This is a genomic window from Vulcanococcus sp. Clear-D1 (genome assembly GCF_014654725.1).
In the GTDB taxonomy this organism is placed as follows: Bacteria; Cyanobacteriota; Cyanobacteriia; order PCC-6307; family Cyanobiaceae; genus Vulcanococcus.
On sequence record NZ_JACVZV010000039.1, the window covers coordinates 1 to 56373 of the forward strand.

51 protein-coding genes and 1 pseudogene (1 of these 52 only partly in view) are annotated in these 56373 nt (G+C 61.2%); 33 read left to right on the forward strand and 19 right to left on the reverse strand.

Going from position 1 to position 56373, the window contains the following annotated elements; translation table 11 throughout:
• The first annotated feature begins 589 nt into the window (after positions 1 to 589).
• Positions 590 to 1693 (forward strand): nucleoside hydrolase, encoded by a 1104-nt coding sequence (locus H9532_RS15370; RefSeq protein WP_296370179.1) that lies wholly within the window; start codon positions 590 to 592, stop codon positions 1691 to 1693.
• A gap of 568 nt (positions 1694 to 2261) precedes the next feature.
• On the opposite strand, the gene H9532_RS15375 is transcribed toward H9532_RS15370, so the two are convergent.
• From H9532_RS15375 to H9532_RS15385, 3 genes are all read right to left on the reverse strand, one after another.
• Positions 2262 to 7349 (reverse strand): DUF4347 domain-containing protein, encoded by a 5088-nt coding sequence (locus H9532_RS15375; protein WP_296370181.1) that lies wholly within the window; start codon positions 7347 to 7349, stop codon positions 2262 to 2264.
• A gap of 293 nt (positions 7350 to 7642) precedes the next feature.
• The gene (locus tag H9532_RS15380) at positions 7643 to 12010 is read right to left on the reverse strand and encodes a DUF4347 domain-containing protein (protein WP_296370183.1); all 4368 of its coding nucleotides are present in this window, start codon (positions 12008 to 12010) and stop codon (positions 7643 to 7645) included.
• Positions 12011 to 12714: 704 nt separating this feature from the next.
• On the reverse strand, positions 12715 to 13311 hold the full coding sequence (locus H9532_RS15385) for a hypothetical protein (protein ID WP_296370185.1): 597 nt from the start codon (positions 13309 to 13311) through the stop codon (positions 12715 to 12717).
• Between the two features lie 686 nt (positions 13312 to 13997).
• Here H9532_RS15385 and rplJ point away from each other — a divergent pair.
• Together rplJ and rplL are read left to right on the forward strand one after the other, a co-directional pair.
• On the forward strand, positions 13998 to 14531 hold the full coding sequence (gene rplJ, locus H9532_RS15390) for a 50S ribosomal protein L10 (protein ID WP_296370187.1): 534 nt from the start codon (positions 13998 to 14000) through the stop codon (positions 14529 to 14531).
• 62 nt (positions 14532 to 14593) lie between these two features.
• Positions 14594 to 14977 carry a 50S ribosomal protein L7/L12 gene (gene rplL / locus H9532_RS15395; RefSeq protein WP_296370188.1) on the forward strand — a complete coding sequence of 128 codons (384 nt, stop codon included), beginning with the start codon at positions 14594 to 14596 and terminating at the stop codon, positions 14975 to 14977.
• Between the two features lie 278 nt (positions 14978 to 15255).
• Here the strand turns inward: rplL and H9532_RS15400 are convergent, their stop codons facing one another.
• The gene (locus tag H9532_RS15400; protein ID WP_296370190.1) at positions 15256 to 15927 is read right to left on the reverse strand and encodes a DUF3747 domain-containing protein; all 672 of its coding nucleotides are present in this window, start codon (positions 15925 to 15927) and stop codon (positions 15256 to 15258) included.
• A gap of 63 nt (positions 15928 to 15990) precedes the next feature.
• Here H9532_RS15400 and H9532_RS15405 point away from each other — a divergent pair, with 63 nt between their 5' ends.
• The 6 genes from H9532_RS15405 to H9532_RS15430 all read left to right on the forward strand — a co-directional run bounded on the left by H9532_RS15405 (position 15991) and on the right by H9532_RS15430 (position 22397).
• Positions 15991 to 16755 (forward strand): ribonuclease H, encoded by a 765-nt coding sequence (locus tag H9532_RS15405; RefSeq protein ID WP_296370192.1) that lies wholly within the window; start codon positions 15991 to 15993, stop codon positions 16753 to 16755.
• Positions 16748 to 17908 (forward strand): quinone-dependent dihydroorotate dehydrogenase, encoded by a 1161-nt coding sequence (locus H9532_RS15410; protein WP_296370194.1) that lies wholly within the window; start codon positions 16748 to 16750, stop codon positions 17906 to 17908. Before H9532_RS15405 ends, H9532_RS15410 begins: the two co-directional genes overlap by 8 nt.
• Before the next feature lie 31 nt (positions 17909 to 17939).
• On the forward strand, positions 17940 to 18794 hold the full coding sequence (locus H9532_RS15415; RefSeq protein WP_296370196.1) for a hypothetical protein: 855 nt from the start codon (positions 17940 to 17942) through the stop codon (positions 18792 to 18794).
• Positions 18794 to 19489: a PilN domain-containing protein gene (locus H9532_RS15420; protein WP_296370198.1), complete on the forward strand. Its 696-nt coding sequence runs from the start codon at positions 18794 to 18796 to the stop codon at positions 19487 to 19489. The genes H9532_RS15415 and H9532_RS15420 overlap by 1 nt, the downstream gene beginning before the upstream one ends.
• Positions 19486 to 20175, forward strand: a complete 690-nt coding sequence (locus H9532_RS15425; RefSeq protein ID WP_296370200.1) for a hypothetical protein — start codon at positions 19486 to 19488, stop codon at positions 20173 to 20175. Before H9532_RS15420 ends, H9532_RS15425 begins: the two co-directional genes overlap by 4 nt.
• A gap of 119 nt (positions 20176 to 20294) precedes the next feature.
• The gene (locus H9532_RS15430; protein WP_296370202.1) at positions 20295 to 22397 is read left to right on the forward strand and encodes a general secretion pathway protein GspD; all 2103 of its coding nucleotides are present in this window, start codon (positions 20295 to 20297) and stop codon (positions 22395 to 22397) included.
• Here H9532_RS15430 and H9532_RS15435 read toward each other — a convergent pair.
• The gene (locus tag H9532_RS15435) at positions 22394 to 23107 is read right to left on the reverse strand and encodes a pentapeptide repeat-containing protein (RefSeq protein ID WP_296370204.1); all 714 of its coding nucleotides are present in this window, start codon (positions 23105 to 23107) and stop codon (positions 22394 to 22396) included. The two genes, H9532_RS15430 and H9532_RS15435, sit on opposite strands and share 4 nt — an antisense overlap.
• Positions 23108 to 23277: 170 nt before the next feature.
• On the opposite strand from H9532_RS15435, the gene H9532_RS15440 reads away from it, so the two are divergent.
• Genes H9532_RS15440 through H9532_RS15450 form a run of 3 tightly spaced genes read left to right on the forward strand, consistent with a single transcriptional unit; the run spans position 23278 to position 25174 of the window.
• Positions 23278 to 24372: an aminotransferase class I/II-fold pyridoxal phosphate-dependent enzyme gene (locus tag H9532_RS15440; RefSeq protein WP_296370206.1), complete on the forward strand. Its 1095-nt coding sequence runs from the start codon at positions 23278 to 23280 to the stop codon at positions 24370 to 24372.
• A gap of 9 nt (positions 24373 to 24381) precedes the next feature.
• The gene (locus H9532_RS15445; protein WP_296370207.1) at positions 24382 to 24801 is read left to right on the forward strand and encodes a nucleotidyltransferase domain-containing protein; all 420 of its coding nucleotides are present in this window, start codon (positions 24382 to 24384) and stop codon (positions 24799 to 24801) included.
• Complete coding sequence (locus tag H9532_RS15450; protein ID WP_296370209.1) at positions 24788 to 25174, forward strand: HEPN domain-containing protein; 387 nt, start codon at positions 24788 to 24790, stop codon at positions 25172 to 25174. The genes H9532_RS15445 and H9532_RS15450 overlap by 14 nt, the downstream gene beginning before the upstream one ends.
• Here the strand turns inward: H9532_RS15450 and H9532_RS15455 are convergent.
• Genes H9532_RS15455 through H9532_RS15465 form a run of 3 tightly spaced genes read right to left on the reverse strand, consistent with a single transcriptional unit; the run spans position 25168 to position 26837 of the window.
• Positions 25168 to 25434 (reverse strand): Txe/YoeB family addiction module toxin, encoded by a 267-nt coding sequence (locus H9532_RS15455; protein WP_296370212.1) that lies wholly within the window; start codon positions 25432 to 25434, stop codon positions 25168 to 25170. The genes H9532_RS15450 and H9532_RS15455 overlap by 7 nt on opposite strands.
• Complete coding sequence (locus tag H9532_RS15460) at positions 25431 to 25709, reverse strand: type II toxin-antitoxin system Phd/YefM family antitoxin (protein WP_296370213.1); 279 nt, start codon at positions 25707 to 25709, stop codon at positions 25431 to 25433. The genes H9532_RS15455 and H9532_RS15460 overlap by 4 nt, the downstream gene beginning before the upstream one ends.
• Positions 25710 to 25760: 51 nt before the next feature.
• Positions 25761 to 26837, reverse strand: coding sequence for a UDP-N-acetylglucosamine--N-acetylmuramyl-(pentapeptide) pyrophosphoryl-undecaprenol N-acetylglucosamine transferase (locus H9532_RS15465; RefSeq protein ID WP_296370215.1), 1077 nt, complete (start codon positions 26835 to 26837; stop codon positions 25761 to 25763).
• Positions 26838 to 26891: 54 nt separating this feature from the next.
• Between H9532_RS15465 and H9532_RS15470 the strand changes: the two genes are divergently transcribed.
• A complete protein-coding gene (locus tag H9532_RS15470; protein ID WP_296370217.1) occupies positions 26892 to 27632 on the forward strand; it encodes a hypothetical protein in 741 nt (246 codons plus the stop codon).
• Here the strand turns inward: H9532_RS15470 and H9532_RS15475 are convergent.
• Together H9532_RS15475 and H9532_RS15480 are read right to left on the reverse strand one after the other, a co-directional pair.
• Positions 27622 to 28503, reverse strand: a complete 882-nt coding sequence (locus H9532_RS15475) for an NAD(P)-dependent oxidoreductase (RefSeq protein WP_296370219.1) — start codon at positions 28501 to 28503, stop codon at positions 27622 to 27624. The genes H9532_RS15470 and H9532_RS15475 overlap by 11 nt on opposite strands.
• Positions 28500 to 28973, reverse strand: coding sequence for a hypothetical protein (locus H9532_RS15480; RefSeq protein ID WP_296370221.1), 474 nt, complete (start codon positions 28971 to 28973; stop codon positions 28500 to 28502). Before H9532_RS15480 ends, H9532_RS15475 begins: the two co-directional genes overlap by 4 nt.
• Before the next feature lie 128 nt (positions 28974 to 29101).
• Here H9532_RS15480 and H9532_RS15485 point away from each other — a divergent pair, with 128 nt between their 5' ends.
• The 3 genes from H9532_RS15485 to H9532_RS15495 all read left to right on the forward strand — a co-directional run bounded on the left by H9532_RS15485 (position 29102) and on the right by H9532_RS15495 (position 31646).
• Entirely contained in the window at positions 29102 to 29842 is a 741-nt protein-coding gene (locus H9532_RS15485; protein ID WP_296370223.1) for a response regulator, read from the forward strand.
• Entirely contained in the window at positions 29820 to 31079 is a 1260-nt protein-coding gene (locus H9532_RS15490) for an ATP-binding protein (RefSeq protein WP_296370225.1), read from the forward strand. The genes H9532_RS15485 and H9532_RS15490 overlap by 23 nt, the downstream gene beginning before the upstream one ends.
• A gap of 63 nt (positions 31080 to 31142) precedes the next feature.
• Positions 31143 to 31646, forward strand: coding sequence for a hypothetical protein (locus tag H9532_RS15495; protein ID WP_296370227.1), 504 nt, complete (start codon positions 31143 to 31145; stop codon positions 31644 to 31646).
• 134 nt (positions 31647 to 31780) lie between these two features.
• On the opposite strand, the gene H9532_RS15500 is transcribed toward H9532_RS15495, so the two are convergent.
• The gene (locus H9532_RS15500) at positions 31781 to 32986 is read right to left on the reverse strand and encodes a phosphoglycerate kinase (RefSeq protein WP_296370229.1); all 1206 of its coding nucleotides are present in this window, start codon (positions 32984 to 32986) and stop codon (positions 31781 to 31783) included.
• A gap of 124 nt (positions 32987 to 33110) precedes the next feature.
• Between H9532_RS15500 and H9532_RS15505 the strand changes: the two genes are divergently transcribed.
• The 4 genes and pseudogenes from H9532_RS15505 (at position 33111) to H9532_RS15520 (ending at position 35661) form a co-directional block, all read left to right on the forward strand.
• Positions 33111 to 33488: a universal stress protein gene (locus H9532_RS15505; protein WP_296370230.1), complete on the forward strand. Its 378-nt coding sequence runs from the start codon at positions 33111 to 33113 to the stop codon at positions 33486 to 33488.
• Positions 33485 to 34450 carry a ribosome biogenesis GTPase YlqF gene (ylqF, locus tag H9532_RS15510; protein ID WP_296370232.1) on the forward strand — a complete coding sequence of 322 codons (966 nt, stop codon included), beginning with the start codon at positions 33485 to 33487 and terminating at the stop codon, positions 34448 to 34450. The genes H9532_RS15505 and ylqF overlap by 4 nt, the downstream gene beginning before the upstream one ends.
• Positions 34447 to 35388: pseudogene (locus H9532_RS15515) on the forward strand (RluA family pseudouridine synthase); the annotation flags it as partial. The gene ylqF and the pseudogene H9532_RS15515, both read left to right, overlap by 4 nt.
• Positions 35389 to 35427: 39 nt before the next feature.
• Positions 35428 to 35661, forward strand: coding sequence for a Nif11-like leader peptide family natural product precursor (locus H9532_RS15520; RefSeq protein ID WP_296370392.1), 234 nt, complete (start codon positions 35428 to 35430; stop codon positions 35659 to 35661).
• On the opposite strand, the gene H9532_RS15525 is transcribed toward H9532_RS15520, so the two are convergent.
• The gene (locus H9532_RS15525; RefSeq protein ID WP_296370396.1) at positions 35637 to 37268 is read right to left on the reverse strand and encodes an ABC transporter ATP-binding protein; all 1632 of its coding nucleotides are present in this window, start codon (positions 37266 to 37268) and stop codon (positions 35637 to 35639) included. The genes H9532_RS15520 and H9532_RS15525 overlap by 25 nt on opposite strands.
• 115 nt (positions 37269 to 37383) lie before the next feature.
• Between H9532_RS15525 and H9532_RS15530 the strand changes: the two genes are divergently transcribed.
• The 11 genes from H9532_RS15530 (at position 37384) to H9532_RS15580 (ending at position 50657) form a co-directional block, all read left to right on the forward strand.
• Positions 37384 to 39723, forward strand: a complete 2340-nt coding sequence (locus tag H9532_RS15530; protein WP_296370234.1) for a bifunctional (p)ppGpp synthetase/guanosine-3',5'-bis(diphosphate) 3'-pyrophosphohydrolase — start codon at positions 37384 to 37386, stop codon at positions 39721 to 39723.
• Positions 39720 to 40988 carry a chloride channel protein gene (locus H9532_RS15535; RefSeq protein ID WP_296370237.1) on the forward strand — a complete coding sequence of 423 codons (1269 nt, stop codon included), beginning with the start codon at positions 39720 to 39722 and terminating at the stop codon, positions 40986 to 40988. Before H9532_RS15530 ends, H9532_RS15535 begins: the two co-directional genes overlap by 4 nt.
• An 88-nt stretch (positions 40989 to 41076) precedes the next feature.
• Complete coding sequence (locus H9532_RS15540) at positions 41077 to 41265, forward strand: hypothetical protein (protein WP_296370239.1); 189 nt, start codon at positions 41077 to 41079, stop codon at positions 41263 to 41265.
• 46 nt (positions 41266 to 41311) lie between these two features.
• Positions 41312 to 42670 carry a tRNA uridine-5-carboxymethylaminomethyl(34) synthesis GTPase MnmE gene (mnmE, locus tag H9532_RS15545; protein WP_296370242.1) on the forward strand — a complete coding sequence of 453 codons (1359 nt, stop codon included), beginning with the start codon at positions 41312 to 41314 and terminating at the stop codon, positions 42668 to 42670.
• Between the two features lie 108 nt (positions 42671 to 42778).
• The gene (gene nadC, locus H9532_RS15550; RefSeq protein ID WP_296370245.1) at positions 42779 to 43651 is read left to right on the forward strand and encodes a carboxylating nicotinate-nucleotide diphosphorylase; all 873 of its coding nucleotides are present in this window, start codon (positions 42779 to 42781) and stop codon (positions 43649 to 43651) included.
• A gap of 87 nt (positions 43652 to 43738) precedes the next feature.
• Positions 43739 to 44494: a DUF3365 domain-containing protein gene (locus H9532_RS15555; protein ID WP_296370247.1), complete on the forward strand. Its 756-nt coding sequence runs from the start codon at positions 43739 to 43741 to the stop codon at positions 44492 to 44494.
• 15 nt (positions 44495 to 44509) lie between these two features.
• Positions 44510 to 44683 (forward strand): HAMP domain-containing protein, encoded by a 174-nt coding sequence (locus H9532_RS15560; protein WP_296370249.1) that lies wholly within the window; start codon positions 44510 to 44512, stop codon positions 44681 to 44683.
• On the forward strand, positions 44680 to 45621 hold the full coding sequence (locus H9532_RS15565; protein WP_296370251.1) for a PhnD/SsuA/transferrin family substrate-binding protein: 942 nt from the start codon (positions 44680 to 44682) through the stop codon (positions 45619 to 45621). Before H9532_RS15560 ends, H9532_RS15565 begins: the two co-directional genes overlap by 4 nt.
• A complete protein-coding gene (locus tag H9532_RS15570) occupies positions 45618 to 47681 on the forward strand; it encodes a protein kinase (RefSeq protein WP_296370254.1) in 2064 nt (687 codons plus the stop codon). The genes H9532_RS15565 and H9532_RS15570 overlap by 4 nt, the downstream gene beginning before the upstream one ends.
• Positions 47682 to 47725: 44 nt before the next feature.
• A complete protein-coding gene (gene argS / locus H9532_RS15575) occupies positions 47726 to 49531 on the forward strand; it encodes an arginine--tRNA ligase (protein ID WP_296370255.1) in 1806 nt (601 codons plus the stop codon).
• Positions 49532 to 49535: 4 nt separating this feature from the next.
• Complete coding sequence (locus tag H9532_RS15580) at positions 49536 to 50657, forward strand: histidinol-phosphate transaminase (protein WP_296370257.1); 1122 nt, start codon at positions 49536 to 49538, stop codon at positions 50655 to 50657.
• A gap of 3 nt (positions 50658 to 50660) precedes the next feature.
• Here the strand turns inward: H9532_RS15580 and H9532_RS15585 are convergent, their stop codons facing one another.
• The 6 genes from H9532_RS15585 to prfB form a co-directional block, all read right to left on the reverse strand.
• Entirely contained in the window at positions 50661 to 51389 is a 729-nt protein-coding gene (locus tag H9532_RS15585) for an MBL fold metallo-hydrolase (RefSeq protein WP_296370259.1), read from the reverse strand.
• A gap of 36 nt (positions 51390 to 51425) precedes the next feature.
• Complete coding sequence (locus tag H9532_RS15590) at positions 51426 to 52022, reverse strand: aminodeoxychorismate/anthranilate synthase component II (RefSeq protein ID WP_296370260.1); 597 nt, start codon at positions 52020 to 52022, stop codon at positions 51426 to 51428.
• 23 nt (positions 52023 to 52045) lie between these two features.
• Positions 52046 to 52513 carry a diacylglycerol kinase family protein gene (locus H9532_RS15595; protein WP_296370398.1) on the reverse strand — a complete coding sequence of 156 codons (468 nt, stop codon included), beginning with the start codon at positions 52511 to 52513 and terminating at the stop codon, positions 52046 to 52048.
• A gap of 75 nt (positions 52514 to 52588) precedes the next feature.
• On the reverse strand, positions 52589 to 53155 hold the full coding sequence (gene ybeY / locus H9532_RS15600) for an rRNA maturation RNase YbeY (protein WP_296370261.1): 567 nt from the start codon (positions 53153 to 53155) through the stop codon (positions 52589 to 52591).
• 3 nt (positions 53156 to 53158) lie between these two features.
• Complete coding sequence (locus H9532_RS15605) at positions 53159 to 53365, reverse strand: DUF3285 domain-containing protein (RefSeq protein ID WP_296370264.1); 207 nt, start codon at positions 53363 to 53365, stop codon at positions 53159 to 53161.
• Positions 53358 to 54486 (reverse strand): peptide chain release factor 2 gene (gene prfB, locus H9532_RS15610; protein WP_296370399.1). Its coding sequence is split into 2 segments (ribosomal slippage): positions 53358 to 54410 and positions 54412 to 54486, totalling 1128 coding nucleotides; the frame shifts between segments, so codons are not numbered across the junction. The genes H9532_RS15605 and prfB overlap by 8 nt, the downstream gene beginning before the upstream one ends.
• 93 nt (positions 54487 to 54579) lie before the next feature.
• Here prfB and grxC point away from each other — a divergent pair.
• Both grxC and gshB read left to right on the forward strand, forming a co-directional pair.
• Positions 54580 to 54843, forward strand: a complete 264-nt coding sequence (gene grxC, locus H9532_RS15615) for a glutaredoxin 3 (protein WP_296370265.1) — start codon at positions 54580 to 54582, stop codon at positions 54841 to 54843.
• Positions 54840 to 55835 (forward strand): glutathione synthase, encoded by a 996-nt coding sequence (gene gshB, locus H9532_RS15620; RefSeq protein WP_296370267.1) that lies wholly within the window; start codon positions 54840 to 54842, stop codon positions 55833 to 55835. Before grxC ends, gshB begins: the two co-directional genes overlap by 4 nt.
• Positions 55836 to 55841: 6 nt before the next feature.
• Here gshB and H9532_RS15625 read toward each other — a convergent pair whose 3' ends face one another.
• Positions 55842 to 56373, reverse strand: the 3' portion of a protein-coding gene (locus H9532_RS15625; protein WP_296370269.1) for an ion transporter. Its footprint extends 320 nt past the window's final position; the window shows 532 of its 852 coding nt (coding positions 321-852); its start codon lies off the right edge, out of view — the gene reads right to left on this strand; the stop codon is at positions 55842 to 55844.

The window sequence follows — 56373 nt, forward strand, 5'->3', positions numbered from 1 at the left end:
GCTACGCCGGGGTTGAGGTCCCCAGGGATTTACACCTACTGGCGGGACGCGGGCCTGCAGTGGATCTCGCCTTATTCAGCAAACCCTAGTTGAGCGTCACTACGTGGATGTCCAGCTCCGCCGAGATCTGGGCAAGGCTCTGCCTCTGTGGCGGACTCACCCGCCGTCTCACATCAGCTTTAACCGCCTCGCTGTAGCGACGCATTGCTCTTTTCCATCAAGCCCCCTGGTTGAAGAAGTGATCGGGATGGAGAGGCGTTATCTTTCCTGGCAAAGGGGGGAGAAGGCGTAGCAAGGCCGGAAAAAAGGACAAAAAGAAGCATCAGTAGCTTCTCGAGGTTCATCAGTGTCGCTGCTTGAAACATTGACACCCCTCAACAGACAACTTACGATAGGGGTGGCCTTGTGAATTCTTCAATTACTGTTCTCTTTCTCTCCCTCTAGGGAACCTAACGTTTGTCTTCATGAGCCCTGTGCTCATAGGCCATCAAGTTGGCAAGCTCCACGCTCCTTCTGCTTCAAGTTCTGAGGAACAGGGCTTCCTTGATCGAAAGCAAAAACCAAATCACAATCAACGCGAATTTATTCAATGGACTGGATTATCGATACAGACATGGGGCTAGATGATCGAATCGCACTGCTCTATCTGGCTCAAATCTCGAAGCATCCCGAAAGCAAATTCAATATCAAAGCCATTTTAACTCAAGGAACTGGTCTCACTCACTCACTTCCCGCGAAAAACAACGCGGTCCGGCTTCTGAGGTATGCAGGAATCCCTACGGATCAACTTCCAATCATAGGACAAGGTGGCAAGAATACCCTTGAGGGCTTCCATCAATATCCCTCTGAATGGCGATACACAGAAGACAATCTTAGAGGATTTAAGATTCCTGGGTACCCGAAAGCTGCCAAGCAACAAAACGGAAAGTCTGTGGACATCCTTCGAGAAGTTCTCGTGAAAAGCCAGAGCAAGATTTCTATTCTAGAGTTGGGAACGTTCACGACACTCGCTAAAGTCTTGGCTAAATCTCCCAAGCTTGCAGGTAAGATCGATCATATAGTTTCTATGGGTGGCTCAGTTGATGTCAAAGGCAACATTCACAACACTCCTAACGAGCGGGCTGAGTTCAATTTCTGGATCGATCCTGTCGCAGCGAAGACTGTCTTTGATCTAGGCATACCCATAACCATCGTTCCTCTTGACGCAACCAATCAGGCCCCACTGACCGAAGACTTTCTTGCAAACTTTCAAAAGAATGCAGTTGGGAGAGTCGCTAACCTAGCAGCCACCTGGTGGGAGGATGTTACTGTGAACCCTCTGGGCGAAGAATATTACCACTGGGATCCTCTGGCTGCGGCAATTGCGGTAACTCCCGATCTGATCACAAATTCACAAGAAGTAAAAATCAAGGTTAATGCGAAGGTTCGCGACGATATATCACCAGAGGAGGGCTCACCGTTCGGTGACCCTAGTGATTTTAGCCTGCTGAATTGGAAGGGACGTCCCCGGTCTCCTCTTGATCCATTCAAGTCAGGATGGACGAAGCGTGACTCTGCCGGTCAAGATGTGAAAGTCGTTTTCCAGGCTGACGTCTCCCGTTTCGAATCCTTTTTAACATCCGTCCTCGACGAAGATTTTGACAAGACAGATGGTTTGCATACCCTATTCAGTCAGCCGGTCTCTGAAATCTGAGAAGCCTTCTTGCGAGCTGGTTGGGCATAAGTGCGCTGCAAATACTTCAACGTACTTTATCGCGACAGTGCTCCTCAGAAGTACAAGCTACTTGATATGTACTGTGAGCGAAACAACAATATGCTGATGTACACCACAACTTCAAGCTGGGTGCGCCTCGCCATTTCTTTCCACATCCTCACTTGGTTGAGTCCGTCGTTTAGCAGTGCTACAATGGGCGCTTTTAATGAGCGTTTGCCTTGGGGTTGCGAGAAGCTATTCCATGACGATGAAATCTTAATATGCGTCAGGAACAGTCAGCTATCGGTCTATGAGCGGATCTGAGGTTGCTTGTTGTTCATTCAAACTCGCTAGCTCCAGGCATGTCATCAGTTAGAAGGTTTCCAACACCCTTGGTACGAGAGTTCTTCTGCCTGGAAGCACTGGAGCACCTTCAGGTCTTGTCGTAAATCAGAGATCTTCAAGTCCGACGAGAACGCCGCGACTTCGTCGTCATTTAAGGTCGCATTATCTTAAGCGCCAACTAAGCTGGCGCTTAAGATAATACATTATTAGAATTCTAGCGTGCTTAGCCTCCTATAGCAGGGGGAAGGTTGCCGCCTGGCCTCTGTTTTCCTAGGAATGCTGATAGATGTCTGCTAAATGAATTGACGTGCTTGTACCCCAGAGCTTTTACGGTTGCCTCCACTGTTGTGTCGAGCTTGTTCTTCTTCGCCTTTGATGTTGTGCTTACTGGGCCATAGCTATGCTTTGCGTAGAAAAGTGAGCCAAAGAAGGGATTGCCTTCATTCAGATTTGTGATGGTCATCTGGCCAATGTTGCTCTTTGTGGCAACAAATAGAGAACCACTTACCGGAGCGTAGCCAAGGTCGATGGGCAGGAGTTGACTGAGACTCTGCGCCTCGCTAGTTGTTGTGCTTCTAAGAGAAGTTCTTAGGGCAGCAGATTTAGATTGCTTAGAACTAATCTCAGGTTGTTTTACCGGGGCTACGTAACGCATCAGGTTCTTAGCGCTATATTCTTGCAGGGTTTGAGGCGAGACAACTTCTAGTACAGGATTAAGACCCGTTGAACGTAATGCCTCACTTATGAGTGCTACCAAAGGAAGAACGGGCTGATCTGACTTGTTGTCTTTGATGGCCAACACCTCGACAGTCGATTCTTCTTGCGGTTGTTCTAAAGCGAGTCTTTGCGGAGTAATCGGCTGAACAAGCGGACCATTCCGTGCCTGAATATTTACAGACTTGATACTGTCACCAACGAGAGCTGAAAGTACCACTCCGCTTGACCAGCGCCCATTGGCTCTCACATCAACTTTGTTGATCGAACCATTCGGCTTGACATCAGCATAGTTTGCTAGAAGCAAGCCACCAACACTGTTGGCGACGTCTCGATTTGCCAAGAATGCAGAGCCAAATATGCCCGTGCCGATTGAGTCAATTTCAATCTTTTCTATACCACCATAGGCCGCGAAGTAGCTCAGGTCGATACCTGCAGCAGCTCCAGTGAATTGGTCATTAGGAGGAGCTATGCCTGGGAGAATATATTCAGGTGGGATGAGATTTGGAGTCACGCGCCCAGTCTTAACTGTAATTCCACCAATCTTTCCATCCATCACCGCTTGATCTGGATCAAGACCTGAGGCGCGGAAAGAACTCAAATAGATGCCTTTTCCACTTGCACCTCGATTAAATGGATCAGTTTGGTCGAGCTTCTTCCATGTGGTGTCAACGTAAATTGACTTGATTTCTCCAGCGGCACCTGAAACAAAATCAGAGCCTTCAATACCATTGCCTGTCCTAGAGGCATTAAGCACCTTTATACTACCAATGGTCGACTTGTTGTCGAAGGCCCCATTGGCTTCGTTGTAAATCGCGCTTCTGGCAATGAACTGGGAGCCCAATATCCCTGCACCTCCCCTGAAATCACTAACCTTCACATCGACACCACCGATGTTTGCCGCTTCAAACCTGGATCCGTCTATTCCATTGGAACTTCCCGGATAGACTCCTTTATTCTCCACTGTTATCCGGCCAATGCTGCCTATATTTCTAAAGCCGCCAGTCCCAGTATCGCTGTCAGCGATAAAGTTAGATCCGGAAATCGCTGGGCCTCCATTTGATGCAACACTGATGTTGCCGATGCTGCCAAAAGCTGTAAATTCACTTCCTTCTATTCCCGTATCAACCGACGAATCACCTTTTGCCTCTACATAAATGCCAGCTTTCTCATCTGTTGGTGTCACACCGATAGAGCCGTTCTTGGAACGGAACAACGCACCTAGGACCGCCGAGCCAGAGCCTTCTGTGATAGAAGTGATGGCCCTTATGTTCTCTTTTGCGATAAACTCTGAGTCGCTAATTCCTGTTGCATTATAGGTCTCTGAACTGATCCCGCCAATTTCTCCCGAGATATCAAATATACTTTTGACGATACCACCTCCATTAATAGATCCATTCTTGGCAGATATCTCGTCAATTCCTCCGTTATAGCTCGTTAGGCTCGCATCAACAATGGCATGTGAGACTGCGTTGTCGGGTTCACCGCCTTCTCCCCCCCTGACGGATGCTTTGATGCTTCCAAAACTGCCAGCATGTGCTGTGAGCAACTCAATCGCGTGCCCACCATTTGCATTGCTGATACCTATAAAACCTTCTGTATGCCCCCGGCTTTGTGAATAAGACTCGAAGATTCCGCGTCCTCCTGCAACGCCGCCTCGGCCTGTCACCTGGCCAATCTTCCCATCGTTCGCATGCAAGCGTGAGAGGTAAATGCCGTCTCCTTGCATTTGAGATAATCCTGTGATGTTGCCCATGTTTTTCTGGGCTGTCACATTCACCCTCCTGAGACCGTCTCCATTCCCAATGCCGGTTAGGTTGCCAAGATCAGAAACTTTTGCATGAATCACACTGTCAACAATACCATTTCCCGTAAATGCCCTTGACGTAATATTTCCAATTCTACCTGCGATGATTTGTGTGTTTACAATTCCATCTGCTCCATTAATATTTGCCAACGGCTCTACGCCAGCCTCTATGGCTGGTAGAGTCGTTCCCCCATAAGCAGTCACCTTAATTGATTTGATTGATGCTTGCTCTTGCGGGATGCTTTCTGTTGATGCAAGGTCACTTGAACTATCAAACCCATACTCGTCGCCGGCTTGAAGGAGTACGCCCATCATCCCAATACCCTTTGAAGCTACTACTTCCACTTTCCCGATGCTGCGACCGGCACTGATGGTGCCGCCTTCTACTGTGATATTAGAACCTTTGACGGTGATCGATTTGATGTCTCGCTTCGCAGCGAATGTTGGATTAAATAGCTTTCCTTTCTCGATATATATATCCCCAATATCTTGTCCAGCGGAGAGGGTTGCCCCCCACGTTCCTATACCTAGGTAGACATCCCCTATGTTGCCAGTCCGTGCGACAATCTTACCCGTATTGCCTTCAATTTGTTGGTGGGCCCACATGTCTCCCACATTTGTTTCGGCATCTATAAGTGCCGATTCAATTCCACCAGTTAGCGCTGTGATATTACCAATGCTTCCCTTTACTGCGCGTAGATCGGCTGCAACACCTGTAGCAGACTTAACGTTACCGATGTTTCCACCAGCTTGAAAGAAGCCTGCCAGCATTTCAACAGGTGCTGCTTCCGGCGCATCTGGCGGCTCTGCGACGGGTACAGGCGTACGTAAGTATGTCTCTATATTGCCAATGTTGTCCGTGGCTTCCACAATCATCGCCTCTGTAAAAGCGTTAGCCGTAATGTTTCCAATATTGTGTTCGGAGTGCCATCGTGACATGCCTGTGCCGTTGATGTTTATATCCGCAATTCCCTTGTCTTTGCTTCTGTTGATAACGACACCTATGTATTGATCTGGGATATATATTGTGTCATTTTCTTCAGGGAAGATCCCAGAGATTCCTTCGTATGAGCGAATTTCACCCGTCGTGTTGTTCTCTTCCCCGCCAGCTTCGCTACCACCCTTTGCGGTATTGGCAATTGCCTCAAAAGTGTAGGCTAGATTGAGATGGCCTGCAGAGGTTATAAATCCTTGGTAATCGTATGGCAACTGAAGTGTGAGAGATTGACTCCGATCTGTTGTTTCAATACTGCCATCGATTCGGCCAAGATCAATGGAGCCAATGCTTCCCGCTTTGATATTTCCATTCAGACGGCTTCGCTGAGCTTCGATGCTTCCAATTCTTCCGCTCACCTCGATTTCTCCTCTTAAATCATTGGTGGAAAAGCTTTTATCGTATGGATCGCCAGAAGGTGCGCCTATCGATCCGTTAATTACGATACTGCCGATTTCAAGGGCTTTGATGTCGCCTAGATCTATTAGGCCGCTAACAGAGTTGTAACTGCTTCCGCCATTGGTTACAGGTGCTTGATCATCAAAGACACCTGCAAAGTCCACAATCTCAGCCTGATTACCTGCCCCACCATCAATTGTATTTCCACTAAAGTTTGTGCTACTCTCAATGCTCATCGCGTTGTAGAGGCTACTCGTATTAATGCGGTCCACGTATGTTGCATAGCCTGTATCCAGTGTTATATTGCCGATACTTGCTCCTTCCAAGTCTATGGTGTTAGTTATCACTCCACTCAGCTCAACACTCTTCAGATCTCCACTTGAACCCGTGGCGCTGCCGATATACTCAATATTCGTGTACCCGCCACTAAACATCCTATTGTAAAGGCCGTTCGCCCCCTCAATGATTGAGCCAGCATTCATTTTCAGCTCTAACGGACTTACCGACAACGACAAACCTGATGTAGCATCAGTACCGGTTATCTGGATTGAGGTCGCATCTGCGTTGTTCGTCAATCCACCTGCTAGGTCGATCGAAAATGTGCCTGCGCCGGAAAGTACAACCGACACAAGATCACCGTCTGTATCGATGTAATACGCAGATTTGACCTGAACGCCTGGTTGTATACCTGTTGTGATCCTAGGCTCAGGCTGGTCTGGATTCGGATTCTTTCCCTCAGGGTATCCAACTGTTATATTTCCCTTCCCTGTCAAACTATCCAGAAACCAATCGACTGACCAAGAAACTAATGCCCCAGCTGCCACCGCTCCAATAGAAAACGGTTCAAGAGTGATATCACGAATGCTTAGATTGGACCAGAATCCTGGATCTAGCTTATTGATCGTGCCTGCGGTTACTTCTAGTTTCCAGTCGGCCTGGTCAGAGCCACTGATGTTGCCAGTAACGTTATTTGAAGTTGCCACATCAGCAGCCGTTAGTTCAGCGATATCCTTCGTAAATTCAATTCCAATTTCGCCTTCTCCCACATTGCATCCATAAATCAACAGATCTCCATCCTCTTTAAGAAAGCTGCCAAGCTCTGCGAGTTCAGCTCCATACCCTTTCAGTGTTCTTCCTGTAATGAGATCCCCTCCTATTGCAAATCCACCCTCCCATCCATGTGACAGCAAATGAATTGCGTCCAATTGATCCTTATCTGCTATACCCTCAAGCCGCTGAACGAGCGTGCTTAGCCCTTCACTCCCTTGAAGGTAAAGTACTTCGTAGCCACCTGCTGTGAGTTCATCCGCGATCGGCTTCAAGCCTTGATCCAGATCATCACTGATGACATAAATCTTATCTTCGTTGAACTGCGCGCGTCCTTCATCACAGGTCATGCCCCCGTTCAATCCAGCTAAGGAATGAGCCTCTGGCCACGGGTGGCAATTGGTTGAGATGCATACGCTCAGCGCTGCATCAGCCCCTCCATGTCCCCAATCCATTGCACTTGTCCAATTCCCTCTCAGTTTACTCGATTTCTCTTTCTAGGAGTATACCGTCAGAGTTTTTACGCATTCTATCCCAAGAGTTATTGCTCATGCCCCTTTCCCTTTCTCACGCAGCTGTTAACCATCGTAACTTGAAGCCCCTACGAGGCACCAATGACCATGTTGTGGGTACATGTCGTACCCTAAGGAATTGGAGTTGGAATAATCTGTGAGTTAATGACATCTTCGGCGAAGAGACCGATTCCAGCGACGTTCAGCGACTTCACCTTTCCTCGAGGCTTAACTTTGGCCACACTTAGATTTCTAGTGATTAATGGATTGAGGATATCTGATCGAGCATAGATTGCCGAGTTGCCAATGCCTGTCCCAACACTATTTACAGTGATTGCGCCAATTCCTCCGTAGGCAGCGATATAACTGAGATTAATGCCCGAAGGTGCCTCTGTAGATTGATCGTTCGGAGGCGGATAGAGTACCTGAGGGATCGGAGGGAGAGGGGGAATCGGTGGAACTGGCGGCACTGTTGAGTCTGGAATTACTCGTCCCGCTTTGATGGTTATGTTGCCAATCTTCCCGCTAAATACATTTGCATCAGGATCAATGCCTGTGGCTCTTATTGAGCTTCCATAGAGGGCCACACCGCTGGCTTGTCTATTTTCTTTCTCGGACCAATCTGGTTGTTTAGGCTGCCATAACATATCTATATCTATATTGCCAATCTTCCCGCCTGCACCAGCTAAGAACTGACTGAATTCAACACCGTTCCCTACGCGGGATGCACTTCTAACAGTGATGTTTCCGATTTCCCCCCTGTTATTAAACGCCATCCTCTCCCTCCCCCTAATTTCTCCTGCGCTTTCTTCCATCGCATTTCTTGCTGTCAATAACACTTCAGACATCGCTGCCCCTCCCCTAAATTCACTGATCTTCGCTTGGATGTTGCCGATTCGTGAGCCGCTGGCTACTACCCCTTTCATTGCTGTCGATGCTGCAAGATTAATCCCACTACTTCCGACCTCAAACCCACCGATATTTCCCATATTTGTGTATCCGCTGTCTGCTCTAAAAGAGCTTTCTCCTATGCCATAGCCGCCAGCTGTATCCGACTGAACTAAGCCCAGGTTCATGTAAGCCGTAAAGCTTGATCCGAATATTCCATGGTCCTCTGCGCTGCCTCCACCACTTACAGCCTTTACTGAGAGTTTGGTGGGTTGATCACCGTCGACAATACTGCCTTTCTTTGATCTAAATTGTGAGTCTAAGATCGCTGTGCCTGCATTCGTTGACTCGCTCTGAATTAACCCAATGTTGCCCGATGCCGTCACCGTGCTTCCATTTATACCGTTTGAGTTGTAGCACTCTACTATTATTTTCTTGATTGAGCCAGACGAATCTAGAATTGTGTTCTTGATGCCTTCCCCGTAGATCGAGCCGACTCCCACCGTGATGTCGCCTATATCTGCCGATACTTTATTTGGGTCTGTTGGATCGTTGTTAAAGCCAAATGTTGTTATTGTGCTATCTACAATCCCGCTCGAGAATGGTTCTGTCGGTTCGCCTCCTTCCCCGCCAAGTACCTTTGCTTCAAGAAACCCAATGCTTCCGGCATTCAGGGTAAGACCTTCAATAGCATGTCCACCATTTGCATTGCTTCTGGCTTTCACCCCTGATACCTGTTTTCGGCTTTGGACGTATGTTCCTCCAGTGATCCCGCTGCCGCCTCCAACTCCTCCTCGGGCAGCAATCATTCCAATTGAACCAGTATTCGCGAGGAACTGGCAGTTCGTTACGCCGTGTCCTTGAACTTGTGACAGCCCAGTAACGTTGCCAATGCTATCCTCAGAGACTACATTGACGGAATCGAGAGCATTTCCCCCGCCGATTGCTTTGATTGATTGAATGGAAAAGCCGGCAACCGGGTTTCCCTGCTGTGCGTGAATCTCCGAGCTAACTATTCCACTGCCTGTAAATGCCCTTGCCTTGATGTTGCCGATCGCGCCTGATACCAGCACTGTATTCTCGATCGCATTCGTTGATAAGCTTGCGGATGGATCCGGCAAAGGTTCAAAAGCTGGTAGCTGCACTGCCCCATACGCGATCACATCAACATTGCCAATCTTTGCTGGAGTATGTACGGATGTCCCAGCCGCTTTGTATAGCCCACTTTCATCACCTGCTTGGATCAGTGTTCCTGAGATTCCATATCCTGTCCTTGCAGTTACTCTGATATTTCCTATTGATTGTCCAGCGGTGATGGTTCCTCCCGTAATAGCGTTGGCACCCTTGACTGTCATATTTCCAAGATTAACACCGGCTGTAATGCTTGGTATTTCCAGCCTTCCCTTTTCTATCCAGATGTCACCAATGCTTCCTTGTGGCGCTCTCAACGAGTTGTCCCAGGCTCCTGTCGCTATATAAATATCTCCGATGTCTCCTGCCTGGGCAACAATCTTTCCCCCAAAGAGTTCCTGTTTCTTTGCCCAAATGTCTCCAATGCTTGTGCCGGCATCTATTAATAGAGAATGAATGCCACCTTCAAAGGCTGTGATGTCACCAATTTCTTTGCCAGCCTGCAGCGTGGCCACAAGGTTTGTAGCAGCTTTGACGTTGCCAATCCTGCCCCTGACAGCCCTGTAGGTCCCTGAGAGTTCTCCTGGGACTGGTGGTTCCGGTGGGAACTCAGGTTGCGGGTTTGGTATTTCACTAAAAAGATACGCTTCGATATCGCCAATATTCCCTTCTGCCTCTACAAGCATTGAGTCTGTGAAGCTATTGGCGCTGATGTTTCCAATATCTCCCGCCGATATCAGTCTTGCATTTCCAATCCCATTAATATTTACATTTGCGATTCCGTTGCTGATTAGGGTCCCTATGGCCTCTTCGCCTAGCGCTGCCAATGCCGAGCCATCGTGTTTGTATAAATTGTAAATGTTGTTGGGCAACATGAGAGGGTCGTCCAGTGCTGTCTGCGTTCCTGACAGACCACCACCTGCATGCACCTCCCCAAAAAATATATCTTTCGGCTCTAGGTCGCCATCTGTCTTGGGGGGCAAGTTAAAGTTAAAGCCTAAATTTAAGTGGCCGGCTGATCGTATAAAGCCTCTGAACTGACTATCCAGGCCTATGGTCATCGGGGCTGAAGGATCATTTGTCGTGATCTCTCCTTGTACAAGACCAATGTTTATCTTTTCTATACTTCCAGCCCTAATCTCGCCCGTGAGGCCGCTGCGCGGTGCTTCAATTGTCCCAATTGCTTCCGCTACTCTAATCTCGCCCCTAATATTGTTTGTTAGTGGTAGCGGGTCATAAGGGTCTGTCGTTGGAGCACTAATTGCTCCGTTAATGCTCATTGTTCTGATTGACCTAGCGTTGATGCTGCCTACATCAACCAATCCTGTAACCGGATTGTAGTCATTGGTGCTGTTACCTGTTGGGCTTTCATCAAATAGTTCTAATTCTGCTGCGGCCTGAATATCGCTTACACTGATGCTCGGGGATGGGCTATTGTCTCCTCCATCTAGCGAACTAGTGTTCACTCGATCACTGAATGGCGTATACCCCGCGTCGATAGTGATGTTGCCGACCGCTTGGTTCTGAAGCTCCAGTCTGTTGACAATTGTAGAGCTTAGATAGATGGACCCAATTTCCGTGCTGCCATCAGCAGCTACTACGGAGTCGATAGTTGTGTATCCTGGACTATATAGGCGATTGTATTGACCTCCATCTCCTTCATCAATGCTTCCCGCGTTGATCGACAGCTTCTGCGGAGTGACAGTGACCGAAAGTCCGCTTGCTGCTGTGGTTTCTTTTAAAACGACTGATGTCGCATCCGCCCCATCAACTCTTCCTCCTGCAAGCGTTATCTGGAAGCTTCCACCCCCGGTTACGTTGATCGATACGAGGTCTCCTGATCCGTCGATATAAGAGGCTGATGTGATCCACGTTGATGGCTGTATTGATAACGTCCCATTCCATTCGGGAGCATTAGACATCCTCCACTTCTCGGCTTCAATTTCTCCTTGTCGGATCTCTAATTCCCAATCGGCGCCTGCACGACTTGCACCTGTCTTGTTATCTGACGCCGCTATATCTGCGCTGGTTGTGTTGGCTATCTGTTCAACCAGGTGTTCCCCGGCTGTGCCCTTCCCAACTTCACATCCATAAATTAGGATGTCTCCCTCCTTGCGGACCATGGAACCCAGTTCCCGTAGATCCTCTCTTAAGCCAGTCAGAGAATCGTTTGATATCTCCGATCCGCCCAACCAAAATCGCCCAGTGTCTCCATGTGAATAAATGTGCATGGAATCCCACCCTTTGGCTGGTGCCATCTCACGAAGAGATCTTGTTAAACTGCTTAGGGTGTCACTCCTGTTTAGTGCGACGACGTTCTCGCTTTGATCCAACAGTTCATTGTACAGGGCTAGTGTTTGTTCGTCGCTGATCGTAATAATATGGACGGCCAATCCTTGCTCTTCACTTAGGGATCCGTGGCCTTTGTGCATCCCTTCAATGCCCGTCTGCACTGTTATCGGGCTTACTTCGTTTTCCATGATTAATGCCCGACCTGAAGGCGTTGACTTTGTTCTCACCACATTTTATCTTGACCCGTCCCGAACCTCCGATTCTTTCGTTTTTCTTAATTCTATCCAATTTTAACTCGTAAATGAATCTACTTGTGGTTTGCCGTGCATTCAGTCTGCCTATTTCATGTCTTTTTGGGCTCTGGCGCCTACTCCACTAGGGCCTGCCTCAGTTTAGAGCTTCCTGGGAACGCGTGAGGGAAGACAGGCAGACTACAATCCGTGCTTGAGGCAGCCGTAAGCTCCCCGTCCATTCTAGGTCGATACTATTTCTTAGGAACTCGAATCGTGACCACTTTCTCGGTTGATTGGTGATGCGAAATGGCGCCCACCACGTTAAAATAACAAAAGGATCCCGAAGACCTTTTCCAAGTTTATCGCCTCAACATTTACTGTAACAGTTGTCGCCTCATTTAACGCATCCTTGTCTCGAATCGTGCTAAGTCAAGAGCATTCATGCGTAAAAAGTCATGCGTATAAGTGCTTTATGTCTACTCGCTGATGTTGTCTGTTCGTGCGCTATGTGCAATCTGCCTGCTTGATTCAGGGCTTCGTCTGTTGCTTATTGCTCGATCTGGGCTTATTTTGGCCCGTAGACTGGCTGCTGGATTCCTCTCTGAAGCTGCAGATCTGTTTCTGCCCAATCTCTTTCGGAGGGATGCAGTCCAATGGCTCTATATAGTCGAATCCTGATACCATTTCAGGTCAACTACTCTTACATTCCACAGCATGGCGTTCTCCCACTCCCACTCCTGATGCGCTATCACTTTAAAGCCTTTGCTGAGTAGATATTGATCTTCAATGAAATCAGAAGATTTGAATGCCCAAATGCCCTTCTCTGGATGCTCCGGAGTTGGGTTGTATGAAGTGTTTGATTTGCCAAAAATATATTTCTGGTGCTTCTGTAGCTTGCCTGTCGCGATTTTCTGATCCTTTGCTGCCTGGACAACATAGTCGTAACCCCCATATGGTGGCGACAGCTTTCCGTATCCCCTCATGGCATATGGGCCGGAGTACTGGCTGAAATCTGACTTCATCCAGGAATATCCGATATCTGGGTTCTCAAATCTAAACCGACCCACTGTGGCGCCACCATTCTTGATCGCAGGATCCATGATTCCAATGATGACGTCGTCTTCAGAGCCCCTGTTCCCGCGAACTTCAAATATTTCGCCGGGTAGAACTGTGTTCTTGGCTTTTGTAACTCTGTTGTGAACCACAAGGGCATCAGTCGTTTCATTGATTACTCGCACAAGTGTGTCTTTTGACATAGCGTGATTTGATTCTGCTTTATTTTACGCGGATGCCTGCGCAGTTGCAACCTCCCTCAGTTGCTTCCGGGTTTAGCGAGCAACATCTATCTGTTGCTCCTGGTTGAGCGGCCCCAGTTGCTTCTCGTGGCGCTTGCGACCTTCGTCTGGCCTGCTAGAAGGCGATGCGATCAGTAGCCGCAGCGGGGTCGCCCAATGGACCGGAGTCCTTCCGACGCAACCGGAATCAGCATGGCCGCACCAGCTGCCTTGTGCCTGACTGTCATCAGGCTCTGCCGCCAGGGGGTGCATGACTAAGTCTCTTGCATGCTCCAAGCCCCCTGGCAAATCCATCTCTGTCACGGCGATCTGGGCGTCTTTCGCATCATCTGTTGAGGGCAGCCTGCGTCTCCATGGGCGACATGGCCGCATCCTCTCCGGTGTTTCTGACGATCGCGCGCTCCATCTGTATACTGATTAACTGGCTTAGGCCAGAAGGGCACGCGCCCCACCCAAGACAGCAGGTCTGCCCAAGGCCGGCGATCACTTCGGTGATTCGCTGCCGCAAGCCGTAAATCCTGCCGAGGTGCACGCGACTGGTTTTGCCCTGGCGGTTCGCTGCCGGGGGAATGCAAGCCGCAGCCCCTCGAGTGCACGCGCACTGGGGCTGCGTACCCGGCTTGTTCCCCCGATCCGTTCCGTTTCCCATGGGCCGCACGCTGGAGAACAAGCAACAGATCGTCGAAGAGCTCAAGCAGCTCCTCGGTGAGGCCGAAATGGCGCTGGTTCTTGATTACAAGGGCCTGTCCATCAAGGAGATGTCTGATCTGCGGAGCCGTCTGCAGGCCAGCAACGGTGTGTGCAAGGTGACCAAAAACACCTTGATGCGCCGTGCCATTGATGGCAACAGCGCTTGGTCGGAACTCGATTCCCTCCTCACCGGCACCAACGCCTTCGTGCTCGTTAAGGGCGACGTGGGTGGTGCCGTGAAGGCCGTTCAGGCCTTCCAGAAGGACACCAAGAAATCGGAAACGAAGGGCGGTCTTTTCGAAGGCAAGCTTCTCTCGCAATCCGAGATCAAGGCGATTGGGGATCTGCCCTCCAAGGAGGTGCTCATGGCGCAGATCGCTGGTGCGATCAACGCTGTGGCCACCAAGGTGGCTGTGGGCATCACCGAAGTTCCCTCCGGTCTTGCCCGGGCGCTCAAGCAGCACGCCGACGGCGAGGGCACGGCCAACTGAGGCCTGCTCTGCTGAGCTCTCCGCTCCGACTGTTCACACAGATCTGTTGCTGATTCCCAACCATGTCTGCTACTACCGACCAAATTCTCGAGCAACTGAAGTCGCTCTCCCTGCTTGAAGCTTCCGAGCTCGTCAAGCAGATCGAAGAGGCTTTTGGTGTGTCCGCCGCCGCTTCGGCTGGCGTTGTGATGGCCGCTGCTCCTGCAGCTGCTGCTGAAGCCGCTGAAGAGAAGACCGAATTCGACGTCATGCTCGACAGCTTCGACGCCGCTGCCAAGATCAAAGTGCTGAAGGCCGTGCGCGAAGCCACCGGCCTGGGCCTGGGCGAAGCCAAGGCTCTCGTTGAAGGCGCTCCTTGTGCCATCAAGGAAGGCGTTTCCAAGGCTGATGCCGAGGCCCTCAAGAAGGCCGTGGAAGAGGCCGGCGGCAAGGTCACCATCAAGTGATCGCTGGGGCGGGCTGCTTCGGCGCCCGCCATCACGCTTCTGGCCCAGCCGGCTCCTACGGGGGCCGGCTTTTTTTGTGGTGCTCTGGGTTGTGGATCAGCCGTGGGCGTCAGCCAATAAAAAAGCCCCGCCGAAGGCAGGGCTTTGAGTTCGGAACGCTTCTGGGAGTCTGTCCTCGTTTCGACCCCGGAAGTGGTGTCCCGCACTCCTCACACAAGAGAAACATACGGCAGGAGGAAAGCGAGGTGGAGGGGATGTAGGCCGCTGCGTGAGCTGGCCTATGGCTTGAACGGGATCACCTGCAGGGCGATCGGGCCACTCCCGGGCTGCGGCGGCAGTGGCTTGAGCTTGCTCACGTTCGCGGCTGCGGCCGGGGTGGAGGCCCCAGAGCTGCCGCGGCTGGCTTTGGCAATCAGCTGGCTGAGGGAGGTGCCATTGGCGAAGTACACATGGCTGAGGGTTTGGCTGCCGTAGGCGCGCCGCTCCAGGCTCCAGCCCGGCTCCAGCTCAATGGCCACAAAGGCCTCGCGGTCGCGCTGGCTCAGCGTTCCACGCCCCACCAGCAGCTCGGTGGGCTGGGTCGGGGTCATGGCCAGCAGGGTCACCGCGTTGCCCTGCTGCTCGAGCCGCAGCCGGTAGCGGCTGGCCAGGTCTTCATCGCCCACCCGCAGCGAGTAGCCGTTGCTGTCGATGTAGCGGCTACAGATGCCGCTGAAATCAAAACGATTGAGTGCCGGATCGATCAGCCCGTCGCTGCGTTTCTCCCAGCAGAGCGGCTCCGGCTTGATCTGCTCGAGCACCAGGAGCTTCCAGTCGCTTTTGCCCACGGGCTGGGCCAGCACGGCGAAGCGCGATTGGTCGAGCGGTTGGCTGGTGAACACGCTGGCGGCCCAGGCCGGCGCGGCGATCGCCGCGGAGAGGGCCAGCAGGGGCAGGTAGGTTCGCTGCATGGGGTTTCTCTTCGGCGCACGTCGTCAGGAGAGTGTTGTACCGGACCCGGAGGGAAGAGCCCAGTGCCCGATCAGCCAGTGGTGGTAGCGGCCGCCTGTGATGGAGCCTGCAGCGGCAACCCGGGCCCTGGCGGTTGGGGCTGTTTGCTGCGCTTCAGCGATGGCTCGGTGCAGGAGTTCGGCGGCTTTGAACCCAACACCACCAACAACCGCATGGAGCTAACGGCGGCGCTGACGCTGCTCGAGAAGCTGACGGTGCTGCCGCGTGATCCCAACCTCACGATCCGCACCGATTCGAAATATCTGATCGACGGCTTCAGCAAGTGGATCAACGGTTGGAAGCGCAAGGGCTGGCGTACCGCCTCCGGCAGCCCGGTGCTCAACCGCGATCTGTGGGAGGCCCTCGATGCGGCCCGGGTGAGCGGTTTGCCGTTCACCTATGTGAAAGGGCACAGCGGTGATCCCGACAACGACCGCTGCGATGCGATTGCCGTGGCGTTTTCCAAAGGGCAGCACCCCCAGCTGGCCGATGGCGATTACGGCGGCCTGATGGTGAGCGAGCCCGAGCCGGAGCTTGACCTGGCCCCACCCGCGTTGCAGCAGCTGCTCACCCGCTTCGAGCTCGCCGATCGCCTTGCCGAAGGCGGCTATGGCCTGAGCCTGCTGGAGCTGGCTCAGCTGGTGGAACAACCGCTCAAAAAGCTGGAAAACCGCAGTGAACCGTGGCGCTGGCGCGACTGGATCGTGCAGCCCAGCGACGACGGACGCTGGCGTCTGGCCCGGGACGCGTCAGGATCGGGTGTATCGGAGCAACAACGGGATGGCTGAACTCGGCACCGGGGCTCTGTATCAACTCTTTGTGGGGCCGCTGCTCAGCCGCGATGAAGGGGCGGATGCGGAGCAGCTCAGCCAGCTGACGCTGCAGGCCCTTGGCCAGGCTTCGCTGCGGCGCAACTGGCCGCTGGTGAGCGGCAGCCTGGCTGGGCTCGGCGCCGAGCTGGAGGTGCGCGATCTGCGCCTTGAACAAACCCTGTTCGGCTGCCGGTTCCGCAATCCGGTGGGCTTGGCCGCCGGCTTCGATAAGAACGCCGTGGCGGCAGGCATCTGGCACCTGTTTGGTTTCGGCTTTGCCGAGGTGGGCACGATCACCTGGCATGCCCAGCCGGGAAATCCCAAGCCGCGCTTGTTCCGCTTGGCGGCGGAACGGGCGGCGCTCAATCGCATGGGCTTCAACAACAGCGGTGCTCTCGCGGCCCGCCGCACCTTGGAGCGTCAAAGCCTGCCGCCGGTGGGGCAACGCCCAGCGGTGCTGGGGATCAACCTGGGCAAATCGAAGGTCACCCCGCTCGAGCAGGCGCCCGACGATTACGCCTCCTCCCTGGAGCTGCTGGCGCCCCTGGCGGATTACGCCGTGATCAACGTGAGCTCCCCCAACACCCCTGGGCTGCGGGAGCTGCAGGACGATGCCCAGCTGCGACGCCTGGTGGAGCGCCTGCGTCGCCTGCCTGCCTGCCCGCCACTGCTGGTGAAGATCGCCCCAGATCTCGAGGATGAGGCGATCGATGCCATCGCCCGCCTGGCCTACGAAGAGGGCCTCGCTGGGGTGATTGCGGTGAACACCAGCCTCAACCGCCTCGGCTTCGAGCAGCGCCGCATTGCTCAGACCGGCCGCACCCTGGCTGAAGAAGCCGGCGGACTCAGTGGGGCCCCGCTGCGCGCCCGTGCCCTGGAGGTGCTGCGCCGCCTGCGGGCGGTGGCGGGTCCGGGCTTGCCCCTGATCGGCGTGGGCGGGATTGATTCCCCCGAAGCGGCCTGGGAGCGGATCAGCGCTGGCGCGTCGCTGGTGCAGCTCTACACCGGGTGGATCTATGAGGGTCCGCAACTGGTGCCTTCGATCCTGGAGGGGGTGGTGCAACAGCTGGATCGCCATGGCTTCCGCAGCATCAGCGAGGCAGTGGGCAGTGGCGTGCCCTGGCGATAGCTTGCGGGCAGTGGGCAGCTGAGCTGCGGTGGTGCTTGCGGGCGTCCAAGATCGTCTAGCGCCGCTGCAGAGCTGGCTGTTTCCCCGCAGGGTCTACCTCCAGCTGGAAGACCAGGCGCTCGCGGCGATGGTGTTGGAGGGTGATCGCCTGGTGTGGCAGGAGCGGGTGCCGCTGCCAGAGGGCGCGTGTGAGAACGGTGCACCCGCGGCGGTGGAGGCCTTGGGTGATCTGCTGGGGGATTGGTTGATTGAGCGCGGCTATCCCGGTGCGCATGTGAAGGCCGTGTTGCCGCGGGCAGCCACCGCCTGGCGGGTGGTGGAGTGGCCCGATGGGCAGTGGCTAGAGCAGCCTGAACTGCTGGTGCGCCAGCAACAGGATGAGCTCCAGCTCCCCTGGGATTTGCATGACGCTGATCTGGTGCTGGAGCCGTTGACCGCCGGGACTCCGCGATCCCTGTTAGTGGCGGCTCAGCGGGGGGTGCTGGAGGGTTGGATTGAGGTGTTCAACCAGGCCGGCCTGGTGCTTGATGCCCTGGAGCCATTACCGATCTGTCTTTGGCGGGCGGTGCAGCCGTGTTTGCAGGGAGGGCTGGAGGTGGTGCTCCAGCTGGAGGATCAACACACCTGGGTGCTGGCGTTTGATCAAGGCCTGCCCCTGGGGGAGTGGTGTTGGCCGCCGCTGGCGGAGCCAGCCCAGCTGGAAGCGGTCATCCAGGCTTGGTTGCATCGCTATCAGCCCACGAGGGGTTTGTTGTGCGGTGCCGCAAGCAGCGATCCGGCCTCGGTGGAGGAATGGAAGACCTGGATGCCCTGTCCGCTGCAGGGGGTGGAGCCAGGTGATGCGCCGATGGCTCTGTGGGGTTTGGTTGAGGGAGAGCGGCGCTGATGAACAGGCCTGCTTGGTTGGAGCGCGACTGGGATCTGTTGCGGCAGTGCCGATTGGAGCGGGGATTGCCGCCGGCGGCCGAGCCGCTTCAGCCGGCTCGCAGCTTGCTGGTCCGCGGCGTGGCCTTGGGTGGTGGCGTCTTGGCGGCGGTTTTGGGGATTGGGGGTGTGCTGCTCTGGCGGCAAGCGCAGCTCAATCAGCAGTTGGAGGGATTACGCGGAATCCCCGTTCAGGTGCAGGCGCTGGAGGGGAAGGCGCTCGGCCAGCGGCGCCGGCTGAGCGCGATCCAGCGCAGCAACGAGGGGCTGGCAAAGGGGCTGGTGGCGGTGTCGTCGGGCTCGGCTCTCCTGGCTCAGCTCACGCAGATCACACCGCAGGGGGTGCAACTCACCGATGTGCAGGTGCAGGCAGGCAGCTTGAAACTCAAGGGAGTGGCGGCCGATCCGCAGGCGTTTCGCCGGGTGAATGGCCTGAGCCTTTTGTTGGCTGAATCTCCTTTGTTTCAGCCCAAGAGCGTGAAGGTGGTGAAGCTCAGCCGTGAGGCGAGCAAGCCGGCGGCCCCGGTGGATTGGGATCTCACGGCGGCCTTCGCCACGCTGCCGGCGCCCCAGCAGTTGCGGCTGCTCCAGTCGCTGGGATCCGAAGGTCTGGCCAAACGGCTGCAGATCTTGGAGCGGGCAGGGGTGCTGCCATGACCAACTTGCAACCCACGTCGGTCACGCCGCGTTTCAAACGCGAGTGGTTGTTGCTGGGGGGGCCTGTGGTGGCTGGGTTGCTGCTGAGCGCTGGTGTCGCGGCTTTAGGGGTGTGGCCGAGTTGGCAGCGGTTGCTGATCGATCAACAGGAGCTGGAGCAACTGGAAGAGCAGCGCCAACGGCTGCCGCTGTTGCGGGCCCAGCTGCTCAAACTGCAGGACTCGGTGCAACAGGCCGAGCAGCGCAATGCCGCCATCGTGGGGTTGATCGCTGGTAGCGGCGAGATCTCAACGTTTTTGGCGCAGCTGAGCTCTGAAGCGCAGCGCACGGGTGTGGCGCTCGATGGCTATGAACCGGTCGTCACCCAGGCTCCGCCGGCTGATCCAAAAGCGGCCAAAACCAAGTCGGCAAAAGACAAGACTCCACCCCCTCCGGCCGATCCGCTGTTGGCTCCTGGCCTGCAGAAAACCTCGCTGTTGCTCACTGCCAGGGGCACAGGCCCGCAGCTCCTGGCGTTCCTGCGGAGCCTCGAACAGCTCAGCCTGCTGGTGGTGCAGAGCGATCTGAGTCTCAAACATGAAACCGAGGAAGCCGCCAAGCCTGGTGAAGCGGCTGCCAACACCACCCAGCTCCGTCTCAATTTGAGCCTGTACAGCGCGGCAGAGCTAGCCACCAAACAGCCCTGAATCCTGGTCTGGCCTGGTGTTTGCCGATACCATCCGTCCAAAACGGTGGGATCAAGAGCGTGAAGCTGCGTTGTGGCTTGGTTGTGGCCTTGTTGGCCACCGCGGCAACGCTGCCCCCCATGACCGCCATCGCTCGACCGAGCGGTGCGGCATCGTCATCTGCACCGTCGTCGAGTTCAGGTGGATCGATGGCGCTCACTCTCAGGCGTTCCACGGAAGGCGTCGAGTTGGTGATCGAAGGTACAGGTGCAGCCCCGGTGTTGCAGCAAAGCCGAGACGGACAAAGTTGGCGTGGAGATCTGCAAATTGGTACCCCTGGATCGCTGCGACTTGGGCCTCAGCGCATCACGCTTCCTGAAGCCGGATTGCAGAGCGTGAGTCTGGATGGATCAGGCCGGGATTATCAGCTCCAGGTCGTGCCGATGCCAGGTGCTCCGCTGGGTCGACCGCTGGTGAGTGCCGATGGTCGGAACCTGATCATCAGTTTTTCAACGTCAACCCAGCCCACTGATCTGTCGGCACGCTTCAACCTCCGCCAACCTGGCGCTGTCCCTCAGCCCTCCTATGCACCACCGCTCCAGCCCAGGGCAGTGGCACCACCGCTTGGGGATATGGCAGTGGGAACGATGGTGCTTTCGAACCGCAGTTTTTTGAAGCTGAATGGTCCGCCAGTGACCATGACCCTTCGCAATGCACCGCCTAAAGATGCCTTGATGGCTTTGGCCCAACTTGGTGGATATGGGTTCGTGTATGTGGCAGACGATGCCTCGTCTCTACCAGACCGTGGAGCTACTCAGTCATCAACTGCATCGAATCAGGACGCATTGGTGTCTTTAGCCTTTCGCGGTGAATCCTATGCCCGCGCGATTAATTCAGTTCTGCTGGCTGCAGGTTTGCAGGGCAGGCTTGAGGGTCGCATGTTGATGGTTGGCCCTTCTGTTTTAGGTAAGACGTTTGGTGCGCAGCTCTCGAAGGTCTATCGCTTGAATCAGGTCTCCGCTGACTCGGCTGCTAACTACTTGGCCAGTCTTGGAGCACGGATCACCAAGGTCACATCGATCACCAATGTTGTGAGCTCGGGTCAGTCGGTGGCTAATCAGGTTGCAGGCGCTGAACAAACCCAGCAGACCAGGCGCGAAACCATCACCTCGACAGAAACCTATGGTTCTGGATCGGGTCCATTGCTTGGCTTGATTGGCACCATGGACTCACGTCTGCAGACGGTGACCTTGGTGGGCGACGGGCAGCTGGTGAGCATTGCCGAAAACTATTTGCGCCAAATTGATCTCCGCCAGAGGCAAGTAGCGCTAACGGTAAGGATTCTGGATGTCACTCTAAAGAATGATGCCGATATTAAAAATAGTTTTGCTTTCAGGTACGGTAATAACTTTATTGTCAGTCGCGAAGGGCAAATGGTTGGGGCCTTTAATAACCGGCTCCCGCCCGTTTCTGCGGATCCGCTCCTGCCTGGCCCCGAGAATCCAGGGCAGATCTACGCGCCAAATAACTTTTATGATCTAGTCCGTGCTCAGATTCAATCTGAAAATACCAAGGTTTTGGCTAGTCCCACGCTCATCCTAAGTGAAAATGCGGAGCCCATTCAGGGTGGTGCAGCGGTTGCGGCGGCGGCGGGAGATGGCGGGAATGCTGTGCTTAATACGGCGTCGATCGGACGTCCGTTCGCCAATGAGTCGTTCGTGACTGTCGGTACGCAAGTGATTACTGATTACACCGTTCAGGCTGGTCAGAATGGGGCGCCAAATACCTGCCAGCCTGAGTTCGGCACGGCTGGCCTCACGTTTGGTGCCAAGGTTTCCAAGATTGATGATAATGGCTTTGTGACATTTTCGTTGTCGCCAGCAGTTTCGGCTATCGCTGATACGCCTCAGCAGATTGAGGGTTGTGGAAATATCAGTATTTTGCGTGTGCGTCGCCTAGATACCGGATCGGTGCGCGTTCGCGACGGGCAAACGCTAATCCTCACTGGTGTCATTTCGGATGAAGATCGGCAGGCTGTCACCAAGTGGCCCATTCTTGGTGATTTGCCCTTTGTGGGTCAATTCTTCAGGTCGTCCTCGAATAACCGTTCAAAGAACGAACTGGTGATCTTGGTGACGCCAAGAATCGTGGATGATTCCCAGGGTGGAGCCTTTGGTTATGGCTATCAGGCGACTACCCAAGAGGCGCGTCAGTTCATTGGTGCGCCTGCTCCAGCGTTTTAGAAGGGGATCGGAAGCATCGTTTTAGCAGCCAGCGGCGCGAGGAGTTGCGTCGCTGCGATGGCAGCGCTGACAAGTTTTGAACCGGCTCCATTGCCGCCTTTTGGGCGGGTGGGTGGCTCGATCAGCATGTTGGCTGCCTTATTGAGTGATTCAGCCTGTTGGGTGTCGCCCATCGAGGTGTAGAGGATTGCTGCGTATTGAAGGTCGCGAGCGGCCAGTTGAAGATTGCCTTGTTCGGCTCTGCTCAGGCCTCGCGCTACCCAGCTAATCGCCGCATTGGGCATGCGTTGGATGGCGCTTCCAAACCAGTATTCGGCATCCGGATGACGTCCCTCTTGAGCGGCTTTGATCCCCGCATTGTGGAGTTCTGCGTAGCTGTGGGCGGCTAGGGAGATTCCCTTTGTTTGCTGCCAGTGGCTACGGCTTAACCCTCCATGATCGAGTAGGGCATCGGAGAGATCGGCGTGACGTAGATCGGTGCCGATGAGCACCGCGCCGCGCAGATCGGCTCCTCGTAATGAGGCTCCAGAAAGACTGGTGAAGCTGAGATTGGCCTGGCGAAGATTGGCGCCGTCAAGCCTTGCACCGCTGAGATTGGCCCGTTGAAGTTGTGCTCCTTGCAGCCTGGAATCTCTGAGGTCGGCATGAATGAGATCGGCATCTTGCAGGTTGCAGCCTTCACAGCTTCTCTGCTCCAGCGTGCGGATCACGGCTGCCGGCTCCGCGGCGCTGACTGCGATCACGTTCAAGCTCGTTGCGAGCACCAATGCACGGGCTAGCAAGCCGGGCTTGGGCATTCGCGTAGGGATGTGGCCTAGCTGTTTTAACGGTTGCTTGGCGTTGCGTCGATCAGGCTGGTGGGCGCGTGTTCTGGTGTGGTGTGCCCGAAGCCCATGGTGGCAATGTCGACGACGCGGCTCGGCGCTTGGGTTGTCGGCCTGATCAATTGCTGGATGCCAGTGCATCCCTGGCTCCATTCCCCCTGCCTTGGAGTGCTCGTGCGAGGCGTGTAAGGGCCTCGTTCACTGCCTATCCAGATCGACGCTTGGCTGATCTCAGAGGGTGCATCAGCGCTGTGCATCGATTGCAACCGGAGTCGGTGTTGCCTGGCAACGGTGCTGCTGAGCTGTTCACTTGGGCGGCTCGTGATGCCGCAGCAGCGGGAGAGTCCCTTTTGCCTCAGCCCGGCTTTGCCGATTACCAACGAGCGTTGGCTTGCTGGAGCGGCTCCACAGTTCCGCTGGAGTTGCCGTTGGAGTCGACCAGCCCATGCCCTGCCCCCTTCCCTGACGCGTTTGGCCAGGCAGCGGTCGCCTGGATCACGAACCCTCACAACCCCACGGGCCAGCTCTGGAGCCGCGCCTCCCTTGAACCCTTGCTTAATCGCTTTGCTCTGGTGATCTGCGACGAAGCCTTTCTGCCCTTGGTGCCCCAAGGCGAGGCTCAGTCGCTGATCCCTCTGGTGGAGAACCATCCAAACCTGGTGGTGATCCGCAGCCTCACCAAGCTTTACGGCATTGCCGGCCTGCGCTTGGGGTACGCCGTGGCCCAGCCCGAGCGGCTGCAGCGCTGGGCCCACTGGCGCGACCCCTGGCCGGTGAATGCAGTGGCGTCGGCTATCGCTCAGGAGCTGTTGTGCTCTCCGCAGCGTTTTGAGGATTGGTGTGCGCGGGTGCAGCGTTGGGTTGCTCGTGAGGGGGCCTGGCTGAAGCGCGAGCTTGAGGCCTTGCCTCGCATCACGCCGATGCCTTCAGCGGCCAATTACTTGCTAATACGCGGTGAACAGGATGGACGGCCGCTTTCGCTCCAGCCCCTGCGCGAAGCCCTGGAAATCCGTCATCGCATCCTGCTGCGCGATTGCCGCTCTTTTGAAGGGCTCGATGAAACGTGGCTGCGGATCGGCTATCAGAGCCGCCGTGGCAATCGCCGCATCATCCGGGCGTTGCGGCAGGAGCTCCTTGGCCACCCTCGCTAGCGTCAGGGGATGGCCTGCTCTGCCTCCACCCGTTTCTCGCCGCCGGCCATTCCCTGGCTTGAGCCCCAGGAGCTGGCGGGCCTGCAGCAGCTCGATGACGGACTGGACGGCGCCCGGCTCCGGCAGGCTCTCGCTGCGTTGGTCGCACAGCCGGCTGTCCAGGCGTTGGTTGCTTTTGGCTCTCGCGCCCGAGGCGTGGCACGTGCTGATTCGGATCTCGATCTGGCCGTGATCTGCCGAGAGCCGAGCCTCACGCCGGCCGAGAAAACCCAACGCAGCTGGGCCTACCGCCAGTTGATCGGTTCCCTGGGCTGCGGGGTGGACCTGGTCGTGGTGGGTGCTGCCGACGCGCAGCGCCTGGCTGGCTCTCGCTGGCACGTGATGGGCGATGTGGCGCGCGAAGGGAAGGTGCTGTATGTCGCCGGCTGAAGACGCGGCACTGCTTCTGCGCATCGTGCGCCGCCATCTGCAGGCGATGCGCCTCAACCTCAATCCCTTGTATCCCGATGAGGAGTGGGGCTTTCAGGCCCAGCAGGCTTTGGAGAAGCTGCTCAAAGCTCAGCTGGTGTTGCGCGATCAGCCGGCTCCGCGCACCCATGAGCTGCTTGATCTTGCACTTCTACTAAACGAGCAGCTACCGGAAGAGCTGCTGCAGCTTCAGGTGTTTGCGGTGGAAGCCCGCTATGAGGATGGTCCGTTCGCGTTGCCGACCTCCAGAGATGAGTTGCTCGCGGAGCTTGAGCGGCGCCTCAAGGGCCTCGAGATGGCTATGGCTTCGGAATCTTCTTCTTCAGGTCAGTAGTGATAACGCCCCTGGATGAAATGCACCCGCCCATCGCTCACTTGATACACGCAGCGGTGCTCCTGGGTGATGCGGCGCGACCACACGCCCGCCCCGAGGTGCTTGAGGGGTTCCGGCTTCCCGATTCCCGAAAAGGGGTCGCGCCGGATGGCTCGCATCAGCTCCAGCAGCCTTCGGGCGCTGCGGGGGGCGTGTTGCGCCCAGTGCGTTAAGTCTTCAAGAAATTCAGGCTGGATCACTGCTTCCCACGCACTGCTCACGGCACCTGCAGTTGTCTCTCCAGGGCATCCAGATCCGTCGGAGGCAGTGTCTGTTCACTCACGCGGTTCAGCGCGCGGAGCAGGCGCTCGGCATTGGCGGGAGATCTCAGCAGGTGGGCTGTTTCCAGAAGCCCCTCCAGTTCGTCGGCGGCCACTAGGGCGACATCGCCGCCCTTGCGGCGGCGCACCATCACCACCTCGCGGTCCTGGACAGCGCGATCCATCAGGCCCTTGAGTCCCTCGCGGGCCTGGGTGTAGGTCGTTTCGATGGTCATCTTGTCCAGCCTTCCTGTCCAAAGGCTAGGCGGGTTGGGGCGAGGAGGGCATCAGGCGCTCAACTCCAGCAACACCCCCGCCAGCAACTGATCCGCATCCCGCACCGCCAGCCGCTCCATCCCGGCCCGTAGCTGCAGCAGCGGATCCACCGCCGGATCGCAGCCCCGCAGCCGAGGCCCCAGAAGCCGCCAGATCGCCTGCCCCAGCGCCGGGTGCTCCGGCGGGTGTTGCCACACGATCACAGCAGCTCCGAGAGCTGCGGCTGCACCGGCGTTGGCGTCTTGATGTTTATCCGCGGCTTGAGGAAAGGGCACCAGGATCGTGGGGCTGCCGCACACGGCCAGTTCGCTGAGGCTGCCGGCGCCGGCGCGGCTGATCACCAGGTCGGCGTGTTGGAGCAGGCCGGGCACCTCATCGCTGAAGGGGCGCTCGGCGTAGGCGGGGTGCTGCAGCTGGCCGCTGTCGGGGTCGTTGCTGCCGCTGAGGTGGACCACCCGGCAACCCGTGGCGAGCAGCTGGGGCAGTAGCGGCCGCACCATCCGGTTCAGTCCCACGGCCCCCTGGCTGCCGCCCATCACCACCAGTAACGGCCCGGATCCGGCGGGTACCCAGGCGGGCAGTGGCGCTGGCTCCAGAAACTCCCGTCGCACAGGGGTGCCCGTCACCCTTGGCTGGCAGCCGGGCAGGCGTTCGGCGGCCTGGGGCAATCCCACGGCCACGCGGCTGCAGAGCTTGCCGAGCAAGCGCGTCACCCGGCCGGGCACGCCGTTGGATTCGTGCAGCACCACGGGCACGCCACACCAGCGCGCCGCCAGGATCGCCGGGGCCGCGATGTAGCCGCCGGTGCTGAACACCACGCGGATCCCCTCACGGCGGATCAGCTGGCGCACGCTCCAGCTGGCGCCAAGCAGGCGCAACAGGTTGAGCAGTTTCTCCAGGCCGCGCCCCTGTAAGCCGCCGGCGTTCACGGTGTGGAGCGGGATGTCGGCAGGCACCAGTTCGGTTTCGAGCCGGTTGGGCACCCCCAGCCACTGGATCTGCCAATCGGCCGGCAGGGCGCGAGCCACAGCTAGGGCTGGGAAGAGGTGTCCGCCGGTGCCGCTGGCCGCGATCAACAGGCGGGACATGGGCGCGGCGGGAAGGCGCGCCTAACTTAAGGGCCGTGTGTTGGTTGAGCTCCAGTGCTGTTGCGCCCTCTCCTGCCGGCTGCCGTTGCTCTGGCCGGATTGGTGATCGGGGTGGCAGCCCCGCTGCGGGCCGCCCCCAGCCTGCAAGCCCTGCAGGACGCGCTCAACAGCACCTCTCCTGAGGCCCTCTCCGCCGTGCTTGAGCCCGGCAACGGCCTCGATCCCGACGAGGTAGCGCGCCGCCGATTGCTGCTGCGTGAGCAGTTCCCTGATGCCAGCTGGAGCGTGCAACCCGGCGCCCCGCTCAAAGACGGCCGCTCCACCACCCAGATCAATGTGACGGGTAGCCGTGAGGAGGGGCCCTATCGCTTCCGCTTCGAAGCGCAGCAGCAGCTGGTGCTTGGCGATGGCGGCAGTCGCTTCAGCAGCCAGGAGGTGATGCGCGAGAGCTCGTTGCTGCGGAGCGGCGAGAACGATCTCAAGGTGAGCCTGCTGATCCCCGATGCGGTGCTCACCGGCCAGCGCTACGACGTGGACGTGGTGTTCGATGAACCCCTTGATGGCGCGGTGGTGGCGGGGTCGCTGAAGCCGGTCACGGCCGGTGAGCTATTACGCATGCGCACCCCCGACCTCCAGCTTGAAGCCCTCGGCGGTGGCGGCATTTTTAAGAGCGCTCAGGCGCCCTATCAGCCCGGCACCCAGACCTGGGCGGTGCTGCTGGTGCACCCCAAGGGCATCGTGGCCGCCAGCAAACAGGTGCGTGTGGTGGCGGATCGGGCCGCGCTCAGCTTCTGAACCAGCGGGCCAGGGCTGACACGTCGAGATCGCCGTGGCCGCTGGTGAGCAGGGCGTCTTCCATGGCCGCCACCTGTTCGGTCACGGGTAACTCCAGCTGCTGGGCCGCGGCGGCCTCCAGGGCAATGCCCAGATCCTTGCGGTGCAGCGCCAACTTGAACCCCAGCGGGTAGTGGTCGTTGATCATCTGGGCGCTGCGGTGCTCCAGGGCCCAGGAGCCGGCGGCGCCGCCCTTGAGGGCCTCCACCACCTGGTGGCGATCGAGCCCGAGCCGCTCCGCCAGCTGCAGGGCTTCGGCTACGGCGGCGTAGCTGCCTGCGACCAGCACCTGGTTCACCGCCTTGGCCTCCTGGCCGGATCCCACCGGGCCAAAATGGGTGATGCGGCCGCCGATCACCTCCAGCAGGGGCCGGGCCCGCTCCAAATCATGGGAATCGCCGCCGACCAGCAGCGAAAGCGTGCCGGCTTTGGCGCCTTCGGTGCCGCCGGTCACCGGCGCGTCGATGTAGCGGATCTGCCGCTCGTCCAGGGTGATCGCCAAGCGGCGGCTGGTGGCGGGGCTGATGGTGGAGCAGTCGATCACCAGGGAGCCGGGGCGCAGACCAGCCACAGCAGCTTGTGTGCGGACTGCGGGATCGGGCCCGCCCAGCAGCACCGCTTCGGCGGCGGCGTCATCGCTCACGCAGAGCAACAGCGCATCGGCCTGGCGGGCGGCGGCGGCGGGGCTGGGGGCCACCTCGGCTCCGGCGGCCTCCAGAGCAGCGCAGCGGCTGGGGGTGCGGTTGTGCACGGTGAGGCCGTAGCCCGCCTTCAGCAGGTTGAGCGCCATCGGGGTGCCGATGGCGCCTAAGCCGATCCAGGCCAGGTTCATGGGGATGGGGTTGGGGAGGAGGCGCGCCGCCGTTCGGCCAGGCCCTGCAGTTCTGCCGGATCCACGCGGCCATCGCCGTTGCGATCCGCTTGGCCGAAATGGCGCTTCAGCCATGTGAACGCCTCCGCTTCGCGCCGATCGATCACGCCATCGGCGTTGCGGTCGGCCTGTTGAAAGAAGCGCACAGCCCGTTCACCGCGTGAGGCGCTGCTGGGCGACAGGTCTTCAGGGCCCAGATAGCCACGCTGACGGCGGTCGAGGCGCTCGAAGTGGCGCTCGAGATAGGGCTGGCCCTGCACTTCCTGGCGCTGCAGGCGCTGGTCGTTGTTGCGGTCAAGTCGTTCAAACAGCAGCCGCATGCGCTGCTGGTAGCTCTGCTGTTCGGCGGGGGTCTGCGCCTGGGCGCCAGCGCCCGCGGCCAGGCAGATCGCCAGGCTCAGGGCCCCCCATCCATGCAGCGTTCGGCGCATGGTTCAAGGCTATGGAGTGATGGCTCGATCCAGCGCGCGTGGGCCCCATGAAGCTGTGACCAGATCTGTCTGCGGCGGCCTTGGCGCCCGGATCTCCATACAGTCGGCTCAGGCCCTGGAAACCCTCGATGGCAGTGGCGTCGCGTTCGGCTTCAGCGCGGATCTGGGTGGTGGATGACGACCCCGAGCAGCGCCGGCTGCTCGGCACCTACCTCACCGATCAGGGTTATGACGTGCGTTGCCTGAGCAGCGGCGAGCAGCTGATGGCTCGTCTGGTGGGCCAGCGGCCCGATCTGGTGGTGCTCGATGTGATGCTCCCCGGCGACGACGGCCTCACCCTGCTGCGCCGCTTGCGCGATGGCGGTGACGATCTGCCCGTGGTGATGCTCACCGCCCGCGGCGACGGGGTGGATCGGATCATCGGCCTCGAACAGGGCGCCGACGACTACCTCGGCAAACCTTTTCTGCCGCGCGAACTCACCGCCCGCATCGAAGCAGTGCTGCGCCGCCGCGTGGCCCTGCCCGCAGGCACGCCCCTGGCGGAGGGGCAGCTGGTGGAGTTCGGCGAGAACCGCCTCGATCTGGCGGCGCGCAGCCTCGAGCGCGGCGGTGTGCCGGTGGTGATCACAAGCGGTGAATTCAGCTTGCTCTCAGCCTTTGTGCAGCACCCCCATCGGCCGCTGTCGCGGGAGCGGTTGATCGAGCTGGCCCGCGGCCCCGGTTCCGACACCGACAGCCGCAGCATGGATGTGCAGGTGTCCCGGGTGCGCAAATTGGTGGAGCCCGATCCCACCCGACCCCGCTACCTGCAAACGGTGTGGGGCTATGGCTACGTGTTTGTGCCCGATGGCCAGCCCCGCAGCCGCTAAATACGCGCTGGTGGGGGCCGGGGTGTCGGCCCTCAGCCTGGCGCTACTGCAGGCGCTGTTGGCCCAGCGGTTGGAGCGGGCCCAGATCATCCAGCTCGGCCCTGAGGTGGCGTTCAACTTGCGCTTGGGGGAGCTGGCCCTCGATCGCCTGCCCCCGGCAGCGCTCTCGCGCTTGAGCGGTTTGCCGTTGCGGGTGGGGGCGAATCCGCCCCTGAGCCGCGATGGCCGCTTGCAGCGCCAGGCTCGCCAGCTGCAGCAGGAGCTGTGCCGGCAGATCACCCCTTGCCCGCCGGTGTTGCCGGCTGCGGGTGAACGCCCTGGGGTGTGGGTGGAGTTGCTCTCTCCGCTCGAGCCGGTGTGGCTGTTCACACCCCTGGATGCTTCGCGTCGCGGTGCCCCCGATCCGCTGCTGTTGGGCCTGGCCTTGCTGGCGGGCAGCATTTCCAGCTCGCTGCTTTACCTCTGGTGGGAGGTGCAGCGGCCGCTGCAACAGCTCGAACAGGCCCTGGCGCAGGTGGGCAACAGCGAGTCGCCGGCTGCACCTCTTCCGGCATCAGGCAGCGGTGCGGTGCGGCGGCTCACGGCCCGCTTCAAGGCGATGGTGCAGCGCCTGGCGGCGAATGAGCGGGAGCGCTCCACCATGCTGGCCGGCATTGCCCATGACCTGAAAAGCCCGCTCACCCGGCTGCGGTTGCGGCTGGCTGGCCATGCCGAGCAGCAGCGGGCCGAGGCCGATCTCGATGCGCTGGAGCGGATCACAGCGCAGTTTTTGTTGTTTGCCGGTGGCGGTGATGCGGAGCCTGCCGTGGAGTTACCGCTGGATGCGTGGCTGGCAGAGCTCAGTGCCCCGATTGAGCCGGATCAGCTCAGCCTCGATCTCGAGCCCCTGCAGGCCAACGTGCAGCCCACAGCCCTGGGCCGCGCCGTTGGCAACCTGATCGACAACGCTTTGAGCCATGGCCGGCCGCCGCTGCGACTCGTGCTGAGGCGCGATGGCCAGGACGGATTCCGTATCGAGGTGTGGGACCACGGCGAGGGCATTAGCGCTGAAGCTTGGCCTCAAGCCTTGAGACCGTTTCAACGGCTGGACCACGCGCGGGGCGGGACGGGACACTGTGGCTTGGGCCTGGCGATCGCTTCCCGTGTTGCGGCGTTCCACGGTGGTGGATTGGAGCGTTTAGATGACGAGAAGGGTTTCGCTGTGGTGTTCAAGGGGCTGACGAGGTCCTGCGATTAAGAGTGGCTTGTGACGGGTCAGTCAACTCTTGTCGCATCTTGAAGCAAGCCAGTCATTGTTTTTGTGCCTGCCTGGCTCAGAATCCATGTGTCCCCAAGGCCGTTACTCAACGGTTTGACAATGTTGATCCAGCTTTCACATCCGAAGATTGCCTTCTCACGGCTGCTGTCGCTTGGCTTGCTGACCGGTTTCGCGGTGGCTGGAAATCTTCCTGCCATGGCTCAGACGTCTCAGTCAGGTTCGCCTAATCAAAGAGATCAGGAGGCTAGGGCTCTCGCTCGACTGAGTTCTCCTCAGTTGCGTTCCTATTTTTCTGGCTTGCGTGAGCTTGAGCAGCGCGGCAGTTCCCAACGCCTCGCCAGATTGAAATCGTTGGAGGGTTGCTTGGAACGTACCCGTCAGCGTGAGGGTGCGGATGAATGCCTTAAAGATGCAAGAAAAGCTCGTCGCCAAGAGCGAGAGCAGTTTGTTCGAGAGTTAAATGCTTTGAGGTCGCGTTATAAATTGCCGCTGCGTCAGGCTGGCCCTGCTTCAAAAGGCATGGCCGACGACAGTGCCGATCTCTGAGGCTTGATTGTGGGGCAGTGGCATGCTGCCCTGCACCAGCGGCCATCTTTATCCCCTCTGGATAGCGGTCGCTGAACCAAAAAAAGGCCCCCATGCGGGGGCCTCACCAGAGATGACTTGAGTGCTCGTGGCGATCAGGCTTCGTCGAGGGCGGCCACGCCGGGCAGTACCTTGCCTTCCAGCAGTTCGAGGCTGGCGCCGCCACCGGTGGAGATGTGCGACATCTTGTCGGCAAGGCCAGCCTTCTCCACAGCCGCCACGGAGTCGCCGCCGCCGATGATGGTGCAGCAGCCCTTGCCGCTCAGGTCGGCCAGGGTGGTGGCGATGGCGTTGGTGCCGGCGGCGAAGGCGTCGAACTCGAACACGCCCATGGGGCCGTTCCAGATCACGGTCTTGCAGTCGGCCAGGGCGTCCTGAAACACCTTCACAGAATCAGGACCGATATCCAGGCCCATCCAGCCGTCGGGGATGGCCTCCACCTTGGCGATCTGGCTGTTGGCGTCGGGGGCGAAGTTGTCGGCCAGCACCACGTCGGTGGGCAGCAGGAACTGAACACCCTTGGCCGCAGCCTTGGCCTCGAGCTCCTTGGCTAGCTCCAGCTTGTCCTCTTCCACCAGGCTCTTGCCGACGGCCAGGCCGCGGGCCTTGTAGAAGGTGAAGATCATGCCGCCGCCGACAAGGATCTTGTCGCACTTGTCGAGTAGGGCCTCGAGCACGCCGATCTTCGAGCTCACCTTGGAGCCGCCCACGATCGCGGCCAGGGGACGCTTGGGCTCATCGATGGCGCCCTGCAGGTACTGCAGTTCCTTCTCCATCAGGTAGCCGGCCACGCTGGGGCTCAGGTACTGGGTCACCCCTTCGGTGGAGGCGTGGGCGCGGTGGGCGGCGCCGAAGGCGTCGTTCACGTACACATCAGCCAGGGCTGCCAGCTGCTTGGCGAAGTCGCCCTCGTTCTTCTCTTCTTCAGCGAAGAAGCGCACGTTCTCGAGCAGCACCACATCGCCCTCGGCCATGGCCGCCACCTTGGATTCGGCATCGGGGCCGATGCAGCTGTCGGTCTTCACCACGCTCTTGCCCAGCAGCTCGCTCAGGCGGGCAGCCACGGGGGTGAGGCGCATGCCCTCGTTCACCTGACCCTTGGGACGGCCGAAGTGGGCCGAGAGGATCACCTTGGCGCCCTTGCCGGTGAGGTCGTTGATGGTGGGCAGGGCAGCGCGGATGCGGGTGTCATCGGTGATGGCGCCGGCGTCGTTCAGGGGAACGTTGAAGTCGACCCGAACCAGCACGCGCTTACCGCGCAGTTCATCAGCGGAGAGGCTGGCCAGGGAGCGCTTCGCCATGGGTGGGGGCTAAGGGAAAGGTCGGGCGAATTTAGCGGGCCGGTCAAGAGGGGAACCTCACTGGTGGGTTCTCCAGTGATCAGCGTTTCTGGCGCTAAACAGAGAAAGCACCGGCCAGTCGGCCATGTTCGAGACCGTTCTCTTCCCGATCGATCGCAGCCGTCAGGCGGCTGAAACCGCCGCCACGGCCCTCAAGCTCGCCCAGCAGCACCAGAGCAAGTTGGTGGTGCTCTCGGTGGTGGAGCCCGACCAGGACGACCCCGCGGCCGTCGCTGAGTTGCTGGAGCAGGCGCGCAGCCGCTTTCAGGAGCAGGGGGTGAGCTGTGACGTGATCGAGCGGGAGGGCAAGCCTTCTTTCGTGATCTGCGATGTGGCCGATGAGATCGATGCCGATGTGATCGTGATGGGCACGCGAGGCCTCACGCTGGAGGCTGATGAAGCGCCCAGCACCGCCTCGCGCGTGATCCAGCTGGCGCCCTGCCCTGTGTTGGTGGTTCCGTGAGTGAGTTGCTGAGTTCCGCCGCACCGGCCATTCAGTGGTACCCGGGGCATATCGCCAAGGCGGAGCGCTCACTCACCGACAACCTGGCCAAGGTGGATCTGGTGATTGAGGTGCGCGATGCCCGCATCCCTACCGCCACCGGCCACCCGCGCCTGCAGCGCTGGATCTCCGGCAAGCAGCACCTGCTGGTGCTGAACCGGCGCGACATGATTCCGAAAGCGGCCCAAGACGCCTGGGATGCCTGGTTTCGCAGCCAGGGCCAGACGCCTTGGTGGAGCGATGCCAAGGCCGGCACCGGCGTGAAGCAGCTGCAGCAGGCGGCGATCCGCGCCGGCGACGCCCTCAACGAACGCCGCCGCTCCCGGGGCATGCGGCCCCGTCCGGTGCGGGCCCTGATGCTCGGCTTCCCGAATGTGGGCAAGTCAGCCCTGATCAACCGCCTCGTGCGCCAGAAGGTGGTGGACAGCGCCCGCCGCGCCGGTGTGACCCGCAGCCTGCGCTGGGTGCGCTTGGGGCAAGACCTAGATCTGCTGGATGCCCCGGGCGTGCTGCCGCCCCGCCTCGACGACCAGCTGGCTGCCCTGCGGCTCGCCCTTTGCGACGACATCGGCCAGGCCGCCTACGACGGTGAAGCGGTGGCGATGGCCTTCGTGCAGATGCTCTCGGGCTTGGAGGGCACGGTGGCCTCAGGCGTGAAGCCCGGGCTGCTCGAGAGCCGTTACGGGGTTCCTGTGCAGCCGCTGGAGAGCGCAACTTCGTTGGCTGATCGCCCTGTACATGCTGTACGGAATCAGGATGGTGCCCCTGTTGAGCCTGTTCACCCCCTGCGCCCCAACGCCCATGGCTGGCTGGAGGCCGCGGCAGCCCGGCACACCAGCGGCGACACCGCCCGCATGGCGCAGCGCTTCCTCGACGATTTCCGCCGGGGCATGCTGGGCCCCCTGGCTCTGGAACTGCCGTGAGCGGATTCGGTGAAGGCGAAGGGGAGCTGCTCACCCTCACCTATCCCAAGCCCCTGCCGATGCGGCTGGATCGCTGGCTGGTGGCCCAGCGCCCCGAGCAAAGCCGTGCCCGCATTCAGAAGTTCATCGAATCGGGCTATGTGCGGGTGAACGGCGTCACCGGTCGCGCCAAGACCCCCTTGCGCCAGAGCGACACGGTGGAGCTGTGGATGCCGCCGCCTGAGCCGCTCCCCTACCTGATGCCCCAGGAGATTCCCCTGGATGTGCTGTTTGAAGACGAGCACTTGATCGTGCTCAACAAGCCTGCCGGCCTCACGGTGCACCCGGCCCCCGGCAATAAAGACGGCACCCTGGTGAATGGCCTGCTGCACCACTGCCCCGATCTCCCGGGCATCAGTGGCAAGCTGCGCCCCGGCATCGTGCACCGCCTCGATAAAGACACCACCGGCTGCATCGTGGTGGCCAAGAGCCAGGAAGCGTTGGTGAAGCTGCAGGTGCAGATCCAGAAGCGCATCGCTTCACGCGAATACCTGGCGGTGGTGCATGGCGTGCCCGCGGCTGAACACGGCACGATCGTGGGGGCGATCGGCCGTCATCCCGCCGACCGCAAGAAATACGCCGTGGTGCATGACGACAGCGGCCGCCACGCCTGCACCCACTGGACCCTGGTGGAGCGCCTCGGCGACTACTCGCTGATGCGCTTCAAGCTCGACACCGGCCGCACCCATCAGATCCGCGTGCATTGCGCCCACATCGGCCACCCGATCGTGGGAGACCCGGTCTATTCCCGTTGCCGCAAGCTGCCGATGGCCCTGCCGGGTCAGGCTCTGCATGCCTTTCAGTTGGGCCTGGATCACCCCATCAGCCGCGAGCGGATGCTCTTTGAAGCGCCCCTTCCTGAGGTGTTTGACAAGTTGCTCGCCGTCCTGCGGCGCCGCACGCAGACTGGGATGTCGTTTCCCCCTGAGGCCTTGTCCATGGCCGAGCACAGCCTGCTGGCCTTCATCACGGCGGTGCGCCAGGACCCCGCCCTGCAGCAGCAGCTCTCTGCCACATCTGCAGCTGATGCTGATGAGGTGGCGGCGATCGCTCGCCAGGCTGGTTTCGAGGTGCGCCCCGCCGACCTGGTGAACCACCGCGATGGCCTCCTCGTGGACTACGAGGACGAGGACTACTTCATGAAGCCTCAGTGGTGGGAGCTGGCCGGCTGAGGCAGCCGCGGGCACGCCTCCACCAAGGTGCGGGTGATTGGGGCTTCGGGATGCTCTAGGAGTTGATCCCCAGGCCCCTGTTCCACGATCCGGCCACCATCCAGCACGATCACCCGCTGGCAGAAGCCGCTGGCCACGGAGAGGTCGTGGGTCACAAAGATCAGCCCCAGCCCCAGCCGTTGTTGCAGCTCCCTCAGCAGCTGCAGCACCTCCGCCTGGATCTCGGCATCGAGCATGCTCACGCTCTCGTCGCAGAGCAGCACCTGAGGCTCGAGCACCAGGGCGCGGGCGATGGCCACGCGCTGCTGCTGGCCGCCGGACAGCTGCCGGGGTAGACGGTTGGCGAACGCTTCCGGCGGGTTGAGCCCCACCGCGGCCAGTAGGTCGCGGGCTCGCTCGCGGGCGGCAGCCGGGGTGGCCAGCCCATGGATCAGTAAGGGATCGGCGATGGCATCGGCCACGCTCATCACGGGATTGAGGCAGGCCAGGGGGTCTTGAAACACCATCTGGATGCGCCGCCTGGCCCGCCGTAACGCTTCACCCCGCAGCCTGCGCAGATCCTGGCCCTGCAGGCGCACGCTGCCGCCGCGCACCGGCACAAGTCCCATCAAGGCTCGGCAGAGGGTGCTTTTGCCGCAGCCGGAGGCGCCCACTACCCCCACGGTTTCGCCCTGGCGCAGCTGCAGGCTCACCCCATCCACGGCTCGATACCAACGCTTCTGCCACGGCAGGCCGGGCAGCGGGTGCCAGCAGCGAAGGTCCTCCAGCTCCATCAGCAGCGGGGCTGCCTCGGGTGCTCTGGGGGTTCGGCTGCCCTCCCGGGCGCGCGCGGCTCCTACCAGCCGCTGAGCCAGGAGGGAATGGGGCGCTGTGAGTAGTTGTTGGGCCGGTGCCTGCTCCACGAGCCGTCCCTGATCCAGCACGGCGATCTGATCGCACCAGCGCCCGGCCATCGCTAGGTCGTGGCTGATCAAGAGCAGGGCGCTGCCCGATTCCGCGCACAGGCGGCAGAGCTCCTCCATCACCTGAGCGGCCACCGCCACATCGAGGCTGGTGGTGGGTTCATCGGCGATCACTAGCGCTGGCTCCAGCGCCATCGCCAGGGCGATCGCCAGGCGCTGGCGCATGCCGCCGCTGAATTCATGGGGGTAGCTGCCGTAGCGATCGCAGCTGATGCCAACCCGCTCCAGCAGCATCTCGGCCCGAACGCGCAACTGGTGGCGCTTCCAGCTCGGTCGGTGCTCAGCCAGGGTGTCAGCCAGGTGTTCGCCGATGCTCAGAAGAGGGTTGAGCCGCGTCATCGGGTCCTGGAACACCAAGCCCACGGCTTCGCCCCGAAGGCGCCGCAGTGCGCCCCGCCGCAGGCGGCGGGGATCCTCGCCGCAGAGCTGCAGCCCGCCACTGCAGAGGCTGCCCTGGGGTAGGAGTTGCAGCACCGCCCGGGCCACCGTGCTCTTGCCGCAGCCGGAGGGGCCCACCAGGGCGAGGCGTTCCCCGGGGTTGAGGCTGAGGGTCAGCCCAGCCAGGGTGTCGTTGGCGGCAGCTGGGTAGCGCACCACCAGCTGATCGAGCTGCAGCACCGGGCCGGAGGTTTGGCGGGCGGCCATGGCGGGCGCGGCGGTGCTGGTGGACGTCAGGTTGGCAGCCGCTTCGCTGGCAGTCCCGCACATGGGGCCGGTTTGTTTCAGCTGCTGCATACGATGGACTGAACGGCAGGGCGTCATGCTCCAGGCGGTGACCGGCACAGCGTCAGCGGCAGCCCTGGACGCCCCCTTGACTCCGCCTGCGCCCCTGGGCCTGCGCCCAATCCACGGCCCCGCCGATTACGGCATCCAGCTGCCCGAGTGGCTCTGCCGCTGCATCGAGCACGTGCCTCCCGGCGTTGGTGATAGCTGTCCCACCGATGCGGAGGGCCTGCTCGCCGCCGCCTTCCACTTCGCCTTTCAATTGCACGACGGCCAGGTGCGGGCCAGCGGTGAGCCTTACATCTGTCATCCCGTCGCCGTTGCGGATTTGCTGCGCGACATCGGTGCCAGCGCGGGCGTGATTGCCGCCGGTTTTCTGCACGACGTTGTTGAAGACACCGACGTCACCCCTGAAGAGATCGAGCAGCACTTCGGCGCCGAGGTGCGCGGGCTGGTGGAGGGCGTGACCAAGCTCGGCGGGATTCACTTCACCAACAAAACCGAGGCCCAGGCGGAGAACCTGCGGCGCATGTTCCTAGCCATGGCCAGCGACATCCGCGTGGTGCTGGTGAAGCTGGCGGATCGGCTCCACAACATGCGCACCCTCGGGGCGCTCAAGCCGGAGAAGCAGCAGCGCATCGCCCGCGAAACCCGCGAGATCTACGGCCCGCTGGCCAACCGTCTCGGCATCGGCCGCTTCAAGTGGGAGCTGGAGGATCTGGCCTTCAAGATCCTCGAACCCGAGGCTTACCGCGATGTGCAGCAGCAGGTGGCGAGCAAGCGCAGCGATCGGGAGGAGCGCCTCGGTGTCACCGTGCAGCTGCTGCGCGATCGCCTTGCGGCGGTGGGTTTGGCCGACTGCGAGGTGAGCGGCCGGCCCAAGCATCTCTATGGCATCTGGAGCAAAATGGAGCGCCAGCAGAAGGCGTTCCACGAGATCTACGACGTGGCCGCTCTGCGGATCATCTGCCCCAATCTCGAGAGTTGTTATCGGGCGTTGGCAGTGGTGCACGACACCTTCCGCCCGATTCCTGGCCGCTTCAAGGACTACATCGGCCTGCCCAAACCCAACGGCTATCAATCCCTGCATACGGCGGTGATCGGTCGCCATCGTCCGATCGAAGTGCAGATCCGCACCGCTGAAATGCACCGCGTGGCGGAGTTCGGCATCGCCGCCCATTGGAAATACAAGGAGGGCGGCTCGCCCGCGGCCACCGGTGCTGATGCGGAGCGCTTCAACTGGCTTCGGCAGCTGGTGGATTGGCAGAAGGATGGCGTCGGCGACGACAGCAACGACTTCCTGCGTTCGATCAAGGAAGACCTCTTCGATGAGGAGGTCTTTGTGTTTACCCCCAAGGGTGATGTGGTGGGCCTGCGCAAGGGTTCCACGGCCGTGGATTTCGCCTATCGCATTCACTCGGAAGTGGGGAACCACTGCCAGGGCGTTCGTATCAATGACCGCCTCTCCCCCCTGGCCACGCCGCTGCAGAACGGCGACTTTGTGCAGGTGGTGACCTCGAAATCCGCCCACCCCAGCCTCGATTGGCTGAATTTTGTGGCGACCCCCACCGCCCGCAATCGCATCCGCCAGTGGTACAAGAAAAGCCACCGCGAAGAGAACATTCAACGCGGCACTGCAATGCTCGAGCGCGAATTGGGTCGCGATGGCTTCGACGCCCTGCTGCATGGCGAGGCGATGGCCAAGGTGGCGCGCCGCTGCAATCTGGTGGCCACCGAAGATCTCCTCGCTGCCATCGGTTTTGGCGGCGTCACCCTGCATCAGGTGCTCAATCGCCTGCGGGAGGAGCTGCGCCTGGCCTCCGCCGAGGCTCAACCGGTGCTCAGCAATGAAGAGCTGGCCCGCAAGGTGGAAGCGCAGGCGGCTGCCGCCCCGGTGGCTCCGGTCAGTACCCACGGAGAAGCCAGCCCGATCCTGGGGTTGGAAGGCTTGGAATACCGCCTGGGCGGCTGCTGCAGCCCCCTGCCCGGCGAAACCATCGTGGGCACGGTGGCTCTCGGCAACCACGGCATCACGATTCACCGCCAAGACTGCGCCAATCTCAGCGCTGTGCCGGTGGAGCGCCGTCTGCCGGTGCAGTGGAATCCGCAGGCTGCCGAGGCGTTGCGCCGCCGCTACCCGGTGCAGCTGCGCATCGAGGTCCTCGATCGCGTTGGCGTGCTCAAGGACATCCTCACCCGCCTCTCCGATTACCGCATCAACGTGAGCGATGCGCGCGTACGCACCAATCCCGGCAAGCCGGCTCGCATCGATCTGCGGGTGGAGTTGCAGAGCGCGCACCAGCTGCGCGACACCCTGGATCAGATCCGCTCGATGGCGGATGTGCTCGATATCGCCCGCACCGGCATCGGTTCGTGAACGCCCGCCACAACGCTCTTGGAGCGTTGCTGATTTGGCTCGGGCTGGGATTGTTGCTTGGGCTGGCGGAGTGGCCCTATCAACTGCTCTCCGAACTGGGTTTTCTGGTGCAACGGCGCCTGTGGCTGCAGGCCCAGGCTCCTCATGGGTCGGCGGCTGCGCTGGTGTTCGCAGGCACGTTGGCGATGCTGTGGCTGGCTTGGGGACCGCTGGCCCGGGGCGGTGGTGGTGGCCTCACACCGGTGCTGGTGCTGCAGCGCAGCTCTACGGAGGCCTCCACGCAGAACCCCGCCTTGGAACGGCTTGAGCTGGGGGTTCAGCTGCGGCGGTTGCCGTTGATCGTGTTGACCCATCTGGCTGGGCTCACCGTGGGCGTGGAATCTCCCTCGGCTGCGCTCGGTGCCTCGTTGCTGTTGGCTGTGCGGCGCCGCTGGCCTCACATCCAGGCCTGGGCTGCTTTGCCGATTCCCCTGCTGGCTGCCATCGGGGGTGGCGCCGGCTTGGGGGCGGCCTTCCGCTCACCGCTGCTGGGCGTGGCCTATGCGATCGAAGAGCTCAGCCGCGAGAAGGGGTTGTCGATGGTGCTGCCCACGTTGCTGCTGGCCGGAAGTGGTGCGGTGGTGGCAACAACACTCGGGCAGCCGGCACGGCTTGGGGGGCTGACCCTTGGGCTGCTGGACAGCGCTGTTTGGCCCTGGGCTCTGCTGCTCACGGTGCTGGGGGCGGGCTTGGGAGCGCTGTTCGTGCGGTTGTTGATTCCCTTGGCCCATGGGCTGGCGGTTCGCCTGCGCGCGCAGCGGATCAGGGCCGCTGCGCTTGTGGCGGCACTCCTCACGCTCCTGGCCTGGATCAGCGGTGGCCTGAGCCTCAACGATGGGTCTCTTTCGCTGGCCGCGGCACTCCAGGGTGATGGCGGCGGCTCGCTGGGCACCTTGCTGTGTCGCTTTTTGGCGTCGCTGATCAGCATTGCCGCCGGTGCCCCGGGCGGTCTGATGCACGACACGATGACGCTCGGTGCCCTGCTGGCCAGCCCGCTCACCGGACTGCCCGCCGTGGCCCGTGCGCAGCTGGCAGCCATCGGTGCCGCCGCCTTGTTCGCCGCCGCCAACCGCACGCCCCTGTTCTGCGCCCTGTTTGTGTTCACGCTGCAGGGCGATCCACAGCTGCTGGTGCCGTTGTTGCTCGCCAGCGCTGTTAGTGCAGAACTGGCTGAGCCGTGGCGCGGCAGCACCTGGAATGAAGCGCAGCTGGCGGCATCGTCCTGATCCGCCAACACAACCGGATGCTGGTGGCCTGCACTACAGCTGCAAGCGATGGCAGCTCCTACGACGGGGTGATGCTGCAGCCGATGCCATGACCTCCGAACAGGCCGCTCAACTGATCGACGACACCCTGGATCTGGTGCATCAGCGCTTGATCTCGCTGGAGCACGAGCAGCAGATCCAGGCGCATCAGGCCCTCAGCGAGGAGTTCCGCGAATGGCGCCATCCCAGCGGTGGGCATATCGATCTGATGGTCTGCCCGGGATTCCCGCCGAGCTGAGGTTTTTCGCCCCGGGGGACACTGGAGGCATCGCCTGCCTCCCGCTTTGCCGGACGACACCATCGCTGCTGTGGCTACGGCTATTGCCCCCGGTGAGGGCAGTGTGGCCATCGTGCGGGTGTCAGGTCCTGAGGCTGAGACCATTGGCCAACGCCTGTTTGTGGCCCCTGGTCATCAGACCTGGGAGAGCCATCGGGTGCTCTACGGCCATGTATGCGATCCCGCTAGTGGCGAGCGCGTGGATGAGGCGCTGCTGCTGTTGATGCGGGCCCCGCGCAGCTTCACCCGCGAAACGGTGGTGGAGTTCCACTGCCATGGCGGCTTGATCAGCGTGCAGCGGGTGCTCGAGCTGGTGCTGGCCAGCGGTGCCCGCCGTGCCCTGCCCGGTGAGTTCAGCCAGCGGGCGTTTCTCAATGGCCGGCTGGATCTCACCCGCGCCGAGGCGATCAGCGAGCTCGTCACGGCCCGCAGCCGCCGGGCCGCCCAGCTGGCGATGGCGGGCCTCGATGGAGGGTTGCAGGCCCAGATCGCTGGCCTGCGGGAGCGGTTGCTGGATCAGCTTGCGGAGCTAGAAGCGCGGGTGGACTTCGAAGATGATCTGCCGCCCCTGGATAGCGATGCCGTGGCCGCTGAGCTGGGAGCGGTGCAGGCCGAACTGGAGCAGTTGGTGGCTGATGGCGAGCGCGGCCAGCTGCTGCGCGATGGCCTGCGCGTGGCGATCGTGGGACGCCCCAACGTGGGCAAGTCCAGCCTGCTGAACCGGCTGAGCTGCAGTGAGCGGGCCATCGTGACCGACCTGCCCGGCACCACCCGTGATCTGGTGGAGAGTGAGCTGGTGCTCCAAGGCGTGCCTCTCACCCTGCTCGATACGGCAGGCATCCGATCCACAAGCGATCGGGTGGAGCAGATCGGCATTGAGCGCAGTCACTCCGCTCTGCAGGCCGCCGATGCGGTGTTGCTGCTGTTTGATCTCAGCGTTGGTTGGTGCGCCGACGACGCAGCGCTGCGCGATCTGGTGCCGGAGGGGGTGCCCCTCTTGGTGGTAGGCAACAAGGCCGATCAGTTCGCGGCAGGCACCAGCCCCCCGTCAACAGAGGCGGACGTCTGTATCAGCGCCCTCACGGGTGCGGGCGAGAGTGATCTGGTGGCGCAGCTGCTGGCCCGCTGCGGCCACAGCGACCCCCAGGGCGTGCAGTTGGCCCTGAACCGCAGGCAGCAGGATCTGGCCGCGGCTGCGGCGGCCAGTCTTGGCGCCAGCTTGGAGGCGGCCCGGCAGCAGCTGCCTTGGGATTTCTGGACCATTGATCTGCGCGCCGCCGTTCGCGCCCTCGGCGAGATCACGGGGGAGGAGGTGAGTGAAGCCGTGCTCGATCGGGTGTTCTCCCGCTTCTGCATTGGCAAATGAAGCCGTAGGCCCTGCCGTCAGACAATGAGACCACGACACGGGGGCTTCCATGGCTGATCCACTGGCTGGGCGCAGTCCCATGCAGCAGGCGCCAAGGCGGTTGCTCTGATGGGTGTGTCTCTTGATCTCACACCTCAGCTCCGCGCCCAGCTTCAGGGCTGGCTCGCGGAGGATCTGGGCCGCGGCGATCTCAGTGCACCAGCCCTGCAGGGTTGTGCGGGCCGCGCGCACTGGATCGCCAAGGCCGAGGGGCGCTTCTGCGGGGGTGTGCTGCTTGAACCGTTGTTGCATCAGCTCGATCCCAGGGCCCAGGTGCGGTTGCTGGTGGCCGAAGGAGCGCCGGTGATGCCGGGGCAGCGCTTGCTGGAGCTGGAGGGTTCAGCCGCGGCGTTGGTGGCGGTGGAGCGCACGGCTCTCAACCTGGCCATGCGGCTCTCGGGGATTGCAACCGCAACGGCTGTGCTCGTGGCTGAGCTCGCTGGCACGGGGGTGCAGTTGGCCGACACCCGTAAGACCACGCCAGGCCTGCGGGTGTTGGAGAAATATGCGGTGCGCTGCGGTGGTGGGGTGAACCACCGCATGGGCCTCGACGATGCCGCCATGCTCAAGGAAAACCATCTGGCCTGGGCTGGTGGGGTGCGTGCGGCGGTGGCTGCGGTGCAGGCTTCAGCCCCCTGGCCGGCTCGGGTGATCGTGGAAGCGGAAACCGAGCAGCAGGCGTGTGAGGCCGTGGATGCCGGTGCCGATGGTGTGCTGTTGGATGAGTTCAGCCCTGAAGCGTTGCTGGCGTTGGTGCCGCAGCTGCGCCAGCGCGCCGCCTCCCGCGTGGGCGCCGCGCCGGTTGTGCTGGAGGCATCCGGGGTGCAACCGGAACCGGAGCAGCTGGCGGCCTATGCCGCCACTGGGATCGATCTGATCTCGACCAGTGCGCCGGTGACCCGTAGCCGCTGGCTGGATCTGAGCATGCGCTTCGCTGGTTAATTGGATTGCACGTGTGTGCAGTCGCATCCAGATCTGTTGCTTTCGCACCATGCCCTTTACCTTGAGGGGGCGAACTCTGACTGCGACATGAAGTTCCCGGTGCTCAAGGGCTGGATGGTGGGCTCAGGGCAGCGGCCGCTTCGCAAACAGCTCGCGATCACGCTGTCTGCCATTTTTGCGCTCTCGATTCTGGTGGCGGTGCTGCTGCTTAATCAGTTGTTTGGCCTTCAGGCGCGCAACCTGATTGATCAGCGCTCCAGTTTCTTCATGGATGCCATGTTGGCTGTGCGCGAATACACCAGTAAAGATGTCAACCCCATCGTTGCTCCCCTGAATGAGGGGCCAGGTGGCTTCCGGCCCGAATCGGTGCCCAGTTATTCAGCCCAAACGGTGTTTGCCTATCTGAAAGCTAAACCCGATTATCGCGATTATTCCTACCGAGAAGCAGCGCTCAATCCCACCAACCTGCGCGACAAGGCCGACAGCTTTGAAACCGGTGTGATTGAGCGTTTTCGCAGTGACCCCTCTCTCGCCACGTTGGCGGGCGAGAAGAGCACACCACTGGGGTCGATGCATTTCGTGGCCCGGCCGATCAAGATCACCAAAGAGAGCTGCCTGGTTTGCCACTCCACCCCCGATCGGGCCCCGGCCAGTCAGTTGCTCACCTACGGGGACAGCACCGGTTTTGGCTGGAAGCTCAACGAGATCGTGGGTGCTCAGATCGTGACGGTGCCCCAGAAGGCTGTTTTTGAGGCCAAGGACCGTTCGCTGTTCACCACGGCGCTGTTGTTCGTGATCGCCTTTGTGGCGGTTGGTCTGATTACCAACAGTGTGCTGAATTAGTTGATCCTGCGTCCGATGCGGGAGATCAGCCGCAAGGCGGAGGAGGCCAGTGTCACCCCTGCCACTGTGTCCTTCGATGAGCGCAGCCGTAGCGATGAGATCGGCCTGTTGGCGCGCAGCTTTGAACGGATGAAGCAGAGCCTGGCCATCTCCATGCAAATGCTCAAGGACCGGCAAGGGCGTCCATGAGCTCTCCAGGATTGAGTTCACGCCTGCCGCTGGTGGCCATCGCCGGGCTCGCGATGAGCCTGCTGGCCTGTGGACAGCAGCCCACTTCCAAGGTGAGTCTTTGCGGTCCCACGGGTCAGCTGCGTGTTGGTCTCGTCGGTGCGGAGGAAGGGCGCGCATCCGCCGCTCAGGCGGCGTTGAGCGATCAAGACATCAGCCGCGTTCGTGATCTGCTCACCGTTGCGAGCCAATGCGAGGTGATGCTTGAACCGGTGGCCAGTCCGGAGCAGGCCCGCCAACGCCTCGGTTCAGGTGAGTGGGACGTGGGTTTCCTGCCGCCAGGGCTGGCCGCCTTTGCCCTGGAGGGTTCAGCCGACCGCGGCTACAGCCTGCTGCGCCCCCTCGGGCAGCGCAGCCAGTCGCGCTCTCAGTTGCTGGTACGGGCGACTAGCGATCTGCGCACCCTGCAACAACTCAACGGCGCGCGGCTTGGTCTGCTGCCGCGCGGTTCGCTCACCGGGTTCTATCTGCCTCTCTACAACCTGCATGGTTTGAGCTTGCAGTCGGTTCACTATTCCCTGAGCTACAGCGAGCTGCTCGAGCGGCTACGTGGAGGCAAGCTCGATGTGATCGCCTGGGATGCTTCATTGCCCGATCCCGGTGGTGATGTGCGGGTGATCGTGAACGACCCGAACCTGATTCCTGTGGGTGCCCTCGTGCTCAGTCAACCCCTGGTGGCTGCCGACCATCAGTCCTTTCTCAAGGTGCTCGATGAGAGCGCGCCTCAGTTGCCTCCCAGCCTTGGTTATGTGGCTGGTGTGCTGCCGGAAACCCAGGCCTTGCAACGTCTGCGCACGGTGGTCACCAATGTGGAGAGCTGGAATCTGCCGCTGGAGGGACAGCCCTACGCCGTGTATGGCCGCAAGCAGCAGCTCAAAGCTCAGGGGGTGGCTTCATGAGCAGCCGTGAGCGCCAGCTCAAGGCCATCGTGTTCAGCGATGTGGTGGATTCTTCCGTGAAGATCTTCGCGGATGAGTTGATTGCTATTCAGCGCATCAAGGAAGATCTTTCTCTGATTCGCGATGAGCTGCAGCGTTATGGCGGCTCACTGGTGAAATCGCTGGGTGATGGGCTGCTGGCCACCTTCGATGGCCCCACCCAGGCTCTCGAGTTCGTGCAGTCTTGTGTGCAGAAGCTCTCCGCGCGCGGGCGTCAATCGTTGGGCCATCGCTTTGGCTTGCATACCGGCGAGATCTACGCCGATGGCGACGACATCCTGGGGCAAGGTGTGCATCTGGCCTCCCGCCTGCAGACCGTGAGCCCGGCCAATGGTGTGGCCTTTGTGCGCTCCACCTACGACCTGATTGACCCGCGTTTTCGGCGCCTGGCGCAGCCCATGGGTGAGGTGGAATTGAAGGGCCTGCCTGAGCCGATGCAGGCTTTCTGCCTGGGCCCGGACCAGCTGCTCGACTTCGCCCAGAGTCGTGCACAAGAGCCGGTGCAATTGGAGATGTTGCTGGCCGACACCCCATTTGAGCTGGTGCGGCCCATCGGGCGCTCCCCGGCCCAGCAGACCTTGCTGCTTCAGGAGCGTCAGCGGGAACGCCAGGCGGTGATGAAGTTGATCCCTGCCGGGCCTGCTCTGGTGGAAGCGCTGCAGGTGGAGGCAGCGTGTCTGGATCGGCTGCGCCATCCGCGGCTACCGCGGGTTCTCGATGGCTATGCCCGTTCGGGCCTGTTCTGCTTCATTCAGGAATACATTCCTGGCCCGTCCCTGCATGGATCGTTGGATCTGTTGCGGCGCAAGCAGCGGTTGGCTGAGCTGCTGCGGCAGGTGCTCCAGGTGCTGGAGCAGGTCCATGCCGCTGGACTCGTGCATGGCGATCTACACCCCGCCAATCTGATCCCGGCCCAGGAAGCGGGGCCGCTGTTTCTGGTGGATTTCTCGTTGTTGAAGGCACGCCTGGAGGCGAGTTCTGGGCAGCATTCAGCTCCCTTCAGCGGTGTGTCTGAGGCTGGGCGTCCGTTTTTCTCAGCGCCTGAGCGGGCGCGCTTCGGGCGGCTGACACCAGCATCCGATCTGTACGCCCTGGGAGTGTCTGCCCTGACCCTGTACACCGGGCAGGATCCCGCCAGCCTCTACGACGAGGCCCAGGGCTGTTGGGTATTGCAGGGGTTGGAGCCGGAGGTGGCTGGCTGGCTTGCCCCTCTGCTGGAGGACCTTCCGGCCCGGCGCGTGCAGCAGGCGGCCGATGCCCTGCGGCTGCTCGATCAGTCGCCGATGTCTCCCTCAAGCAGTCCGGTGCCTTTGGCTGCAGGTCAGGCGTCCGTTGCCGGGGCAGTGAGCAAGCAGGTGCTGCATCAACAGTTGGTCAGCACCTATGGCCCGATGGTGGAACTGCTGCTCGATAGTCAGCCCAGCCTGATACCTGCTCTGCAGTTGCCGGGTCTGCAGGAGCGTCTGGTGTCCGCGGGTTTGGCGCGCAATGACGTGGAGGAGGCCTGCCGGGCGGCTCAGCTGCAGCCTGAAAGGGCTGCGGTGGTGGCTGAACCGCCAGCGCCGATTCAGCCTGCGGTGGCCGGATCAGCCGGGCAGGGGGACTATCTGCCGGTCTTGCGCCTTGCCATCGGCCCGATTGCCGATCTGATCTGGACCGCGGAGATGGAGCAGGCTGCGCCCACTCAGCCCCAGCGGCTGAGCGAGCTGTTGCGCCAGGCCGCTGTGCCGGAGTCTGCCGTGCAGTCGCTTCTCGAGCAGGTGGCCCAGGTAGAGGGTGGACCTGGTGTTCCGATGGAGCCAGTTGCTGCCCCAGAAACTTCAACCGAACCCGAGCCGGATGGTGTGGATGGCGAACAGTTGCTGCTGCGGCTGATCGGTCCGATCGGCAGCACGGTGTGGCAGGAGGTGGCCCATCTGCCAAGGGCGCAGCGCCTGTCAGCTCTGGAAACCACCCTGCGTGGCTATGGCCTGGATGCGCTCACCCTGGCCGACCTGCGCCGGCAGCTTCAAGGGGGATGATCACATCACCTTGAGGACCGCCCCTGGGGGTGGTGGGTGATCCCATGCTGCGCATCGCTGAAACCCTGGAAAGCCAGCTGCGCGCCGCGATGGAGCGGGCTTTCCCCGATGCCGCCGCCGCGGCTCGACAGGCCGGCCCCGGCCTCGATCCCCAGCTGGCCCCGGCCAGCAAACCGGAATTCGGCGATTTTCAGGCCAATGGGGCCTTGCCGCTCGCTAAACCGCTGGGGCAGCCGCCGCGCAAGATCGCCGAGGCGGTGGTGGAGCAGCTGAAAGCTGATCCAGCCTTTAACGCGCTCTGCCAAGACCCCCAGATCGCCGGCCCGGGGTTCATCAATCTCACGTTGAAGCCTGAGCGGCTGGCGGCCGAGGTGCAGGTGCGGCTGGGTGATCAGCGCCTGGGGGTGCCGGCTGTGGAGCAGGGAGCCCCGGTGGTGGTGGATTTCTCAAGCCCCAACATCGCGAAGGAGATGCACGTGGGGCACCTGCGCTCCACGATCATTGGCGACTCCCTGGCGCGGGTGCTGGAGTTCCGCGGCCATCCGGTGCTCCGGCTCAACCACGTGGGCGATTGGGGTACCCAGTTCGGGATGCTGATCACCCACCTCAAGCAGGTAGCCCCCGAGGCGCTCAACACCGCTGATGCGGTGGATCTCGGCGATCTGGTGGCCTTCTATCGCCAGGCCAAACAGCGCTTCGACGAGGACGAAACCTTTCAGACCACCTCCCGTGAGGAGGTGGTGAAGCTGCAGGGGGGCGATCCGGTGTCGCTCAAGGCCTGGGGACTGCTCTGCGATCAGAGCCGGCGTGAGTTCCAGAAGATCTACGACCGGCTCGACATTCGCCTCAGCGAGCGCGGCGAATCTTTCTACAACCCCTACCTGGAGCGCGTCGTTGCCGACCTCGACGCCGCTGGTCTGCTGGTGGTGGACGACGGCGCCCGTTGCGTCTTTCTCGAAGGTGTGAGTGGTAAGGACGGCAAGCCCTTGCCCGTGATCGTGCAGAAGAGCGATGGGGGGTTTAACTACGCCACCACCGACCTCGCGGCGATCCGCTACCGCTTCGGCGCTGACCCTGAGGGTGATGCCGCCCGCCGCGTGATCTACGTGACCGATGCCGGCCAGGCCAACCACTTTGCCGGTGTGTTCCAGGTGGCGCGCCGCGCCGGCTGGGTGCCGGAGGACGGCCGGCTGGAGCATGTGCCCTTCGGTCTGGTGCAGGGCGAAGACGGCAAGAAGCTCAAGACCCGCGCTGGCGACACTGTGCGCCTGCGCGATCTGCTCGATGAAGCGGTGGAGCGCGCCGAAGCCGATCTGCGCCGCCGCCTGGAGGAGGAGGGCCGCAGCGAAGACGAAGCCTTCATCCAGCAGGTGGCCACCACCGTGGGCCTGGCGGCGGTGAAGTACGCCGACCTCAGCCAGAACCGGATTACCAACTACCAGTTCAGCTTTGATCGGATGCTGGCCCTGCAGGGCAACACCGCGCCCTACCTCCTCTACGCGGTGGTGCGCATCGCCGGCATCGCCCGCAAGGGTGGTGATCTGGAGGCCGTTGCCAGCGCCGGCAGCGAGCCGCTGCGCTTCGCTGAGCCTCAGGAGTGGGCTTTGGTGCGGGAGCTGCTCAAGTTCGACGCCGTGATCGCTGAGGTGGAGGAGGAGCTCCTGCCCAACCGTTTGTGCACCTACCTGTTCGAGCTCAGCCAGGTGTTCAACCGCTTCTACGACCAGGTGTCTGTTCTCAAAGCTGAGGAACCTGCCCGCTCCTCGCGCCTGGCCCTCTGCCGCCTCACGGCCGACACGCTCAAACTGGGGCTGGGCCTGCTGGGCATCCCCACCCTGGAGCGCATGTGATCCGATGACGGCAGACCGCAACGCCCACGACCGGCTGTCTCCGGAACTCCTGTTCCCCAGCCCCCGACCTGAGGTGGAGAGCCTCCATGCCTACAGCGCGCCGCTGGAGGGCCGGCGCCAGATGCTGCGGCTCGACTTCAACGAGAACACCATCGGTCCGAGCCCGAAGGTGGTGGAGGCGTTGCGGGCGATTCCCGCGGATCACATCGCCATCTATCCCGAATACGACGGTTTAAAGGAGGCGGTTGTCGCCAATCTCGGCCTGCCGCTGCAGCCCGATCAGGTGGGGTTGTTCAACGGCGTGGATGCGGCCATCCACGCCATCTTTCATGCCTATGGCGACCGGGGTGAGACGTTGCTCACCACCACTCCGACCTTCGGCTACTACACCCCCTGTGCCCAGATGCAGGGCATGGCGATCGAAGCCATTCCCTACGAGGGCGAGGGGTTCGCGTTCCCGCTGGAGCGGATCCGCAACGCCCTGCAGGGTGCCCCCAGGCTGCTGTTGATCTGCAATCCCAACAACCCCACCGGCACCCGCCTGGCGCCAGAGCGGATCCTGGAGTTGGCGGCTGCCGCACCTCAGACCCTGGTGGTGGTGGATGAGCTCTATGAGGCCTTCACCGGCGACAGCCTGCTTCCCTTGGCGGATTTCAGCGCTTTACCCAACCTGCTGGTGCTGCGCTCCCTGGCCAAAACAGCTGGCCTGGCGGGCCTGCGTATCGGCTTCACCATCGGTCACGCCGCAGTGGTGGATCGCATCAGCCGTGTCACCGGCCCTTACGACATCAACAGCTTCGCGGTGACCGCAGCCTTCGCGGCCCTCAACGATCAGGCCTACGTGGACGACTACGTGGCTGAGGTGATCCAAGCCCGGGCCTGGATGGCTGAGCAGCTGCGTGCCGCCGGGGTGCGGCACCACTTGGAGGGGGGTAACTACCTGCTGATCTGGCCCCAGGGCGATCCGGCCGCGGTGGATCAGGCGCTGCGTGAGGCCGGCATTTTGGTGCGGGCCATGACCGGTAAACCCCTCATCGATGGCTCTCTGCGGGTGAGCATCGGCACGCTGGAGCAGATGCAGCGCTTCTGGGCTGCTTACCGGCGCATTGAGGCGATTCCGGCCTGAAGCTCAGCGCATCACCTCGATCTGGGTGCCCTCGCTGAGCTTGGCGGGCAAGCTCAGCACGCGGCCCACGCGCTTCACCGGTGTGCCACTCATGGCCTGGAGGAAGGGATCCACGCTGCCTTGATCGCAGTCTTTCGGGGCGGTGCCGCTCACGTATTGCACCGGGATCACCCGACGGGGATTGAGCTCCCGCACCACAGCTGCGGCTTCAGGGCCGGTGTACACCTTGGCGCCGCCGCCCACGCCGATGATCAACACATCGGGTTTGCCCAGTAGCACGCGATCTTCAGGGCTGAGTGCAGCGGCGGTGCCCCCCAGATGGGCAAACTCCAGCCCACCCTGCTTCCAGCGCCACAGGGTGGATTGGCCAAAGCGGCGACCGCCAAAGCGATCGTGGGGAGCGGAGATGCCCTCGATCTTCAGGCCCGCGACGCGGTAGGAGCCAGGGCTGCTGAGAAGGCGGCCGCCGGCCACGGGCGCTCCCTCATCCAGCAGGCGGCTGCTGGCCAGGATCACATTGGCGCTCACCCGTGGCTCCGCCAAGCCGGCGGCGCAGCCCACGGCCTTGAACGGATTGAGCAGCACGGAGGCTCCCCCGCCCTGGATCAACAGGGCACTGTGGCCGTAGCTGGTGATCGTGACGCCGGTGTTGGCGCTGGCGGCGAGCGGCAGAGCTACGGCTGTGGCAGCCAGGATGCGGAGCGGCAGAGCCACGGTGCTGCGCAGGGCCATGGTGAAGCGGGTTGCCCGCAACGGGTGGGCCGAACCCTAGCCCGCTGCTGCCTGGGCGAGGAAATTGCTGAGCAGCTGATGGCCGCTCTGGGTGAGCACGCTTTCGGGATGGAATTGCACTCCCTGCAGGTGCTGATGCTCGCGGTGGCGTAGGCCCATGATCGTGCCGTCTTCGAGCCAGGCGGTGATCTCGAGGCAGTCGGGCAGCGATTCGCGCTCGGCGATCAGGCTGTGATAACGGGTGGCAGTAAGCGGATTGGGTAGCCCGGCGAAGACACCCTGACCCTCATGCAGCACCGGCGAGGTTTTGCCGTGCATCAGTTCCTTGGCGCGCACCACCTTGCCGCCATACACCTGGGCAATCGATTGATGCCCCAGGCACACCCCCAGGGTGGGGATCGTGGGGCTGAGCTCTCGCAGCACCTCCAGGCACACGCCGGATTGATCGGGATCGCCGGGGCCAGGGGAGATCAGGATGGCGTCGGGTGCCAGAGCGCGAATCTGCTCGAGGGTGAGGGCATCGTTGCGCTCCACCCGCAGGTCCTCGGTGATCGGGTGGTCGGCGGCCAGCTCACCCAGATACTGCACCAGGTTGAAGGTGAAGCTGTCGTAATTGTCGAGAACGAGAAGCATCGCCGCGCCTGGCCAGGCCCCATTCAAACGCCCAGGCGCACCAGCAGGGGAGGCAGCAGCAGCAGCACCGCGATCACCAGCGAACTGATGGCCGCCACGAGCACGGCGGCGGCAGCGCAGTCTTTGGCGATGCGGGCCAGGGGGTGAAAGCGGCGGCCGATGGCCAGATCCACCACCGCTTCGGTGGCGGTGTTGATCAGTTCGAGCACCAGCACCGCGGCCACGGTGAGCACCAGCACAGCCAACTGCGCCAGGGGCAGCTGCAGCCAGAGGCTCAGGGCGAACACCACAGCGCCGGTCACCACGTGGATGCGGAAGTTGCGCTGGCTGCGGAAGCTGTAAATCAGCCCCTGGGCGGCGTAGCGAAAGCTGGAGGGCAAATCACCGGCCACGGTCCAGGCGCCGAGGCGACGCACCTTTGCGGGTGTTTCAACGCTGTTGTTCAGATCCAGGTTGGCGCGTGGGCCATCGCGGTTGAGATCGCGGAGCATTGGCCTCGCTTCCCGGCTGGGTTCCTGGGGAACAAGCATGCGCCAAGGCCCCTGCTGGCTGTATCCGGCCGCACCCTACCGCTGGTTGGGGCCGGCGAGAAGCTGTTCCTGCTTGCGCAACATGGCCGCCAGGGTGGCGTCGTCGGGGTGATCCCAACCCAGCAGGTGCAGCAGACCGTGGGTCGCGAGGAATAGCAGTTCTTCGGGCAGAGAGTGGCCGTGATCCGGCGCCTGACGGGCGGCGGTCTCCAGGGAGATCACGATGTCGCCGAGCTCGAGCGCTTCCACCTCCCCGTCGGGCATGGGGATCGGCGGGGCGTCGTCCAGACCGTCGTCCTGGGCTGCAAAAGCCAAGACATCTGTCGGGCCGGCCTTGCCTCGCCAATCGCTGTTCAGTTCAGCGATTTCGGTGTCGCCCACCAGGCTCAGCCCCAGGCTGTAGGCCGATGCCTGCAGCTCCGGCTGCAGTTCCGGCGCCATCGCGCTCAGCCAATCGCTGATGCGTTCGTGCCAGAGCTCGGCCCCGGCGATCGGGTCGGCCAGATCACCTGCGCTGGCCAGCAGCTCGCCTGCCAGGCTGTCATCGGCTTCGAAGGCCAGATCGAGATCGGGCAACGCGTTGCTGGCGGCAGAGGACGGCATCGCTCAGCTGCCGGGGAGCTGCGGACGGCCCAGGTAGGCCACCAACACGATGAAGCCTAGGAAGCCAAGGGCTGTGAGGCCGAAGTGGGTGAGGCTGAGCTTGCCTTTGCGCACCATGTTGCGCATCGCCAGCTTGGTGAAACTGGGGTTTTCGGCGGTGGCACCGGCGGCGGGTTGTGGTGCGGCCGTTTCGTTGGTGGGATCAGTCATCGCTGCCGCCTCCCGCCACTTCAACGCCCGCGTGCAGCAGGCTTTGGATGAAGGGATCGAGGTCGCCGTCCATCACGCCCTGCACGTCGGTGGTTTCGTGCTGGGTGCGCAGGTCTTTCACCATCTGGTACGGGTGGAAGACGTAGTTGCGGATCTGGTTGCCCCAGGCCGCTTCCACGATGTCGCCGCGGATGTCGGCGATTTCGGCGGCCCGCTGTTCCTGGGCGATCACCAGCAGCTTGGCCATCAGCAGGGCCATGGCCTTTTCCTTGTTCTGGAGCTGCGAGCGCTCCTGGGTGCAGCGCACGAACAGGCCGGTGGGGATGTGCAGGATGCGCACGGCCGTTTCCACCTTGTTCACGTTCTGGCCGCCGGCACCGCCGGAGCGTGAGGTGGTGATCTCAAGGTCTTTGTCGGGGATGTCGAGCTTCACCTCCTCCTCGATCTTGGGCATCACCTCCACGCCGGCGAAGCTGGTCTGGCGCTTGTCGTTGGCGTTGAACGGTGAGATGCGCACCAGGCGGTGGGTGCCCTTCTCGTTGCGCAGATAGCCGTAGGCGTAGCGGCCTTCGATCTCGATCGTGCAGCTCTTGATGCCCGCTTCTTCCCCTTCGCTGAGTTCGTCCACGGTCACCTTCATGCCGTGGTCTTCGGCCCAGCGCGTGTACATGCGCATCAGCATCAGCGCCCAGTCCTGGGCGTCGGTGCCGCCGGCACCGGCGTTGATGCTGATCACGGCGCCCTCCTTGTCGTAGGGGCCGCTCAGCAGGCGCTCCAGCTCCCAGCGATCCAGATCGGCCCGCAGCTTTTGCAGCGCTTCGTTGGATTCGCTCAGCAGCTCCTCATCGGGTTCGAGGCCGTAGATCTCCACGGTGGCTTCGGCATCGGCCACGGCCGCTTGCCACTGGCTGAGTTGCTCGAGCTGGGCTTTGACCTCATCGAGCTGGCGCATCTTGGCCTGGGCCTGCTTCTGGTCATCCCAGAAATCGGGCTGGGAGGCCAGTTGTTCGAGGTCTTGCTGGCGTGCTTTCAGTGCAGGAACGTCAAAGACAGTCCTGGGCATTGCCCAGGCGGTCAGTGAGCTCGGAGAGGTCGCGCTTGAAGTCGGTGAGGTCGAGCACCGGCATGGATTGAACGTTGGGTCGACCGTACTGAATGGCGCGCCTTGCAGCGTCAGGCCGCTTCTAGGATCCGGCCCACCGGTGCGCGTCCCGATGGCGAACGTTGAGATCTACACCTGGCGGGCCTGTCCGTTTTGCATTCGGGCCAAGGCGCTGCTCGACCGCAAGGGAGTGGCGTACACCGAGTTCGCCATTGATGGCGATGAGGCGGCCCGGACCGCCATGGCCGCCAAGAGTGGCGGCCGGCGCAGCGTGCCGCAGACCTTTATCAACGGGCAGCACGTGGGTGGCTGCGACGACTTGCATGCCCTCGAGCGCAGCGGTCAGCTGGATGCGCTGCTCGGAGCCAACGCTTGAGCCGCATTGATCAGAGGCGTGAAGCCCAGCTGTTCGTGATCGATCCGATCGCGCAGCTACGGCCCACCAAAGACTCCAGCGTTGCCCTGATGCAGGCGGCCCAGCGGGCTGGACAGCAGGTGTGGGTGTGCACGCCCGCCCAGCTGGCGGTACGCAGCAGCGATCCCGCCCATGAGCCGATGGTGCTGGCCCAGCCGATCTGGCTCAGCGAGATTCGCCCAACAGCCACCGGCTGGGATCTGCCAGACCCCTGGTTTGAGGCTGAAGAAGCCCGTTGGCTGCCGCTCAGCGCATTCCCGCGCGTGTGGATGCGCAAAGACCCGCCGGTGGATGAGGCCTACCTCTATGCCACTCACTTGTTGGAGCTGGCGGAGCGCCAGGGGGTGCGGGTTCTGAATCGCCCTGCTTCGCTGCGGGCCTGGAACGAAAAACTCGGCTCCCTGCGCTGGAGCCATCTGATGGCCCCCAGCCTGGTGAGCAGCAATGCCGAGCAGTTGGCGTCCTTTGCCGCTCAACATGGCGATGTGGTGCTGAAGCCGTTAGGCGGGCGCGCTGGTCAGGGGGTGGTGCGCAGCCATGCCGATGCGCCCGGTCTCAAGGCGTTGCTGGAGCTGGTGACCAATCAGCAGTCCATGCCGGTGATGGTTCAGGCCTTTCTTCCGGCCGTGACGGCTGGCGATAAACGGATCCTCCTGGTGGATGGGGAGCCGCTGGGTGCCGTGAATCGCAAGCCCGCCCCGGGGGAATTCCGCAGCAATCTGGCGGTGGGTGGGGCTCCAGAAGCCACTGAACTCACCGATCAGGAGCGGCGGATTTGCGCCGAGCTGGCGCCGGCGCTGCAGGCGGAAGGTTTGTTCTTCGTCGGCATCGATGTGATCGATGGCCGCCTCAGCGAGATCAATGTGACGAGCCCCACGGGGGTGCGCGAGGTGGAGCGTCTCGGCGGGATCGCCCTGGCGGATCAGACGATCGAACGGCTGCTGAGCCGCTGATCGCGCTTAGCCGTGAGGCAAAGGCCTGCCGCAGTGGGGGCAGGGCTCTGCCTGATGCCGCGTTTCAGGTGCCCGCCGCTGCTCACGCTGCGCCTCGTTGATGCTGGCGGTAACGATCCCGGTAGGCACCGCGATGATGCTGTAACCCAGCAGCATCACCAGTGAGGCCACAAACCGGCCCAGGGTGGTGACGGGGGCCACATCGCCGTAGCCCACCGTGGTGATGGTGACCACAGCCCAGTAGATGCCCACCGGGATGCTGGTGAAGCCGCTGCGTTCGCCTTCGATCACGTACATCAAGGTGCCGATCAGCACCACCAAGGCCACGATCGTGAGCAGGAACACGCTGATCTTGCGGCGACTGGCCACCAGGGCCTGGCGCAGCAGCTGCGCTTCATCGAGATAAGAGCCCAGTTTGAGGATCCGGAACACCCGCAGGAGCCGCAGCACCCGCGCGACCAGCAGCGATTGCCCAGCTGGGATGCCCAGGGTGAGCAGGGGCGGCAGGCTCGACACCAGATCCACCAGGCCGAAGAAG

What these genes read in the sequence shown, in the direction of transcription:
- H9532_RS15370 (WP_296370179.1), top strand. Translation starts at nt 590, where the DNA reads ATGGACTGGATTATCGATACAGACATGGGGCTAGATGATCGAATCGCA.
- H9532_RS15375 (WP_296370181.1), bottom strand. Translation starts at nt 7,349, where the DNA reads ATGACCTGTGATGAAGGACGCGCGCAGTTCAACGAAGATAAGATTTAT.
- H9532_RS15380 (WP_296370183.1), bottom strand. Translation starts at nt 12,010, where the DNA reads ATGGAAAACGAAGTAAGCCCGATAACAGTGCAGACGGGCATTGAAGGG.
- H9532_RS15385 (WP_296370185.1), bottom strand. Translation starts at nt 13,311, where the DNA reads ATGTCAAAAGACACACTTGTGCGAGTAATCAATGAAACGACTGATGCC.
- rplJ (WP_296370187.1), top strand. Translation starts at nt 13,998, where the DNA reads ATGGGCCGCACGCTGGAGAACAAGCAACAGATCGTCGAAGAGCTCAAG.
- rplL (WP_296370188.1), top strand. Translation starts at nt 14,594, where the DNA reads ATGTCTGCTACTACCGACCAAATTCTCGAGCAACTGAAGTCGCTCTCC.
- H9532_RS15400 (WP_296370190.1), bottom strand. Translation starts at nt 15,927, where the DNA reads ATGCAGCGAACCTACCTGCCCCTGCTGGCCCTCTCCGCGGCGATCGCC.
- H9532_RS15410 (WP_296370194.1), top strand. Translation starts at nt 16,748, where the DNA reads ATGGCTGAACTCGGCACCGGGGCTCTGTATCAACTCTTTGTGGGGCCG.
- H9532_RS15420 (WP_296370198.1), top strand. Translation starts at nt 18,794, where the DNA reads ATGAACAGGCCTGCTTGGTTGGAGCGCGACTGGGATCTGTTGCGGCAG.
- H9532_RS15425 (WP_296370200.1), top strand. Translation starts at nt 19,486, where the DNA reads ATGACCAACTTGCAACCCACGTCGGTCACGCCGCGTTTCAAACGCGAG.
- H9532_RS15430 (WP_296370202.1), top strand. Translation starts at nt 20,295, where the DNA reads ATGACCGCCATCGCTCGACCGAGCGGTGCGGCATCGTCATCTGCACCG.
- H9532_RS15445 (WP_296370207.1), top strand. Translation starts at nt 24,382, where the DNA reads ATGGCCTGCTCTGCCTCCACCCGTTTCTCGCCGCCGGCCATTCCCTGG.
- H9532_RS15450 (WP_296370209.1), top strand. Translation starts at nt 24,788, where the DNA reads ATGTCGCCGGCTGAAGACGCGGCACTGCTTCTGCGCATCGTGCGCCGC.
- H9532_RS15460 (WP_296370213.1), bottom strand. Translation starts at nt 25,709, where the DNA reads ATGACCATCGAAACGACCTACACCCAGGCCCGCGAGGGACTCAAGGGC.
- H9532_RS15465 (WP_296370215.1), bottom strand. Translation starts at nt 26,837, where the DNA reads ATGTCCCGCCTGTTGATCGCGGCCAGCGGCACCGGCGGACACCTCTTC.
- H9532_RS15475 (WP_296370219.1), bottom strand. Translation starts at nt 28,503, where the DNA reads ATGAACCTGGCCTGGATCGGCTTAGGCGCCATCGGCACCCCGATGGCG.
- H9532_RS15480 (WP_296370221.1), bottom strand. Translation starts at nt 28,973, where the DNA reads ATGCGCCGAACGCTGCATGGATGGGGGGCCCTGAGCCTGGCGATCTGC.
- H9532_RS15485 (WP_296370223.1), top strand. Translation starts at nt 29,102, where the DNA reads ATGGCAGTGGCGTCGCGTTCGGCTTCAGCGCGGATCTGGGTGGTGGAT.
- H9532_RS15490 (WP_296370225.1), top strand. Translation starts at nt 29,820, where the DNA reads ATGGCCAGCCCCGCAGCCGCTAAATACGCGCTGGTGGGGGCCGGGGTG.
- H9532_RS15500 (WP_296370229.1), bottom strand. Translation starts at nt 32,986, where the DNA reads ATGGCGAAGCGCTCCCTGGCCAGCCTCTCCGCTGATGAACTGCGCGGT.
- H9532_RS15505 (WP_296370230.1), top strand. Translation starts at nt 33,111, where the DNA reads ATGTTCGAGACCGTTCTCTTCCCGATCGATCGCAGCCGTCAGGCGGCT.
- H9532_RS15520 (WP_296370392.1), top strand. Translation starts at nt 35,428, where the DNA reads ATGGCCGAGCACAGCCTGCTGGCCTTCATCACGGCGGTGCGCCAGGAC.
- H9532_RS15525 (WP_296370396.1), bottom strand. Translation starts at nt 37,268, where the DNA reads ATGGCCGCCCGCCAAACCTCCGGCCCGGTGCTGCAGCTCGATCAGCTG.
- H9532_RS15530 (WP_296370234.1), top strand. Translation starts at nt 37,384, where the DNA reads ATGCTCCAGGCGGTGACCGGCACAGCGTCAGCGGCAGCCCTGGACGCC.
- H9532_RS15540 (WP_296370239.1), top strand. Translation starts at nt 41,077, where the DNA reads ATGACCTCCGAACAGGCCGCTCAACTGATCGACGACACCCTGGATCTG.
- nadC (WP_296370245.1), top strand. Translation starts at nt 42,779, where the DNA reads ATGGGTGTGTCTCTTGATCTCACACCTCAGCTCCGCGCCCAGCTTCAG.
- H9532_RS15555 (WP_296370247.1), top strand. Translation starts at nt 43,739, where the DNA reads ATGAAGTTCCCGGTGCTCAAGGGCTGGATGGTGGGCTCAGGGCAGCGG.
- H9532_RS15560 (WP_296370249.1), top strand. Translation starts at nt 44,510, where the DNA reads ATGCGGGAGATCAGCCGCAAGGCGGAGGAGGCCAGTGTCACCCCTGCC.
- H9532_RS15565 (WP_296370251.1), top strand. Translation starts at nt 44,680, where the DNA reads ATGAGCTCTCCAGGATTGAGTTCACGCCTGCCGCTGGTGGCCATCGCC.
- H9532_RS15570 (WP_296370254.1), top strand. Translation starts at nt 45,618, where the DNA reads ATGAGCAGCCGTGAGCGCCAGCTCAAGGCCATCGTGTTCAGCGATGTG.
- argS (WP_296370255.1), top strand. Translation starts at nt 47,726, where the DNA reads ATGCTGCGCATCGCTGAAACCCTGGAAAGCCAGCTGCGCGCCGCGATG.
- H9532_RS15580 (WP_296370257.1), top strand. Translation starts at nt 49,536, where the DNA reads ATGACGGCAGACCGCAACGCCCACGACCGGCTGTCTCCGGAACTCCTG.
- H9532_RS15585 (WP_296370259.1), bottom strand. Translation starts at nt 51,389, where the DNA reads ATGGCCCTGCGCAGCACCGTGGCTCTGCCGCTCCGCATCCTGGCTGCC.
- H9532_RS15590 (WP_296370260.1), bottom strand. Translation starts at nt 52,022, where the DNA reads ATGCTTCTCGTTCTCGACAATTACGACAGCTTCACCTTCAACCTGGTG.
- H9532_RS15595 (WP_296370398.1), bottom strand. Translation starts at nt 52,513, where the DNA reads ATGCTCCGCGATCTCAACCGCGATGGCCCACGCGCCAACCTGGATCTG.
- ybeY (WP_296370261.1), bottom strand. Translation starts at nt 53,155, where the DNA reads ATGCCGTCCTCTGCCGCCAGCAACGCGTTGCCCGATCTCGATCTGGCC.
- H9532_RS15605 (WP_296370264.1), bottom strand. Translation starts at nt 53,365, where the DNA reads ATGACTGATCCCACCAACGAAACGGCCGCACCACAACCCGCCGCCGGT.
- grxC (WP_296370265.1), top strand. Translation starts at nt 54,580, where the DNA reads ATGGCGAACGTTGAGATCTACACCTGGCGGGCCTGTCCGTTTTGCATT.